The sequence below is a fragment of the Lacinutrix sp. C3R15 genome, assembly GCF_018860825.1.
Taxonomy (GTDB): Bacteria; Bacteroidota; Bacteroidia; order Flavobacteriales; family Flavobacteriaceae; genus Oceanihabitans.
The window spans coordinates 346,030-403,700 of the sequence record NZ_JAHKPZ010000015.1 but is presented as its reverse complement, the minus strand read 5'-3'; the positions used below and the strand labels follow the sequence as shown (position 1 = coordinate 403,700).

Sequence of the window (57,671 nt, the reverse complement as noted above, 5' to 3'; positions counted from 1 at the left end):
TTCAAACAAGAGTTAAAAGGAAAATATATAATTACAAGCGTTACTTTTAAACTCACTAAAAACAACCATACATTACACACTAATTATGGTGCAATTACAAATGAATTAGAAAGAATGAATGTAAAAAAACCTACCATTCAAGACGTTTCTAAAGCAGTAATTGCAATTCGTGAAAGTAAATTACCAAACCCAAAAGAAATAGGAAATAGCGGAAGTTTTTTTAAAAACCCTGTAATTTCTTTAAACGATTTTAAAAAATTAAAAGAAAATTTTCCTGAAATTCCCAACTATCCAGTTTCCAGCACAACTGTAAAAATACCTGCTGGTTGGCTTATAGAAAAAGCAGGTTTTAAAGGAAAACGTTTTGGTAATTATGGCGTACATAAAAAACAAGCTTTAGTATTAGTAAATTACAAAGATGCAAAAGGAATAGAGATACTAAAACTATCTCAATTAATACAACAAACAATTAATCGTATCTTTAATATAAATATAGAAGCAGAAGTAAATATTATTTAATTATCAAATAAATATATAACTTTGGTTTATATAAGTTAGTTAAACACTAAACAAGAGACCTTTTGAGCACACCAATAGAACAACAAATAGTTAGCTTACTAAAAGAAGGCGACAAAAAAGCCATTACTTTGTTGTACCAAAATTACTCAGATACGCTATTTGGTGTTATATCAAAAATCATTTCTGATAGCGATTTAGCACAAGACGCATTACAAGAAACTTTTATTAAGGTTTGGAAAAAAGCACATACCTATGATGCTAAAAAAGCAAAACTCTTTACCTGGTTATATAGAATTGCATACAATACAGCAATAGATAAAGTAAGATCTGTATCTAATAAACAAAGTAAAGAAATCCAAATAGAAAGTTCTAACGTATATAAACTAACAAGCAATAGTTTAAATCAAGACGTAATTGATATAAAAAAACATCTAAAATCAATAGATGAAAAATATCAAATAGTAATAAACGCCCTCTTTTTTGAAGGTATGACACAACAAGAAGCAAGTGACGAATTAAATATTCCGCTTGGTACAATTAAATCAAGATTAAAAATAGGATTACGTGAATTAAAAAAGATTTACAATCCAGAAATAAAAAAGTCATGAATGATAAAATAATTACATTTTTAAATTCAGATCTATTAGATAAATACCTAGTAGGCAATACCAGCAAAGAAGAAACTGCAAAGGTAGAAGCTTACATTTCTAAATATCCAGAAGTTAAAGATGCATACAATACTTTGCAAAACAATCTAGAAATTGTTGCTAAAAGTAACGCTATAGAAGCTCCAGAACACCTATTAAACAATATCCTTTCTGAGCTCGACGAAAAACCAGTTGCAACACTACGCGCAATACCAAATCAAAGAACTTGGTATAAATTTAGTATAGCTGCAAGTATAGCTGCTTTAGTTTTTGCAGGATCTACACTTATGTTTTACTTAAACAATCAAGATTTACTTCAAGAAAATGAAGTAATAGCAGATGAAATTTTTGACCTACGTAGCGATATAGATAAAAACAATAAATTGTTAAGTGATATTATGCAACAATTTAAACAGCTTAACAATCCTGAAACCCAAAAATATATTATAAAAGGAAACGCTAGAGCTAAAAACTTAAAAACCGTTGCATATATAAACCCTATTGAAAAAACTTCAATGATAGATGTGGTTTCTTTACCGCAACTACCAGAAGAACAATGCTACCAAATTTGGGCAGAAGTACAAGATAAAATGGTAAGCTTAGGTATATTAAATGAATCAGACAGCCAACTAATACCTTTACCATATACAGAAAACGCATTAGGTTTAAACATAACCATAGAACCTAAAGGAGGAAATAAAAATGCATCTGTAGAAAAATCTGTAGCAGAAATTAGTTTAAAAAAGTAAATTACTTTTTTCCAAAAATTCAAAAAGCCTCGTTTTAAAAAGCGAGGCTTTTTTAATGTATCCATTTCTTAAAAAGTAGTATCTTTGTAAAAAATAATTTATAACATTACACACATGAAACTACTAGCAATAACATTAGTACTTTTAGGTATAGCAATAGCAGGAATAGCAATTAAAATCTGGGCAAAAAAAGATGGTAAATTTGCAGGTACATGTGCTAGCCAAAACCCTATGTTAAATAAAGAAGGAGAATCTTGTGGTTTTTGCGGTAAAACTCCAGAACAATACAAAGACTGTAGTGAACCTCAACATTCTTAATACTGCATGATTATACTGAATATTATCTTCTACGCATTTATTGCAGTAGTAAGTATTCAACTAATATATTATCTTTTCTTATTTTCAAAATTCGCTTTTTTAAGTCCGCAGAAAGAAACTCCAAAACATATTGGAGTCTCTGTTATTATTTGCGCTAAAAATGAAGCCGAAAATTTAAAGAAATTTCTTCCGTATATATTAAACCAAGAATATCCAGAATTTGAAATTGTTTTAATAAACGACAACTCTCATGATGAAACACTAAGCATCATGGAAGATTTTGCGGCCAATAACAACAATATCAAAATAGTAAACATTGTACCTACTGAAGCTTTTTTTGGCAACAAAAAGTACGCTTTAACTCTAGGTATAAAAGCATCTAAAAACGATTATTTACTATTTACAGATGCAGACTGTATACCAAACTCAAAATACTGGATAAAAGAAATAACTTCGCATTTTAACACCTCAAAAAGCATTGTGCTTGGTTATGGAGCGTATGCAAAAACAAACAAGTCCTTTTTAAATAAGTTAATTAGGTTTGAAACCCTTTTAACGGCTTTACAATATTTTTCTTTTGCTAAATCAGGAATTCCTTTTATGGGTGTTGGCAGAAATTTAGCCTACAAAAAAGAAGAGTTTTTTAAAGCAAACGGATTTATTAACCACATAAAAGTACGCTCTGGTGATGATGATTTATTCATAAACCAAATTGCTACAAACAAAAACACAAGCATTTGTTTTACTAAAGATAGCTTTACTATTTCTAACCCTAAAACCACATTTAAAGACTGGATTTTACAAAAAAGAAGACACGTTTCTACTGCTAAGTACTACAAACCACTACATAAATCTTTACTTGCTCTTTTTTACATTTCACAATTTTTATTTTGGACCTTAGCATTAATATTACTTATCACAACCTTTGCTTGGCAAGTAGTTTTACCTTTATTTATTTTAAGAATACTTGTTTTTTATATTGTATTTGGTAAAACTTCAAAAAAACTAGAAGAAAGAGACCTTCTTTTTTTTCTCCCTTTTTTAGAGATTTTTTTAATTGCCATGCAATTAACTATATTTATAACCAATCTTATTGCAAAACCTAAATATTGGAAATAGAAGAAGCGATACAACAAGCTAAAAAGAACAAGCAAAAAGCATTTAATTTTTTATTAAATACCTTTTGGGATGACGTATATGGTTTTCAGTTAAAACGTATTCAAAATGAAAACGATGCAGAAGATATAACCATTCAAACTTTCTCTAAAGCCTTTGACAAAATTGAAACCTATAACACAGATTTTAAATTTAAAACCTGGCTTATTACTATTTCTAAAAACATTCATATAGATATTTTAAGAAAAGAAAAACGATCTATTTCTACCCAAATATCTAAAGATGACGAAGACTCTGTATTTCAAATTCTAGACGAAACCCCTTCTGTTGAAGACAAACTTATTACAGAGCAAAACTTAGCAAAATTACTTCGCGATATAAAAAAGTTAAAACCGCATTATCAAGAAGTTATTAATCTTAGGTACTTTCAAGAATTAAGCTACAAAGAGATTTCTACCAAACTAGAAGAACCTATTAATAATGTTAAGGTAAAACTCTTAAGAGCTAAAAAATTATTAGCAGAAATCATTCAAAAAAATTAATGTCAAAATTTTTAAAAAAGCTTGGTCCAGGGTTATTATTTGCTGGAGCTGCAATTGGTGTTTCGCATTTAGTACAATCTACAAGAGCTGGAGCAGATTTTGGCCTTGGTTTACTTTGGGCTTTACTGGTGGTTAATTTATTTAAATATCCTTTTTTTCAATTCGGACCTCGTTATGCTTCGGCAACAGGAGAAAGTCTTTTAAATGGTTATAAAAAACTAGGTAAAGGCGTTTTAGTTTTTTACTTTATACTTAACATAGCAACTATGTTTACCATACAAGCTGCTGTTACTATTGTTACTGCTGGCTTAGCCACCACACTTTTTGGAGATTTTATTGACATTAAAACCTGGACCATTATAATTTTATGTATTTGCTTAGTCATACTGTTTATAGGTAAATACAAATTATTAGATAGAGTAATGAAAATTATCATTATCACACTTACCTTAAGCACCTTAATTGCGGTAGCTTTTGCTTTTTATAAACAAGACGCAAGTGTATCTTTTACACAAATACTTCCAAAAAACAGTATTGAAATTGCATTTCTTATTGCTTTTATGGGTTGGATGCCTGCACCTTTAGATGTAGCTGTTTGGCAATCTTTATGGACTATAGAAAAACAAAAAGAAGAAAAAGAATACACACCAAAATCTGCTTTATTAGATTATAACATTGGCTATGTGGTAGCCATATTTTTAGGTATTAGTTTTCTTTTACTAGGCTATTTAGTCATGCATAATAGTGGCAATACGTTTAGTACCTCTGCTGCTGCTTTTTCAAATCAGTTAATACTAATGTACACAAAAAGTCTTGGTAGCTGGGCGTATATTTTAATTGGCATTGCTGCTTTTACAACCATGTTTAGCACTACGCTAACTACATTAGATGCTTCTCCAAGAGCAATGAACAAAACTATGGAACTACTAACAGATAAGACTTTTAACAAAGGCTATTTAGCCTGGATTATCTTTCTAGTTATTGGTAGTATCCTAATCTTTTTTTATTTTAATTCAGAAATGGGTTTACTTATAAAAATAGCAACTATTTTATCTTTTTTAACGGCTCCTTTTTACGCCATTATAAACTACACACTTATTAGTGGTAAACATACTCCTAAAGAATGGCATCCTTCAAAAGCGCTTCATGTTTTAAGTATATTAGGTATTATATTTTTAATAGCATTTAGTATTTGGTATATCACTATTCTATAAAGTCTTTTTTTATAGAATACTTTGTATCTTTGCACTTAGAAATTACAAAGTAAATGGATACAAAAACTGCTTCAAATATATTACCAGAACGTCAACCAAAACCAAAATGGCTTCGTGTAAAGTTACCTACAGGTAAAAAATACACAGAACTTCGTGGTTTAGTAGACAAGTATAAACTAAATACCATTTGCGCTTCAGGAAGTTGCCCAAATATGGGAGAATGTTGGGGAGAAGGTACTGCTACATTTATGATTCTTGGAAACGTTTGTACACGTTCTTGCGGTTTTTGTGGTGTAAAAACAGGAAGACCAGAAACAGTAGATTGGGACGAACCAGAAAAAGTAGCGCGTTCTATTAAGTTAATGAACATTAAACACGCGGTTTTAACAAGTGTAGATCGTGACGATTTAAAAGATATGGGAAGCATCATGTGGAGCGAAACCGTAAAATCTGTTCGAAGAATGAATCCGGAAACTACCCTTGAAACACTTATACCAGATTTTCAAGGAGTAGAACTACATATAGATAGAATTATTGATGTTGCTCCAGAAGTTGTTTCTCATAATATTGAAACAGTAAGACGCTTAACTCGAGAAGTACGCATTCAAGCAAAATACGACAGAAGTTTAGGGGTTTTAAAATACCTAAAACAACAAGGGCAAAGACGTACAAAGTCTGGAATTATGCTAGGACTAGGTGAAACTAGAGAAGAAGTTATAGAAACGTTACATGATTTAAAAGCTAATGATGTAGATGTAGTTACCATTGGCCAATATTTACAACCTAGTAAAAAACACTTACCAGTAAAGCAGTTTATTAATCCAGATCAATTTGAAGAATATAAAGAGATAGGTTTATCTCTTGGTTTTCGTCATGTAGAAAGTAGCGCTTTAGTGCGTTCTTCATACAAAGCCCAAAAACATATTAACTAATGGTTAATGTTGCAATAAACGGTTTTGGAAGAATTGGTAGACGCGTTTTTAGATTACTACAAAACAACCCAAATATTCAAGTTGTTGCTATAAATGATTTAGCAGACGCAAAAACCCTAAGTCATTTACTAAAATATGATAGTATTCATGGTATTTTTCATGAAGACATTTCTTTTAATAAAGAGCATATTCTTGTTAACGGTAAAAATATTCCGCTATTAAACAACCAACAAATAGAAACTATTAATTGGAAACCCTTTCAGGTAGATTTTGTTATTGAAGCTACAGGAAAATTTAAAACCGAAGCTTCTTTACTACATCATATTAAAAACGGAGCAAAACGCGTTATTTTAAGCGTTCCTCCAATTGATGACTCTATTAAAACAGTAGTTTTAGGTGTCAATGAATCTATTTTAGATGGTAATGAAAAAATAATCTCTAACGCTTCTTGTACTACCAACAATGCTGCGCCAATGATTGCCATTATGAAAGAACTTTGTGGCATTAAACAAGCATACATTACAACAGTACACTCCTATACTACAGACCAAAGTTTACATGACCAACCACATCGCGATTTACGTCGTGCAAGAGCTGCTGGCCAATCTATAGTACCAACTACCACTGGAGCTGCAAAAGCACTAACCAAAATATTTCCAGACTTATCTAATGTTATTGGTGGCTGTGGTATTAGAGTTCCTGTAGCAAATGGTTCACTTACAGACATTACTTTTAATGTAGAAAAAAAAGTAAGTATAGAACAAATTAATAACGCATTTAAAACAGCAGCACAAAACAAGTATAAGGGCATTTTAGAATATACTGAAGACCCAATAGTATCCATAGATATAGTAGGTAATACACATTCTTGTATTTTTGATGCGCAAATGACATCTACCATAGGAAACATGGTAAAAATTATTGGCTGGTACGATAATGAAACAGGCTATTCTAGTAGAATTATTGATTTAATTAGCAATTTATCGGTAAATAATTAACTTTTATCGAATATATAATTATATTTGTTACTATTACAGTTTAAACATGTTCCGAATCAACTGCTATATATGTGCTATTATAATGTTGTTGAGTTACAGTGGTTTTACACAAGAAGCCACTACTCAAGAAGAAGAATCTATACAACATAATGTAGAGAATCTTATTAGGTTAGCCCAAAAAGACTTAGAAAACGCAAACTATTTTGATGCGCAGAAAGAACTTGAAAATGCACTTGTTTATGCCACTACTATTAGCGACAAAAAAAGTATAGGAATAATACATTCTAAACTTGGAAAAATTCAATATATCTTAGAAGAACCCAATGAAGCAATCAAGCATTTAACAAAAGCCGTTGCTACTCAACGCATTGCCTCAGACAAAATTAACCTTGCAGAATCTTATAAAACTTTTGGTAATGTTTATGTTGCTAAAAAAGAATATAGTACTGCCTTAGATTATTACAAATCTTCAAAAAACCTTTTTGAACAAGAAGGATTAAATGAGTTTGTTGCAGAAGTAGAACTTAATGAAGGCCAAACCTACCTAGCTTTAAAAGATTACAAAAAAGCAAAAATATTTTTTGAAAACGCTTTGGCATTATCTAGTAGGTTTAATTTAAAAAAAATACATAGTAGTGCTCAAATTAACCTAGGCATAATACACGCTAAACTTAATAACACAGGTAAAGCCATAGAAATTGTTAACAACGGAGTTAATGAAGCTAAGAACAATGATTTTGATAATATTTTAAGTGAAGGATATCTGGTTTTAAGCGACTTAAACCAACAAACAGAAAACTACAAACTTGCAAATGAATATTTAAAAAAACACATTCAAATATCAGATTCTCTTTTAAATGTTAAAAGACAAAACGTATCTCCAGAAAAACGTGTAGAGTTTCTATTAAAAAACCAAACAGAATACCACAGACAACAAGCTGCAGATCTTGAAGAACTCCAAAACTCAAAAAATCTAAGCAAGCTAACTGCCATTTTAAGTGTAGCATTAATTACCATATTGTCTTTATTAACTTTATCCTTATACAAAAACAACAGGATTAGGTTAAAAACAAACAATATGTTACATAAAAAAAATGGCGAATTAATTCTAGCTAAAGAAAAAGCAGAATTAGCATCAAAAACCAAAGCCAACTTTTTATCTACAGTAACACATGAGTTAAGAACACCTTTATATGCTGTAACCGGTTTAAGCAATATGCTGCTAGATGAAAACCCTAAACCAGAACAAATTCAACATTTAAAATCTTTAAAATTTTCTGGAGACTACTTGTTAACTTTTATAAATGACATTCTTCAAATTAATAAAATAGAAGCCAATAAAGTAGAGATTGAACCTGAAATTTTTAATTTAAAAAAGAAAGTAGCTAACGTAATTGCAGCATTAAACAACTCTGCTATTGATAATGACATAAAAATACACTTTGAGTACGACAAAAACTTACCTGAAAACTTTAATGCAGATCAATTAAAAATATCACAAATACTAATTAACCTCATTGGTAACTCAATTAAATTCACAAAAGATGGAGATATTTGGGTTAGAGTATATATGATTAATAAAACAGAGGAAAGTTACTTTGTAAGGTTTGAAATAGAAGACAACGGAATTGGTATAAGTAAAGAGAAACAAGAAAACATGTTTGAAAGCTTCTCTCAAGGATCTATTCAAATTAACAGAAAATATGGTGGTACTGGTTTAGGTCTTTCTATTGTAAAAGGTTTAATAGATATATTAAAAGGAAAAATTTACCTAAAGAGTGAACTAGGTAAAGGCTCTAACTTTATTTTTGAAATTCCGTTAAACCATACAGACGAAGTAATTGAAGAAGAAGATAGCAAAAAGAATTATTTTAAAAACATAAGTGAAATAGAATTGAGTACAATAAAAATTTTAGTAGTTGAAGACAACAAAATAAACCAAATGATTACTAAAAAAATTCTTAACAAAATGAATCTTAATTGTGACATTGTTGATAATGGAGAAGATGCAGTAGAACAAGTAAAAACCACAAATTACGATGTTGTTTTAATGGATATTCATATGCCAGGAATTAGTGGTCTTGAAGCTACAAAAATAATTAAAGGCTTTAATAAAGAACTTACCATATTTGCTTTAACAGCTGTTACTCTTGAAGATAAAATGCAGGAATTTGAAGACGCAGGATTTGATGACATCATATCTAAACCCTTTAAACAAGAAGACTTTGAAAAAAAGCTATACCAAGCATTAATTAAAGAAGAAACAACTACTAAGTAAGTATAAAATCTAAAACACTAGTATTAAAAGCTTCTGTTTTATCTATATGTATTTCTATAGGCAAATAAAACACCTTGTCCTGCAAGTCAAAAGGCAACAACCTAACGTAATCTTTTTCTGTAGTTACTATTAAAGACTGCTCTCTAAACAATGCTATATCTGCATCTGTAAAGTCATAATGATCTTTATAATGTAAATGCTTAAATTTTAATTCTTTTGCTTTTAAATAATCTACCAAAGGTGTAGCATTTGCAATACCTGTTACTAATGTAAAATCTTGTAAGGTTTCTAGATTAAGTTTTTTATTTTCAGATAAAACATAATTTGAATAACGTATCGTACTAAAAAAAACTTGTTGGCTTGCCTTTGGTTGTATTTGTTTTATGATCTTATCTTTTTCTAATGCATTTAAATTTTCAGGACATTTAGTTACCACAATACAATTTGCTCGTTTTGCTCCTGCTCTAGGTTCGCGCAAATTACCAGTTGGCAAAACCCAATCTTTAGTAAATAAATCATGATAAGTAGTTAATAAAATATAAAATCCAGCTTGTACTTTTCTGTGCTGGTAAGCATCATCTAACAAAATAACCTCAGGAGCTTTTTCTTGTTGCATTAAATGCGCTATACCATTTTGTCTATCTGCATCGACAGCTACATCAATTTCATTTTTAAACTTTCTATAAAACTGAAATGGCTCATCTCCTAAAGTTTTAGCAGAGGCATTTTTATCTGCCAAATAAAAACCCTCAGTACTTCTTTTATATCCTCTACTTAAAGTAGCAATGTGTTTTTTATCTTTTAGAAACCCAATTAAATACTCTACCATTGGCGTTTTCCCGGTTCCTCCAACACTTAAATTACCAACTGCTATTACAGGAAAATGATAGCTTTTAGATTTAAAAACACCAATATCATAAAAATAATTACGCAACCAAGTTACAGCATAGTAAATGGGTACAATAGGAAATAAAATATATCGTAAAAATTTCATTAATGTAAAATCACAAGTGGTTATATTTAAAATACAAAGAAAAGATTTTTTTTATGTAGTAACCTGTGACAATAAACAAAAAATAAAAACTATCCGCTTAAAGTAATTTTTTATATTTGAACTTAAACATATTTTTTTTTATGATAGTACAAGATGTTATACATTATTTAGAAGAATTTTCGCCTTTAGCTTACGCAGAAGATTTTGATAATGTTGGTCTACTTGTAGGAAACAAAAACACAAAAATAACAGGTGTTTTAGTTACCTTAGATACTTTAGAAGAAGTTGTTGACGAAGCGATTGAAACAAATTGCAACCTTATAGTAAGTTTTCACCCAATAATTTTTAAAGGACTAAAAAATATTACAGGAAAAACTTACGTAGAGCGTGTTGTAATTAAAGCCATAAAAAATGATATTGCTATCTATTCTATGCACACAGCACTAGACAATGCATGGCAAGGCGTAAACAGCATGATATGCAAACAATTACAACTAAACAACACAAGTATTTTAATTCCGCAAGCCAAAACCATAAAAAAGCTAACCACTTTTGCTCCAACAAAACAGGCCGAAAATATTAGAAAAGCACTCTTTAAAGCTGGAGCAGGAAATATTGGCAACTACAGTAACTGTAGTTTTAATTCTGAAGGAATTGGCACCTTTCAAGGCAATGAGCAAACAAATCCTGTTGTAGGAAACAAAGGAGAGTTACATACTGAAGCAGAAACACAAATTTCTGTAACCTTTGCTAAACATGCAGAATCTACAGTTTTACAAGCTCTTTTTAAAGCGCATCCTTATGAAGAAGTAGCCTATGAAATTATAACACTAGAAAACAAAAACCAACACATAGGAATGGGAATGATTGGCGAACTTGAAAACGCCATGTCTGAATCCGATTTTTTAGCCTATTTAAAAGCTAAAATGAAGGCTTCCTGTATAAGACACTCAAAATTATTAAATAAACCAATAAAAAAAATAGCTGTTCTTGGTGGCTCTGGTAGTTTTGCTATTCAGGCTGCAAAACACTCAAAAGCAGATATTTTAGTGACTTCAGATTTAAAATATCACGACTTTTTTTCTGCTGAAAACAGCATTATATTGGCAGATATCGGACATTATGAAAGCGAACAGTACACAAAAAACGGTTTAGTAGCACATCTTACAAAAAAAATTACTAATTTTGCAGTCGTTTTATCAAAGACAAACACCAATCCTGTTCAATATTTTTAAAGTATGGCAAAAAAGAAAGAAGTAACTGTAGAAGAGCGCTTAAGAGCATTGTATGATTTACAACTAATAGACTCTCGCATAGACGAAATAAGAAACGTACGCGGAGAACTTCCATTAGAAGTTCGCGATTTAGAAGATGAAGTTGCTGGTTTAAATACAAGATTAGATAAACTTGAATTAAGTTTAGAAACTATCAATAATGACATTGGCTCAAAAAAGAATTTAATTGAAGAAGCAAAATCTTTAATTAAAAAATACGCTGAGCAACAAAAAAATGTTAGAAATAACAGAGAATTTAACTCGCTTACTAAAGAGGTTGAATTTCAAGAATTAGAAATTCAATTAGCAGAAAAACACATTAAAGAGTTTAAAGCACAAATTGAGCAAAAGAAAGAAGTAATTTCTCAAACTAAAGACCGTTTAAAAGCACGTCAAACACATTTAAAACACAAACAAGGTGAATTAAATGCTATTTTGGCCGAAACGGAAAAAGAAGAAAAAGCACTTATCAAAAAATCGGATGATTATAAAGAATCTATTGAAGATCGTTTAGTTGCTGCTTACACAAGAATTAGAGTTAATGTAAAAAACGGATTAGCTGTTGTGCCTATTGAAAGAGGTGCTGCTGGTGGTTCTTACTTTACTATTCCACCTCAAGTACAAGTTGAAATTGCTAGTCGTAAAAAAATTATTACAGATGAGCACAGTGGACGTATTTTAGTAGATGCTACTTTAGCGGAAGAACAAAAAGAAAAAATGGATAAATTGTTTGCTAAACTATAATCCATTTTTACATCATATTTAAAAGCCTTTACTTTTTGTAAAGGCTTTTTTTTATATTTTTTTTTAAGGAATAGAACCTGTTTACGACTTACATATAAAATATACACTCAATGAAATTGCAAAAAAGTTTTTTATTCTCTTTTATACTTATTGCTTTATTTAGCTGTAATAACACAGCACAAGTTAAGAAAGAACAGCAAGCTATAATAAATGCAGAACCAATAGAAATTGCTTTAGAAAACGGAAAAGCAAAAGCGTATTTTGCTAGCGGATGCTTTTGGTGTGTAGAAGCTATTTTTGAAAGTGTAAATGGTGTTGAAGAATCTATTTCAGGATACGCAGGAGGCCATACAGAAAACCCAACTTATGAGGATAGCAATACAGGAAAAACTGGACATGCCGAAGCTGTTGAAATAATTTATGACCCAGAAATTATAAGCTTTGCTACTTTAGTAGATGTTTATTTTGCATCGCAAAACCCTACACAAGTAAATGGGCAAGGTCCTGATCATGGTTCACAATATCGTTCTATTATTTTTTATCAAAACCAAGAACAAAAGCAAATTATATTAAATAAAAAAGAAGCCTTAGCAGAAAAATTAAAAAAGCCAGTTGCAGCAGAAGTATACCCTTTTCAAAAATTTTGGATTGCAGAAGACTACCATCAAAACTATGAGAGGCTTCACCCTGAAAACAGATACATTCAAGGTGTATCTATACCAAGGTTAAAACGTTTTCAAGCTAAAATGCCTGAGGTTTTAAAAAAAGTACATTAATAAAAAATACAACCTGTAAGGTTTTTACCTTGCAGGTTGCTATATTATAACTTTGTTGCTTTTAATGTAAAAATTAAAGGATACAATTTATCTCTACTAACATACATTCCAGATGTTGTTTCTTCTAAATTTGGCAATACATCATAAGGAGATGCATCATACTCGTTTAAATACTCAATATGCAACCCTGCTTCTGTTAAAGCGTTTATTACTTCGCTTAAACCATGATTCCAACCATACTCTTTGCTTACTATTGTAGAGTCTTGATTAGCATAAGTACCTTCGTATTCTTCATAAATCACTTCCTCTTGCATATAACCATACTTCATAATAGGCTTCGCTTCTAAATAATCAAACATCCACACAATAGGATGAAATTCTGCTATAAAAAACACACCTCCTGTATTTAGTTTTTCAGCAATCATTTTTCCCCATGGTTTTAAATCTGGCAACCAACCTATCACACCATAACTGGTAAATACAATATCAAAGGTTTCTTTTACATGTGCAGAAGTTTCTAAAACATTACAACAAACAAATTCTGCATCAAGTTGCAGCTCTGCATTTAAATCTTTTGCCAAAGCAATTCCTGCATCGCTTAAATCAACACCAACGCATTTTGCACCTAACCTACTCCAACTTAAGGTATCTTGCCCAAAGTGACATTGTAAATGTAAAAGCCTTTTTCCAGATACGTCACCAAGCGCTTCTAATTCATAAGGCATTAAAGAACTTTTTCCTTTTTTAAAGTCCTCTAAATGGTACATATCACTTGCTGCATGTACTTTTACCTTATCATTCCATGTGGCTTTATTTACTTTAAAATAATCTGGTTTAGCATCCATAATTGTGGTTTTAAACATCTAAAATAACACATAAAAACGAAACGTATTTATAGCGCATCTAATTCATAAGGCATTAAGTGGCTTTTTTTTTATTTAAAAACTTCTAAAACATACTTACCTCCACCTTATCGTTTCATGTGGTTTTATTTGTATTAAAACAGTTTTTTTTTGATTTACCATGTTCCATTTCCTCTTTAAATCTTCGCTATCTTTGATAAAAATTAGAAATCATGAAAAACACCTATTTTTTAGCATGTATACTATTTGTCTTAATTTCTTGTAACAAGGAAGAAAAAAAAGGGATAGAAAAAGAACTTTCTATAGCAGAAAAAATAGCCAATGCTCATGGGTTTAAAAATTGGAATAAAGTTTCAAAAATAGATTTCACTTTTAATGTAGATAAAGACAGTACGCTTTTTGAAAGATCCTGGAGCTGGAAACCTAAAACAAATGATATCACTTTAATTAGCAACAAAGACACTATTAATTTCAACCGAAAAACATTAGACAGTACTTCACGTAAAGCAGATCAAAGTTTTATAAATGATAAATTTTGGTTATTAACTCCTTTTCAATTGGTTTGGGATAGTAACACAACCATAACAAAACCTTCACAAGAAAAAGCTCCTATAAGCAACTCATTACTAAACAAAATCACACTAACATACTCTAATAAAGGAGGCTACACTCCTGGTGATGCTTATGATTTTTATTATGATAACAACTATTTTATTAAAGAATGGATTTACAGAAAAGGCAATGCTAAAACACCTACATTAATAACTACTTTTGAAAACTATAAAGGTTTTAATGGCATTTTCATTGCTACAGATCACATTAAAAAAGGAGAAAACTGGAATCTTAATTTTTCAAAAATTCAAATTAATTCAAATTAATTTGAAAATAAAACATCCAAAGCACCTCTTTGTTACGTATATAAAATACCCTCCGCAATATTTATTGCGTCTATATAAATTGAAAAACGCCTTGTATTATTTTTTACAAAGCGTTTTTTTTATGCTTAAATTACTTTTAACCTATAAAGCTTGTTTGGTATGCGCACCATCACAAATAGCAGAATGCATACATTTTTCAGCCTCCCAAACTACTGTAAATTCTCCGTTTGTATATCTTTTAACTTTATTCATAACCTATTGCTTTAATCTTAAAGATACCAAAAAATCACAGATTTAATAATGCTATTTTTTGTACTTCATTCCTAAAATAATAATTCTTATTTTTGTTGGAAACCGAAAAACAACGCACATTGTCTAACTACAAACAAGGTCTAGATTACGCCAAAGAGCAAGACCAAAACGACCAAATTTCGCACTATAGAGACCAATTTCATATACCTAAAGATACAGATGGAAAAGACTGGCTATATTTTACTGGTAACTCATTAGGCTTACAACCAAAGAGCACACAAGAATATATTCAACAAGAACTAAAAGATTGGGCCAATTTTGGTGTTGAAGGTCATTTTGAAGCTAAAAACCCTTGGATGCCTTACCATGAATTCTTAACAGAATCCATGGCAAAAATTGTAGGTGCAAAACCAATTGAGGTTGTTATCATGAATACCTTAACAACCAACTTACATTTGTTAATGGTAAGCTTTTACCAACCAACAAAAACAAAATATAAAATTGTAATTGAAAGTGATGCTTTCCCTAGTGATAGATACGCAGTACAAACACAATTAGAATTTCATGGTTTTGATGCTAGTGAAGGTGTAATAGAATGGAAACCTCGTGAAGGAGAAGAACTTCTACATATAGAAGATTTAGAAACCATTCTTGAAGAACAAGGAGAGGAAATAGCATTACTACTTATTGGAGGTGTAAATTATTATACAGGACAATATTTAGACATAAAGAAAATAGCCGATTTAGGTCATGCTAAAAACTGTATGGTTGGTATAGATTTAGCGCATGGAGCAGGAAATATAAAACCAGACTTTCACAATTCTGGAGTAGATTTTGCCGCTTGGTGTACTTACAAATATTTAAATGCTGGACCAGGAAGTTTAGGCGGACTTTTTGTGCATGAAAAACATGCGCATAATAAAGATTTAAAACGATTTGCTGGTTGGTGGAGCCATAATAAATCTACACGATTTAACATGCGTCAACCTCTAGACGTTATTCCTGGAGCCGAAGGTTGGCAACTTAGTAATCCGCCAATATTATCTATGGCAGCAATTAAAGCATCTTTAGATATGTTTCATGAAGTTGGAATGGATGCACTTCGTGAAAAATCGATAAAACTAACTGGATATTTTGAGTTTTTAATTAACAATTTGAATAACGAAAAAATAAAAATAATCACACCTTCAAACCCAAAAGAACGTGGTTGCCAATTATCTATTCAAGTAAAAGATGCCGATAAAAGTTTACATAAAAAACTAACCGAAGCACATATTATTACAGACTGGAGAGAGCCAGATGTTATACGTTGTGCTCCTGTGCCTTTATACAACACCTTTGAAGATGTGTATAGAATGGTGGAAAAGTTGAAAGAAATACTGAGTTAATTTGTCATTCCTGTATAAGCAGGAATCCATTATTAATGAAAACTAAAAGAAAATTCCTGCCTTCGCAGGAATGACAATTATGAGCAAAAAAGAAAACATATTAATCATAGGAGCAGGACTTTGTGGTTCACTCCTAGCCTTGCGTTTAGCACAACGTGGTTACACAGTAAACGTATATGAAAGCAGACCAGATTTACGTACTACAGATATTTCTGCAGGACGTTCTATAAATCTTGCACTTTCTGACAGAGGTTTAAAAGCCATGCGACTTGCAGGTGTAGAAGACAAGGTAAAACCGCTTTGCATACCAATGTATGGACGTTTAATACATGATGCAGAAGGCAATACCTTTCCTTCAAACTATTCAGGAAGAGATAATGAATACATTAACTCTATTTCTAGAGGTGAATTAAACGGTTTGCTTTTAACCGAAGCAGATTTGTACGAGAATCTTACCATTCATTTTAATAAAAAATGTACTGGAGTAGACATTGAAAATAACACCGCTAGTTTTTACGATTATAAAACCAAAGAAGAATTTACTGCCAAAGGAGATGTTGTTTTTGGTACAGATGGTGCTGGTTCTTCTTTAAGAAAAAGCTATTATTTAGAACGTAAGTTTTTATTTAGCTATTCGCAAAACTATCTAACCCATGGTTATAAAGAATTAGAAATTCCTGCTGCTGCAGAAGGAAAACACCTTATAAGTAAAGATTATTTACACATTTGGCCAAGAGGTGATTATATGTTAATTGCACTACCAAATTTAGACGGAAGCTTTACAGTAACACTATTCTTAAGTTACGAGGAAGGAAAATACAATTTCAATAATCTAACAACAGAAGAAAGTATAAAAGACTTCTTTACCACGCAATTTCCGGATGCTTTAGCATTAATTCCAAACATAGCTGAGGAGTTTTTTAATAACCCAACAGGAGCTTTAGGAACCGTAAAATGTTCGCCTTGGCATTATCAAAATAAAAACGTGTTATTAGGTGATGCTGCACATGCCATTGTTCCTTTTTACGGACAAGGAATGAATGCTTCTTTTGAAGATGTTACCGTTTTTGACGCTATTTTAGAACAACACGAAGGCGATTGGGAAACCATTTTTAAAATCTACGAAAAAACCAGAAAAGCAGATACAGATGCTATTGCAGATTTGGCTATTGATAATTATTACGAAATGCGTGACCACGTTGCCAATCCTATTTTCAAAGAAAAACGAGCAATAGAAATGGCTTTAGAAAAAGAATTTCCAAATGCTTATTTTTCCAAATATTCTATGGTTACCTTTAAGGAAGATATTCCGTATTACACAGCAATGACAAAAGGAAGAGCGCAAGACAAAGCCATTTTAAATCTATTAGTTGACAAAAAAATTACAACAACTCAAGATTTAAATAGTATATTAAAGAAAGTACAACAAGAAACCGAAGCTATTTTAGAAGATGATAAAATTGCTGGATTAAAATAGTTAGCAGTTAGCAGTTAGCAGTTAGCAGTTAGCAAAAATGAAAACAACTTGGAACAAACAAGATTATATTAAAAATGAAAGCCCCAAATCAATTTGTAAGAATTGAAACATCAAGACGAAGAATAGATGAAGAAAAGCTCCGAAACAGGAGTGCAGACATTTTAGGCTGGACGACGCGGAGTTTTCAAATCGGTTTCAGTTTGCAAAACTGAAAATTCCTTGGCTTGATTGTGATTTTTTGGTTCGTTTTGCATCAAGGCAAAATGAATATAAGTAAAAAAGAAAAAATGAGTAATAAAAAAACGAGATTCCTGCTTTCGCAGGAATAACAAATATGGAAGGAACAAAGGTAACACCAAGAGGAGCATATCCACACGTAAAACAAGTAGGCGATTTTATTTTCGTTTCAGGAACCAGTTCTCGTAGAGCAGATAATAGTATTGCTGGAGTAGATATTATTGACGAAATGGGAACTAAAAAATTAAACGCTTATACACAAACACAAGAGGTATTAAAAAACATAGATACCAATCTTAAAAAAGTTGGTGCTAGCTTAAAAGATGTTGTTGATGTTACTTCCTTTTTAGTAAACATGAATGACTTTGCAGATTACAACAAAGCATACGCAGAATTTTTTAGCAAAGAAACAGGACCAACAAGAACAACAGTTGCTGTTCACCAATTGCCGCATCCTGACTTGGTGGTAGAGATTAAGGTTATGGCTTATAAAAAATTGTAACTGCTATTCCTGCAAAAACAGGAATTCATAATAAATGATAATTAAAAAGTAGATTCCTGCCTACGCAGGAATGACAAAAATGGAAAACATTCAAAACTACATAAACGGAAATTTCCACAATCCAATGCAAGCCCATTGGATAGACAACTATAATCCTAGTAATGGAGAAGTTTACGGCCAAATACCTAACTCCTCTAAAGAAGATGTAGAAAACGCATATATAGCTGCAAAATCTGCTTTTCCTGTTTGGTCACAAACAACGCTAGAAGAACGCAGCAGAATATTAATAAAAATAGCAGACTTACTAGAAGCTAATTTACAGCACTTTGCAGAAGCAGAAAGTAAAGACAACGGAAAACCTATAAGCCTGGCAAAAACGGTAGATATACCAAGAGCTGCAAGTAATTTTAGATTCTTTGGAAACGCCATCACACAATTTGCAAGCGAAAGTCACGAAAGTATTGCAGAAGCTATAAACTACACACTACGGCAACCAATAGGTGTTGTAGCTTGTATTTCACCATGGAACCTTCCACTCTATCTTTTTACCTGGAAAATTGCTCCAGCAATTGCCGCAGGAAACTGTGTAGTTGCTAAACCAAGCGAAGTAACACCAATGACAGCTTATTTATTAGGTAAAATTTGCACAGAAGCAGGTTTACCTAAAGGTGTATTAAATATTGTGCATGGTTTAGGAAGCTCAACAGGACAAGCCATTATAGAGCATGAAGATATAAAAGCGATTAGTTTTACAGGAGGAACAGCAACAGGAGCTCATATAGCAAGAGTAGCAGCTCCTATGTTTAAAAAACTGTCTTTAGAGCTGGGTGGAAAAAACCCAAACATCATTTTTGCAGATTGTGATTATAAGGATATGCTAGATACAACAGTACGCTCTTCTTTTGCCAATCAAGGTCAAATATGTTTATGCGGAAGCCGAATTTTTGTAGAAGCTTCTATTTATGAAAAATTTAAAAAAGACTTTGTTGAAAGAATTAAAGCATTAAAAGTTGGTCATCCATCAGAAGAAACAACCAATATTGGCGCATTAGTATCTAAACCACATTTAGAAAAAGTAAAAGAATATATAGAAATTGCAAAAACCGAAAACGGAAAAATTCTTTGCGGAGGAAATGAAGTAACGGTTAAAGGTTATGAAAACGGTTACTATTTAGAGCCAACGGTTATTGAAGTACAAAGTGATGACTGCAGAGTAAATCAAGAAGAAATTTTTGGTCCTGTGGTGACTATTATGCCTTTTAAAACTGAAGATGAAGTGTTACTAATGGCTAATAAAGTAAAATACGGCTTGTCTGCAACATTATGGACCAACAACTTAAAGCGTACCATGCGTATGAGCAACCAATTACAAGCTGGAATTGTTTGGGTAAATACTTGGATGATGCGTGATTTACGCACTCCTTTTGGTGGTGTAAAAGCATCTGGAGTAGGACGTGAAGGTGGTTTTGAAGCCTTACGCTTTTTTACAGAAGCTAAAAATGTTTGTATAAAATACTAGTTCCTACAAAAGTGGGAATCTTATAAATTAAAACGAAATGTCTCCTCGAACGCAGTCTAGAGCTTAATTAAAATAAGATCTCAACTACAATCAACCAGACATAAAACTTATAATATGAATTTAAACTTAAACAACAAATACGCATTAGTTTGCGGAAGCACAGCAGGAATAGGAAAAGCAACTGCTTTAGCATTAGCTGAAGAAGGTGTGCAAGTAACACTTATTGCAAGAAATGAAGAGAAACTAAAAGCCGTTTTAAAAGAATTACCACAACATAGAAATCACGACTATATCGTTGCCGATTTTTCAAACCCTAAAGCGTTACAAGAAAAAGTAGCCACTTATATTAAAGACAAGCATGGTTTTCATGTACTAGTAAATAATACTGGTGGACCAAAAGGAGGACCTGTATTTTCTGCAGACATTGAAGAATTTGAAAGCGCTTTTACACAACATTTAAAATGCAACCACGTGTTGGCACAAGCGGTTGTTCCGTTTATGAAAAGTGAAGGTTTTGGTAGAATTATAAACGTTATCTCTACATCTGTAAAACAACCTTTAGATGGTCTTGGTGTTAGTAATACCATTCGTGGTGCTGTTGCTAACTGGAGTAAAACCTTAGCCAATGAGCTTGGTCAATTTGGTATTACAGTAAACAATGTATTACCAGGAGCTACAGGAACCGATCGTTTGGCTGAAATTATTAAAAACAAATCGGCTAAAACAGGAAAAACAGAAGAAGCGTCTGCCAATGCTATGAAAAGTACTGTACCTGCAAAGCGTTTTGCAAAACCAGAAGAATTAGCAGATGCTATTACGTTTTTAGCAAGCGAAAGAGCTAGTTATATTAACGGAATTAATCTTCCGGTAGATGGCGGAAGAACAAAATCTTTATAACTGCTTCTTAAATACTTAGCTAAGCGAAGGACTTTTTTAAGCAATAAATTCGTTTTTTATTGCTAATTTTATTGCATTGATGAATCTGCGTTAAGGATTGAAAGGTTTGTTTGAGCTCCTCGCAGAGAGCGAGCCTTGAAAGCCTGACGCTACAAAGCTTTTTGCGAAGTAGCGTAACGCCCAAAATATAAAACCATGAGTACATTATTTCCGCCTATAAATTTTAAAGATTGGATTGAAGAAAATAGACATCTTTTAAAACCACCTGTTGGTAATAAAGTGGTATGGAAGGATGGCGATTTTATTGTTATGGTTGTTGGTGGACCAAATAGCAGAAAAGATTATCATTACAACGAAACACCAGAGTTTTTCTATCAAGTAGAAGGTGATATTATTTTAAAAGTAATTGATAAAGGCACACCAAAAGATATTCATATTAAGGAAGGTGAAATATTTTTATTACCTCCTAAGGTGCCGCATTCTCCGCAAAGAGGTGCCAATACGGTTGGTTTAGTAATTGAATATCCTAGAGAAAAAGGTGTTCAAGATGCATTACTTTGGTTCTGCGAAAATTGTACCACCAAATTGTATGAAGAAGATTTTACGCTAGATAATATAGAAACAGATATGCCTAAGATTTTTGACGCCTATTATGGTGACAAAGAAAAACGCACTTGCCCTAATTGTGGTGAAGTGATGCAACCTCCTAAAAAAGTTAAGCTAGAAGAGTAAAAAGGTATACCTTATTACTAAAAATAACATTAGCTTAATTGAAAGCCCAAAATCAATTTGTAAAATTGAACATTGAAATGCTGAAATAATATATGTAGCAATAAAACTGCTTACCAAATAATTAGGAGAAGTAATATGCTGCAAAAATTTACTCATTTCAATTAGATTTTTTGATTTGTTTTGCTTCCAGGCAAAATGAATAGAATAAATAATTTAAGACAAAGATTGCCAGGTCTAAAGACTAGCAACAACAAAATGTATGGAAAAACGTAAACTTAGAATTAACGGTCACTCACATCTATTGCCATATCCCGAAGAAATCCCTCAGTTTATGAAAGACAAAGAGATTTTTTGGGTAGATAAGGACCGAAAATTTATGCTTCAAAAGGATTGGAACAGACCTATTACAGACTCTAGTTTCTTTTTAGATGAAAAACTAGCCTGGATGGAACGTTTTAAAATTGATCATGCTGTAGTTTTAAACTTATCGCAATTGTATGGTAATGGATTGCGTGTAGAAGAAATGAAGCAAGCGCTTAAATTTCAGAATGATTTTAATGCCAAAGTACAGCATGAAAACCCAAGTAAATTTACTTGTGGTTTTGTTGTGCATCCTGGTTTTGTACGTGGTGCTTGCTGGGAAATTGAACGTTGTGTTGAAGAATTAGGCTTACAACTACTTTGCCTGCCAACCCATTATATGGATACTATTGGTACTTGGCGTTGTATTTTTGATGAAGAAAATGAGCCGATTTTTGAATTGGCTAATAAATATAATCTAGCAGTAGAAATACACCCTTATGATGGTGAAAAATTTATAAAACTAGAAAATACTTCTTGGCGTTTTCACCTAATATGGATGCTTGCACAATGTGCAGATGCATATCACTTTTTAACCTTAAATGGTTACCAAGATAAATATCCAAATATGCGAACTTGTTTTGCGCATGGCGGGCAATTAGCACAAATAAACTTAGGACGACGTATTCAAGGTTTTGATGGTAGACCCGATTTATTTGAAGGCAAAAGCCACCCAAGAAAAGCGGTAGGACATAAAAATATCTTTTTTGACACACTAGTACATGATACTGGAGGTCTTGATTTGTTATTAAAAAACCAAGGCTCTAAACAGGTTTTAATGGGATTAGATGACCCTTATCCTTTAGGTGAAATGGAAAGCGAAAAACAAAGCTCTTATCCTGGAAAAATTTTAGATTTAGCAATAGATAGAAAAATTATTACAGAAGCAGAACGTGATGCTATTTGGGAAGACAATGTAATACAATGGTTATGTGGAGATGACCAAGCTGCTAAAGACAAATTAGTAAAACGTATTTTAGGATAAAAACAAGGTCTCCTCGAGCGCAGTCGAGAGGTTTATTATTTAGATTATATTAAAAAATGGCTCGACTGCGCTCGACCAAATAAAGCAATGTACTTTTTACCTGAAAAATTAGACGAATACGTGGTTGCACACAGCCAAGAAGAACCTGAATTGTTACAACAACTTACACGTGAAACCTACCAAAAAATACTACAACCTATTATGCTTTCTGGACCTTACCAAGGTCGTGTATTGAGTATGATTTCTAAATTAATAAGACCAAAATCTATTTTAGAATTAGGAACTTTTACAGGCTATGCTACATTGTGTTTAGCAGAAGGTTTACAGGCAGCAGGTGAAATTCATACTATTGACATAAATGAAGAGTTAGAAGATTTTCAGCGTAAGTATTTTGACAAATCTGGTTATGGAACACAAATTCATCAACACCTAGGAAGTGCTATAGATATACTACCAAAATTAGATAAAACTTTTGATCTAGTATTTATTGATGCAGACAAGCCTAATTATGTCAATTATTTTCATTTAATTATAAATAAGCTAAAACCTGGCGGCATTATACTTTCTGATAACGTATTATGGCACGGAAAAGTGATAGAGCCCTTAAATGATAAAGATACCTCAACCAAAGCTGTTTTAGAGTTTAATACGCTTTTAAAAAATGATGATAGAATAGAAACGGTATTATTACCTATTAGAGATGGATTAACTATTAGTAGAAAGAAATAACACTTAAGCTAAAGCTTTTTCAGGAATTGACTGACTAATGTTTTTTATAATGCTTTGAAAAAATTCATAATCGTCATAAGGTTTCATAATAATATCATTAAAACCAGAAGCAAATACATTTTCTTTTACCTCTTCTATATTTGATGCTGTTAAAGCAATTATTGGTATTGTTTTATTCGATTTTCTTATTTCTTTAGTTGCCTGAAAACCATCCATAACAGGCATATTTAAATCCATAAGTATTAAATCATATTCATTTTCTTCAATAGCAACTAATGCTAAATGTCCGTTATCAACCACATCACTAATAAAGCTTTCTTTTTTAAGAATGTTTTGGGTTACAATTTGATTAATTTTATTATCCTCTACTATTAAGATTCTTTTTCCTTGATTTTCTACTAACCTTTGTTTGTAAGACTTTTTAGCTACTTTAGCTTTAGCGTCTTTATCTACTTTAAAGGTGATATTAAAGGAAAATTTAGAACCTAAACCTTCATCACTTTTTAACTCTATTTTACTTTTAAATAAACCTACTAAGTTTTTTGCTATAGAGAGTCCTAATCCTGTACCTTGATAGTTTTCGTTATGATTTCTATCTAATTGCGAAAAATTATCGAAAATTATTTTCTGTTTTTCTTGTGGTATTCCTGGTCCATCATCAATAATCTCAAAGCGTATACTGGCTAAGTCTTTATTTTGTTTTAATAAAATTAATTTAAGCCATACATTACCTTTATTTGTAAACTTCAAGCTGTTACCTAATAGATTAATAAGTATTTGGCTTAAGCGAATATTATCTGCAAAAATGTATTCTGGTATTTTATTGTCGTATTCTAAGTGCAATCTGTTTGCTGTTTCTTCTAATTGATATTCAAAAGAATCGGTTATATTAATAACCATTTGCTTTAAGTTTAAAGAATGATCTTGTAACTCAATTTTTTTAGATTCAATTTTACCTATTTGTAATACGTCATTAATTAAATTTAAAAGATAGTCTCCAGAATATTTTAAGGACTTTAAATATTTTTGATCTTGAATATTTAAGTCATTATTTTCTAGTAATAAAGAAGTTAAACCAACCACACCATACAAAGGAGTCCTTAACTCATGGCTTACGTTAGAGATAAAACCAGATTTTAACTTAGACACCTTTTCTGCTTCATTTTTAGCTTTTTCTAATTGTTGATTTCTTACTTGTAAGATAGAACTTAACTCTCTCTTGGACAGATAATTTATAAATAACGCTACTAAGCTAATTACTAAAAACACTAATGCAACCAAAAAAATAGTATTTGCTTTTTGTGTTTTTTCTGTTACTTTAACTAGTACGTCTTTTTCTTTGTTAGCTTCTGTAGCATTGCGTTTGTAATCTTCTATATCAAAAATTACTTTAGCATGATTAGATTGCTTTATTTTCTCTTCATTAATTACTTTTTCTCTATACTCATTGTGTTTTAATAAGGCAGCATATGCTTTATCATTTTTATTTAAGCTTGCTAAAGAAGTAGCATATTCTTTGTATATATTAGAAATCAATAAATTTCTTTGACTACTATTTTGGTTTAACTTATTTAAAATCAATAAAGCTTTATCAAAGTTTATAATAGAGTTATAATATGCCTTTTTTTGCGAATAATATTTACCAAACATAAATATCATTTGGCTTTCTACCAATGGAGAAATCACTACAGCTTCTTGCAAGGTTTTAGCTCTTAACATTAATGTAAAAGCCTCATCTGGTTTGTTATAATCTAAATAAATAGAACTTATATTTAAAAGAGCACTTGAAAGTATATGTGTTTTTTCTTTTTCAGAAGTATTTGTTATTACATCTATATTTTCTGCAAATTGTAACGCTTTTTGAAAATATTTCATGGCCTCATCTCTTTTATGATAGCCTTTTGAATACACTTCACCTATATTTAGATAAACACTTGCTATTAAGTAGTTTTCATTAATTTGTTTTGCTGCTTCTAATGCTTTTAAAAAAGATTTCTCTGCATCTGAATTTTCATTCATCTTTCTACTAATACTACCAACAGTAATATTAGCCATAGCTTTACCATAATTATCACCTATAGAGTCTGATAATTTTATAGCTTCATTTAAATAACTCATGGATTGCATGATTTTATTTGTATCAAACAATTCTATTCCAATAGTATTTAAACTGTCAATTTTGCTAATAATATCTCTTTCATTCTGACTGAATAAATTAGATATAACTAAAAAGTAGAAAAATATATGTAGGTAATTTTTCAATTTTTGATAATTTGGGTTGTTCAAATATAGCAAAATGAAAGTAAGAACAAAATATTAACGCCACAAATAGTTTAAAACCAACTATTTAAATACATGTTTTTACATATAAAAAATATAAAAACTGTTAAAATAAAAACAAAAAAACACCACAAGTAAAGGGCTTACTTGTATATTACAGCTATGAGTATTGAAATTATTTTTAATTATAAAAAACAGGAGTATTTGATACTATTTTTTATAGTATTAACTTAATTAATAAGTGTTTAGGCCTATTACTACTTGCCACAAAGTTTTTGAAACATTGATTTCTGTGCCTTTTTAGGTATGAGAGAGATATTATACCTATTTTTTTGGTTAGGCTTTTAACCTATAACTTTCGGCGTACAGAACCAGTAAAGTCTTCTAAATCGTCTTTTACTTTTTTAAGTTCTTCATCTACATCTTTAGTTATACTGCTATCTATGCCATGACTTTCTGCACTTTTGGTTATTTCATGCTTAATATCATTGGTTGCATTTTTAAGCGTACGCATACCTTTACCTAAACCTTTGGCTATTTCTGGTATTTTGTCTGCGCCAAATACCATAACCACCACAAATAGTATCAATACAATTTCTGGGCTACTTATAAATAAAAATGTTGTTTTTAGTATCACAATGCAAATATAGTGAGTTGTTTAATACAAATTAAAAAAGCCGACTATTAATAGTCGGCTTTTTTAAAATATTTTTTTAAAAACTAGTTTTTAACTTCTTTTTTAAAGTTGTCAAACTGGCTTTCTTTTACTTCTTTAGGCCAAGCATTATTTGATGTATCTACATCTGCTGTCTCTAAATTAGGATCTACTTGAATAGATACTAGTTCTTTTTCTGAAGCTAGAACTTTACTAACTTCCTTATCATTTAATCGCCATATTTGTGCAGGATATGTAATTGTATCTGAAGTACCATCGGCATAGGTATATTCAACAATAATAGGCATTACAAGTCCTCCTGGTTTTTCAAATGTTATGTTGTAAAAATATTTTGGTTCTTTAATTTTAGCTCTTTCTTCAGGAGTAAAATTATCCATAATATATTCATTTAATGTTGCAGAATTTTCTAAAGCAGATTTTCCTTTTAGGTTTTCATTAAAATCTTCGCTTCCTTCTTCTACAAAAAACACTAAAGGTGGTAAATCACTTAATTTCATACCTCTTTGCTCAGCAATTTTTTTAACTTCTGCATTTGGCTCATTAGAAACGTAGTACTTTTTCACTTCTTTAACACCTATATCAACATAATCTGTGGTATAGAACCATCCTCTCCAGTACCAATCTAAATCAAATGCAGAGGCATCTTCCATGGTTCTAAAGAAATCTTCTGGTGTTGGGTGTTTAAACATCCAACGGTTTGCGTATTCTTTAAAAGCATAATCAAATAATTCTGGTCCCATTACTGTTTCTCTTAATATATTAAGTGCAGTTCCTGGTTTACCATAAGCATTGTTTCCAAATTGGTAGGTATTTAATCCTTTGGTCATGATTGGAGCAATAAAATCTTGATTTCCTCCCATATAATTTACAATTTTTGCTGCAGGACCACGACGTGAAGGGTATGCTGTTTGCCCTTCTGATAATGCGTCTGGATACCATTTTCCAAAATCTTGTTCTGCTACATATTGTACAAAGGTATTTAAACCTTCGTCCATCCATGTCCATTGTCTTTCATCACTATTTACAATCATAGGAAAGAAGTTATGTCCAACTTCATGAATAATTACAGACATCATTCCAAATTTAGTTCTATCGCTATAATTACCTTCTGCATCTGGACGACCATAGTTCCAGCAAATCATTGGGTATTCCATACCTTGTTGTTTGGCATGAACAGAAATTGCTTTGTGGTATGGGTAATCAAAAGTCATACGTGAATAAGATTTTAAGGTACTTGCTACCGCTTTTGTAGACCAATCTTCCCAAAGTGGGTTTCCTTCTTTTCCGTACATAGAAACAGCCATAACATCTTTATCTCCAATCTTAACACTCATCATGTCCCAGATATATCTTCTTGAAGTTGCAAAACCAAAATCACGTACGTTTTCTGCGTATAATTTCCACGTTTTAGTTTGGGTAGATTTTGTTTTTAATTTAGCTATTGCTTCGTCTTGCGTTACAATTACAACAGGCTCATCATAAGATTTTTTAGCTTGTTCATAACGTTTCAACATTTCTTTAGTATAAACTTCTTTTCTGTTTGTAAGTTTCCCAGTACCATCTAATATATGGTCTGCAGGAACAGTAATGTTTACTTCAAAGTTTCCGAAAGGAAGTGCAAACTCGTCTCTTCCCCAGAATTGTGAGTTTTGCCAACCTTCTACATCATTATACACAGCCATTCTTGGGTAAAACTGTGCTATTACATAAGCTCTGTTATCGTCTTCAGGAAAATATTCATAACCAGATCTTCCTCTTCCGTTTACGTGGTCATTAATATTGTACCACCATTTTATAGAAAAAGAGAATTTTTCTCCTGTTGCTAATGGTTTTGGTAGTTCTACACGCATCATGGTACGATTTATCATGTGTTGTAAATCACGACCATTAGTGTCTTTTACTTCTTGAATATTAAAACCACCATCAAAAGGTTCTGTTAAATAGCTATTTGCAAAACTACCTGGAGTGTCTGCTGGTTGTGAAGCATCATTTTGTATTAAAGGTGTTTTAGAGTCTTTAGCTCTCATATTTTGATCTAACTGTACCCAAAGATATTTTAGCACATCTGGTGAATTGTTAGTGTATGTAATGGTTTCAAAACCTGAAAGTTTTGCATTAGTATCATCTAATACTAGATCCATTTTATAATCTGCTTGTTGTTGGTAATACGCAGATCCTGGTGCTCCAGATGCAGTTCTATACATGTTTGGTGTAGAAAACTCATCATAGAGTTGTTTAAATTTATTGTTGTTGGTGTGGCCTTGTTGTCTTTCTGTACTTTCTTGTTCTTGAGCAAAAGCACCAGCTGAAAGGAAAACAGCCGAAAGGAATAGATATTTTAATTTAATCATTGAATAAAAATTTGTTAGAAAATCTTGCCTAAATTAGTAAAATTTTAAAGGTATTTAACATTTTTTAATTAAAGTTTAACAAGCGGCTAAGGTTTCCTTCTCTTAAAAGAAAGCTTTTGTTTTTACCGTTTATTTTGCATCTAATTATATTCTCTTGTTCTGGAAACAAATCCAGCAATACTTTATTGCTAATTTCTATACTATTAATTGCTTTAACATCTTCTATTTCTAAATAACATAACATCACATCATCTTCATATTCTTTTCCTATAAAATTAAGTTTTGCAGGTTTTCCATTAATTGCTATTTGAAATTTTTCTTTAAGGTAACGTTCTGTGTACATGTTTACGGTAGGTAGTTCTTGCTGAATAGCTAGCGTGATTTTTTCATCATAACGTTTACGAAGCAGGTTTTCAAAATCATCTATAAAAATTCTAGAAATGATTTGAACAGATTCTTTTTCTTTAACATATGCAATTTTTGTAACACTAACATAATATTTGTGTGCTACTGTAAATGCGAATGCTGGTATAACCAAAAGTAAAATGGCTATTTTTAAATTTTTCATTTGTAAATAATTGTATGTAAAAGTAGTGCTTTTATGGTTTTCAAAAAAAACATTATATAAACACCTTCTTTTAATGAGTTAAAAAAGCAAGTAAAAGGTTTTTAATTATTTTTTAAAAACTGTTTGCTTTGCGCAAGTAAAAACTCTAATAATTCTACCTCGTTTTCTTTTTGAAGCAAGGTATAATCATATGATGTTGTTTGTAAAAAAGCATAAAAAGATTCTATTGATGCTAAAGGAATTTTAAAATTGTCATGAATAAATGCGCGAGAGTACACCTCTGTAATATCTTTAATTGGAGTAAAGTCGCGTTCTAAAACTATTTGATTTTTTTTCTTTTTCTTTTTAAAATTCACCCCAAAAAGCTTTAGCATTTCAATTGGATCAAAACCGTTATAAAGCTGTCCTTTTTTAAGAAAAACATTATCTGGTTTATTCATTCTAATATCATCAAACTCTAAGTTATCTATAGTACCAAAATCTATAGGTATTGGCTTAAAATAATCTGCATTTTCAACATCTACAACTAATTCTCCTGTTAAATTATGTGTAAGTACAACAACCTCATCCAGTGTATTAACCTCTTCTTTTACTAAAATAGTAAGTGCTTTACTTTTAATTATTTCGTCATTAATAATTACGGTTACTTCTTTAAAGAAAAGTGCAGAAATTTTTATAACATCTTTTAGTTTGGCTTGAATAACAAATTCGCCATTTACATTTGTAATGGTTCCTTTTTTAGAAGTAGTATTAAAGACATTAATATTTTCTAAATCTAAAGCATCTGAAACTATTTTACCATGAATCTCTACGGTTTGTGCTAAAGTGGTTTGTAAACCAATAAATAAAAGAAAAAGAAGTTTAATTTTTGTTGCTGTCTTCATTTAAAAACAATTGACTTTGGGTTACTAAATATTCTATTAATTCTATATCTTTTCCAGTATCTAAAAGGCTTGCATCTGTATTATTTTTTTCGGCATAAACAATAAAGGCTTCTACTTTTTCTTTAGGTATTTCAAAATTTGTACTTATAAAGTCTTGTGTATAAGCAGTCATTAAAGTATTAAAATTAGAAAACTTTTGCTCTTGTACTTCAGCTTTATTTTTAGATTTAAATCTTGGTTTTATTAACCAATTAGTAATTTTTACAAAATCTACACCATTGTAAAACCTATCTTTTATAAGTATCATATTTTCAACTGCAGCGTATTGTGGTTCTGTATATTGAAATTCTTCTATATTTTCAACATCAGAATACATAGCATTCAGGTCTAAGTTAAACGTTTTTAGCTTATTTAAATCTGTAGCCAAGTTACCAGAAAGACCGAAAGGTAAAATAACCACCTCATCTAGGTTATTAATACGTTCTACCAAAAAAGCTGTAAGTTGTCTAGAGGAGATAATATCTGGAGTAATAGTTACCATAAATGTTTTAAACTGTAAAGCAGATATTTCTATTTCATCATTTACAGCAACATTTATTTTAAATGCACCACTGCTATCTGTTAAAGTACGCATGTTTGCCGTTTTATTGTAAACCACCAAACCTTCTACCTCATTAATTTCAACAATAACCTTTCCGTTAATTTCAATTCTATCTATGGCTTGACCCAATGCGGTATAAGAAATAGAAAATAAAAAAGTAAATATTAGTAGTATATGCTTCATATTATAGGGTTTTATTAAGTTAAAGAAAAGAATTCAAATCTTAAAGAGCATACAAGAGCCAATTAAACTTTTGTTAAAACTCTTTATTACTTAAATTTACAACAAATTAATTGAATTAAAAAGATTTCTAGGCCTAGAAAAACTACCATGAAAAACATTATTATAGCGAGTACTTCTACCATATACGGAAGCGAATATTTAGAATATCTTTTAAAAGATCTAGCTCTTTTTTTTGAAAAAGCATCTACTATACTATTTATTCCTTATGCAAGGCCAAGTGGCATATCGCATGACGAGTACACACTAAAAGCAAGAGAAGCTTTTTATAAAATAGACAAGAAGGTAATAGGAATTCACACTGTTAAAAATCCTGTAGAAGCTATTGAAAAAGCAGAAGCTATTTTTGTTGGAGGAGGTAATACGTTTGTTTTAGTTAATCAGCTTTACAAAAATAAGTTGTTTACTGCCATGAAAGAGGTAGTAGAAAATGGCACACCTTATTTAGGCACAAGCGCAGGAAGTAATATTTGTGGTTTAACTATGAATACCACTAATGACATGCCAATTGTACAACCACCAAGTTTTAAAACTATTGGTTTAGTACCTTTTAACATCAATCCGCATTATCTAGATCCAGACCCAAACTCTACACACAAAGGAGAGACCAGAGAAACTAGAATTAAAGAATTTCATGCCTATAACTCACAACCTGTAATTGGTTTACGTGAAGGAAGCTGGTTATTAGTAAAAGGAAGTACCATTGTATTAAAAGGAAAACATACCGCAAGAATTTTTAAACACAACCAAGAACCTTTTGAAGTTAATCCAGAAACAACACTTGACGATTTAAAATAAACCTTAAAAGCTATAAATAAGAAAGTTTTTTATAAAAGAATACTAAAACAAAAAAGCCTCATCTGTTAAGATAAGGCTTTTGAGCGAGAGACCAGGTTCGAACTGGCGACATTCAGCTTGGAAGGCTGACGCTCTACCAACTGAGCTACTCTCGCATTCGGATGGCAAATATATAAAATACTTTAATTTAAAAAAGAAAAATTTAAAACTTTTTTAAAAAATGATAGCCTAAAATTTTAAACCCTTCATTAAAATAAAATTTATGTGATGCAAAATTTTGAACATAGGTATTTAACTCTATGGTTTCTACATTTTTAGACAAAGCATAGTCATTAATCCAAGACATAAACTTTTTTCCTAGCCCTTGGTTTCTATAAGCTTCATTTATATAAACATGGTCTAATTCCATACTTTTTCCCGAATAATGTCTCGTAAAAAACCACATTCCGGCAACACCAACAAGCAAATCGGCATCATAAACACCTGCACATTGATAATTTTGCACTTGCATTTCTTTAAAACGCTGCATTAAAATAGTTTTAGAAATTTTTTCTTCGTTTAATTTATAAACTAACGGAATTACATCTGCTAAATTTTCTTTTTCAATAATTTTAAACGATAAAGACATAACAATAATTTTATTGTAAATTTAGTTAATTTTGATGCATCAATCGTACTTATAAAATTATATTGAAAAGAAGAAAATTCATAAAGACAACAGCTTTATCTACATTAACCTTAGCAACCATACCTAATATTACTTTTGCTAAAAACACAATCGCTATACAAGAACTTATTGGTAAAGGAAACCCAAAACTTTTTGGTGATGGTTATGCATTAAGAGAAGCTGCACATTTTGCCTTTATAAAAATGAAAAACGAAGCTTTAAAAGAAGGAATTAGCATTCAAATCGTTTCAAGCTACAGAAGTTTTAACCATCAAAAAAGTATTTGGGAGCGCAAATACAAACGCTATAAAAACCAAGGTTTAACCCAAGTGCAAAGCATTAAAAAAATAATTAATTATTCAACCATACCAGGAACCTCAAGACACCATTGGGCAACAGATATAGATATTATTGATGCTAATGTGCGTTCTCCTAAATATGTGCTTCGCGAAGAAAATTTTCACAATAATGGTGCTTACATACATTTAAAAAAATGGATGGATAAACACGCTAATTCTTTTGGTTTCTATTTAGTATATACCAAAGATGCAGGTAGAAAAGGATTTAAATATGAACCTTGGCATTATAGCTACAAGCCACTTTCGCAAAACTTCTTAAAAACATACAAGAAGATAAACATTCAAGAAATGCTAGAAAAAGAACAACTGCTAGGAAATGAATATTTAACCCAGGCATTTTTAAAAACCTACCTAAACGAAAACATATTAGATATTAATCCTGACCTTTTGTAAATCACTAAGCGTTTCAAAACTTACAAATTATATAAAAAAGCATCCATATATAATACAATAGCATAAAAAAACAGAATCTATACCTAAGTTCCTGAAACGTCGGCATTCTTTTTTTTATATTTGGTTCACAAAATTACATCACATGCATAAGAAAGTTATTTTAATGATTTTAGATGGCTGGGGAAAATCTCCAGACCCAAAAGTTTCTGCAATAGATAATGCAGACACCCATTTTATAGATTCTCTATATACCAAATACCCTAATGCTTCTTTACGTACAGATGGTTTACATGTTGGTTTACCGGAAGGGCAAATGGGAAATTCTGAAGTTGGACATATGAATCTTGGTGCAGGACGCATTGTATATCAAGATTTAGTAAAAATAAATTTAGCTGTAAAAAACAAAACCTTAGCTCAAGAAAAAGCACTTGTTGATGCTTTTAACTATGCTAAAGAAAACAATAAAGCAGTACATTTTTTAGGTTTAGTTAGTGATGGAGGTGTACATTCTCACATTAAACACCTACTAGGTTTAGTTGATGCGGTTGAAAAATATGATATTAAAAAATCTTATATCCATGCCTTTACAGATGGTCGTGATGTAGACCCAAAATCTGGTTATGGTTTTATTACAGAGCTGGAAGAATATCTTGAAAATAAAAACACCAAAATAGCTTCTGTAACGGGAAGATACTATGCCATGGATAGAGATAAACGTTGGGAACGTGTTAAACTTGCCTATGACGCTATGGTTAATGGTAAAGGAAAACTTTCTAGTAATATCTTAAAATCTATTCGAGAAAATTATGATGAAGATATTACCGATGAATTTATAAAACCAATTATTGCTGTAGATGCCAATAACCAACCTATTGCAAAAATTCAAGAAGATGATGTAGTTGTGTTTTTTAATTTTAGAACAGATCGAGGCAGACAATTAACCGAAGCTTTATCTCAAAAAGATTTTCATGAGCAAAACATGCATAAATTAAATTTGCATTATGTAACCATGACTAATTATGATGATTCTTTTAAAGGAATACACGTAATATATGATAAAGACAATTTAACAGAAACACTTGGTGAAGTATTAGAAAAAAACAACAAAAAGCAAATACGTATTGCAGAAACAGAGAAATATCCGCATGTTACCTTTTTCTTTTCTGGTGGAAGAGAAGAACCTTTTAAAGGAGAAAGCAGAATATTAAAAAACTCGCCTAAAGTTGCTACCTATGATTTAAAACCAGAAATGAGTGCCTTTGAGCTTACCGATGCTTTAGTTCCTGAACTAGAAAAAGGCGAAGCAGATTTTGTATGCTTAAACTTTGCTAATGGAGATATGGTTGGCCACACAGGAGTGATGAAAGCAGCTATAAAAGCATGCGAAGCTGTAGATACTTGTGTTGAAAAAGTAGTAACTACAGCATTAAAAAACAACTATACAACCATACTAATTGCAGATCATGGTAATTGTGAAACCATGATAAATCCTGACGGATCACCAAATACTGCGCATACTACTAACCCTGTTCCTATTATTTTAATAGACAAAGACATTAAGCACATTCATGATGGAATTTTAGGAGACATTGCTCCTACTGTTTTAAAACTAATTGGTGTAGAACAACCAGAAGCTATGACACAAAAATCTTTAGTTTAAAAATAAGAACACCTCTCTGCTGGTAAAAACAGAGAGGTGTTCTTTATTAAAACAAAGAAAACCGTAACACAAATACAACCCTAAAGTTTCTATTTTTACAAACTATTTAATACAATAATGAATTTTAACGACAAACTTATTCTTGCCATTGATTTTGATGGAACTATTGTAGATGATGCCTACCCTAAAATTGGAAAGCCAAAATTATTTGCCATAGACACTCTTAAACAATTACAAGCAGATGGGCATCGTTTAATTTTATGGACCTACAGAAGTGGGCAACAACTAGACGAAGCTGTTGCTTTTTGTAAAAGTAAAGGCATAGAGTTTTATGCAGTAAATAAAAGTTTTCCTGAAGAAGTATTTGATGCATCTAAAAGCAGAAAAATTCATGCAGATTTATTTATTGACGACAGAAATATTGGAGGTTTTTTAGGTTGGGGAGAAGTATACCAATATCTATCTAACCCAAAATACAACCAAAAAACACCCAAAAAAAAGAAAGGCTTCTTTTCCTTTTTTAAAAAGAATAGTTAATCTTAATTTCTTTTTCAGCACCATAAATAGACTTATAACAACACTGTCATAAGCAGTTAATAAACAGATACTGTTTAAGCATTTCACTTATAAAAACATTTCTATTTATTCTTATATACAGGTTGCTTTAAAAAAAAGTATCCAACTGCAAAATATCCTCTTTCAATAAAAAAGCATGCCTTGTAATTTTTAGTATCTTTGCACAATATTTTTTATGCCTTATGATTATAGTAAAAACAAGAGAAGAAATAGAATTAATGCGTGAAGCTGCATTAGTAGTATCTAAAACTTTAGGAGAAATAGCTAAAGCTGTAAAACCAGGAGTTACTACTTTAGAACTAGATAAACTTGCAGAAACTTGTATTAGAGATCAAGGAGCAATACCTGGCTTTTTAGGTTTGTATGATTTTCCAAACACCCTTTGTATGAGTCCTAATGAACAAGTAGTTCATGGTATACCTAATAATACCCCTTTAGTAGAAGGAGATATCATTTCTATAGATTGTGGTGCCATTAAAGACGGTTTTTATGGAGATCATGCCTACACTTTTGCTGTTGGTGAAATCGCTCCTGAAACCAAAAAATTACTACAAGTTACTAAAGAGTCTTTATATGTTGGTATTCGTGAGTTTAAAGTAAACAACCGTGTTGGTGATGTTGGTTTTGCAATTCAAAAATATTGTGAAGACCATGGTTATGGTGTGGTAAGAGAGTTAGTAGGTCATGGTTTAGGACGAAAAATGCATGAAGATCCAGAAATGCCAAATTATGGTAAACGCGGACGCGGAAAGAAATTTATTGAAGGTATGGTTGTAGCTATTGAACCAATGATTAACCTTGGTACACAACGCATAAAACAACATAGAGATGGTTGGACTATTACTACTCTAGACAAAAAACCATCTGCCCATTTTGAGCATGATGTAGCCATAGTAGATGGTAAACCAGAACTACTTTCTACCTTTGCCTATATCTATGATGCCTTAGGTATTACCAGTGATGAAGAACTAGAGTTTAGACAACAACCTCTTGTACTTTAATACTTTATAATGAATAATATTACATATATAGAAAATGAGTTAACCGCATTAAGAGAAGCACTTAACTCACATCAATTATATCGTGCTTTATCTTCGGTTGAAGATATAAAGTCTTTTATGGAGCAACATGTATTTGCTGTTTGGGATTTTATGTCTTTATTAAAAGCGCTTCAAAATCATTTAACCACAACTTCTGTGCCTTGGGTACCTGTTGCAAATCCTGCTACTTCTCGTTTTATTAATGAAATTGTATTAGGCGAAGAAAGCGATGTCAATGAATTAGGAATACCTAAAAGTCATTACGAAATGTATTTAGATGCCATGCACCAAATTGATGCAAACACTAACCAAATAACGTTATTTATTGGTTGTATACAAGATGGCCTTTCTATAGATGAAGCTGCTATTAAGGCTAATTTAAATACAGAAACACTACAATTTGTACAATTTACATTTGATGTAATTGCCACTAACGCTCCTCATAAAATAGCTTCTGCCTTTACTTTTGGACGTGAAGATGTGATACCTGATATGTTTTTTCAAATTATTGACAAATCTAAAACCAGCGATAATTCTTATAGTAAATTAACGTATTACTTGAATCGTCATATAGAATTAGATGGCGATGAGCATGGACCATTATCTTTAAAAATGATTGAAGAGTTATGTGGTGATGACAACCAAAAATGGAAAGACGTTTTAGAAGTTGCAAAAAAAGCCTTACAACAACGCATTGCTCTTTGGGATGGTATTTATAATTTAATTAGCAATACAGCTGTTGAAGCATAATACTTTTGAAAAAAATATTCAAACTCATACTAAACATTATTCCAAGGCCTTTGTTAATTAGGCTAAGTTATATTGCGCGTCCTATTTTAGCCTACTTTTTAAAAGGAAATACTTACACAGATCCTATTGACGGCAAAAGCTTTAAAAGCTTTCTATCTTATGGTTATGAAAAGCAACGAGACAATGTACTTTCTCCTTCTACTCTATCTTTAGAAAGACACCGATTACTTTGGTTATATCTACAAAACGAAACCGATTTTTTTACTGCTAAAAAAAGCGTGCTTCATTTTGCTCCAGAACAATGTTTTTTAGATCGTTTTAGAAAACTTAAAAACTTAGAATATACTACCACAGATTTACTATCTCCTATTGCAGATGTAAAGGCAGATATATGCAACCTTCCGTTTGCAGATAATAGCTATGACATTATTTTATGTAATCATGTTTTAGAACATATTCCAGACGACACCAAGGCCATGCAAGAATTATTTCGTGTTTTAAAACCTGGTGGATATGGTATATTTCAAATTCCGCAAGATTTAAGTAGACAAACTACTTTTGAAGATAATTCGATTACTGACAAGAAAGAGCGTGCTAAAATTTTTGGGCAATACGATCATGTTCGTGTATATGGCTACGATTATTTTAACAAGCTAAGAGAGATAGGTTTTATGGTTAATGAAGAAGATTATACCGCAAGACTTACTAAAGAAGAAATTGAAAAATACTGTTTAGCCAAAGGCGAAATTATTCCTGTGGTTTACAAAACCAAAACAACCGTTTAAAACGTACTGTAATGACACAACAAATGATACTTATTACTGCTGCTCTTTTTGGAATGTTATCTGTAATTTTTGGTGCTTTTGGTGCACATGCTTTAAAGAAAATTTTATCTACAGAACAATTACAAAGTTTTGAAGTTGGCGTAAAATATCAAATGTATCATGCTATAGTATTATTAGTATTAGGTTTTAATTTTAACACCATAACCTCAGCTATTTATTGGTGTTTTACTCTAGGAATTATATTGTTTTCCTTTAGTATTTACGGATTGGTTTTATCGGATGCTAAAGGTAAAAAGCTTCGTTTTTTAGGGCCAATTACTCCAATTGGTGGCTTGCTTTTAGTTATTGGTTGGTTGTTAGTATTGATTCATTTCTTCTAAGAAAGAAATTAGATTCCATATATCAAAATTGCAATCGCAGTATAAAGAGCTATTAAAAACAACTCTAACTTTTTTTGTTTTAAGTAATTCATAATTTAGATAATAACTTAAAAAAAAGCTGAGCTACCGAAATAGCCCAACTTTTAAAAACGGATTAATAGCGTCTTTAATTTTTTATAAACCTTTTTGTATTTTGGTTTCCTGCTGTATCTTCTATTTGCAATAAATACATTCCGTTAGCAAGGTTAGTAACTTCTATTTTTTTGTTGCTACTCTCTAGCACTTTTTGGCCTTGTATATTAAATATTTCTGCTTTAAATAAGTCTTGAGTCATTTTAATATATACCATATTAGATGTTGGGTTTGGGTAGATTACAAAATCATTTTTAGTTTCAACATCTTCTATATCTAAAGTAGAGCCATATTCATAAGCTCCCATATCTACAGTAGTGTTAAATATTCTGTCTTTACCTAATAAATCTGTCATTATTCCTGCTTGTATTTTACTATTATCTCCAGAGTCTATAGCAGGAGACCCCATTTGTAGTGTAAAATCGTTATTAGCGGCATCTGTAAATAATGGGTTTGTTGTGCTAGTATTTGTTTTACTTGAAACCATTCCATAATTAAAATCTAAAGCATCAATGGAATTATATATATTTAAAGAGTTTGGTTGCACTTCATTTTGATAAGAAAACGCACGAGAAGTTGTACCTCCAGTTGTTTCATTGTCCCAAAAAACACAATTTGAAGCTTCCGAAAAAATATCGCTTACCACTCCAGAAGATTTTGTTATAACTACTACTCCTTTTAAGGTTGTGGTTAATCCTTGATCTGTTCCTGTATCTATATTTTTTGCATAGGTATTGTTTACTAAATTAATATTAAGCTCAGAATTATTTTGTATCACTTTAAACCAAGATGCACTACCACTTCTACCTTTTAATGAAGAAGAGAGATCTGCTGCAATATTATTTTCAAACAAACTATTTGCTACCACAACGTCTACTGTAGTGTTAAACCATAAATAAGAATAAATAGCACTTCCGAAACGTGACATATTATTGGCAAATACACTATTTTCGATTATTAACGCACCATTAGGTCCATTATTAGTATTAAATAATCTAAACTCAGCAAATAAACCTGCATTATCATTTCTACTTACATTATTTTTAATGATGCAATTCCTAATGGTTAATTTTGGCACATTTACATTTTTAAGTATAGCACCACCTTTTTCTGTACTACTTAAATTATTATGTACATCACTTATTGTTAAACCATTTAATTCTAAATTGATTCCAGATTGACCAATATTTATTAAATGGTAACTATTATCTGTATTACGAGTAGCGTTTGCATAATTGCTTACAAAATCTGCAGTATTTACATCGTTATTTTGTAAATCACCAGACAAAATAGTTTCGTTAGCACCTACAACTCTTTCTGAAATTTGTGCTTCAGTACCAGCAAAACCACCATAAATAATTATGTTAGCTTTATTAATTTCATAATAAACCGTTCTATCTGAAGCATCTGGATTGTACGTTCCTTCAGCTATCCAAATTTCTGATCCAGATTCAGTACTTAAAATAGCATCTTGTAAATTAGTATAAGCATCTGTCCATGAAGAACCATCATTGTTTCCTGTTGCATTTATATTTACAAATGCAATATTTTCTATAATTGAAGAAGTGTAAGCACTTTCAAAAGCACCCATATCTACAGTAGTTTGTTGAATTCTAGCATTATTAGCTAAATCTTTAGTTATACCAACAGGAACTTTAGTATTATCTCCAGTTCCGATTGCAGGAGAACCTGGTAGTAATGTATAATCTTCATTTACAGCATCTGTAAAATAAGGGTATTTAAAGCTTGTATTTGTTTTACTAGTAATACTGAAATCATTAAACCCTAACTCATCTAAAGAATTGTAAATGTTAAGGTTAGCTGGTTCTAGGTGTAAATCTGAAATGGCTCTTGTTATATTATTATCTGTTGTTTTATTATTCCAAAAAATACAGTTAGACACATTAGCATTGAACGTTATATCTGTACTGGTTATTTCTTCACTTATACCAACAGTAGATCTGTTTAGGTTATTTAAACTATTTCCTGTACCCAAATCTATATTATTAATATAAGTATTATTAACTAAATCTAAATTTAAACCTGCGTGTGCTTCTAATGCTCTAAACCAAGATGCACTTCCTGACAATCCTGTGTCGGTTGTATTTAAATCTGCTGTAATATTTTTATCGAACAAGCAATTTACAATACTTATGTCTACATTAGAATTAGCTCTTACAAAAGAATAAATACCACTTCCCCAACGTGACATGTTACTTATAAATTTTGTGTTTTCAATAACTAAAGTGCCTCTAGCACCTGAGTTAGCATTGTTCATATCATACTCTGCATGCAATCCCGCATTGTCATTTCTACCGACATTATTTTTTATTATACAATTTTTGATTGTTAAATCTGATATGGTTTTCTCCTTTAATATGGCACCACCTCTTTCTGAGCTACTTCTATTATTATGTGCATCACTAATTGTTAAACCATCTAATAACAAATTATTACCAGAGGATAAAATATTAATAATATGGTAGCTATTATCTGTATTTCGAGTGCTATTAGAATAATTCGAAGTAAACGTTGCTGTATTAACATCATTATCTTGCAAGTCTCCAGATAGAATAGTTTCATTTGTACCAAAAACTCTATCGGTTAATTGTAATTCTGTTCCAGCAAAACCACCATAAATCTTTAAATCGTTTTTATTTATTATAAAATATACTGTTCTATTGGTTGCATGCGGTTTATATGTACCAGATGCAATCCAAATTTCTTCTCCTATACTGGAATTAGACAAAGCAGTCTGTAGTGATGTATATGCATCTGTCCAGGATGTTCCATCATTATTTCCTACAGCATTAATATTAACATAAGTTTGCGCAAAGGTTGCACTCCCAATTAAAAGTAGGATTAAAAGTAATCTTGTTTTCATAATATAAATTGATTAATAATTATGAAACAAATATGCTATAGTAACAGAGGAATTTATGTAGCCAATTTCTGAAATGTTGTTTTGAGTTGCTAAACAGCTTTTTATTTAATAACTCTTTAAGATATTGGTATTTTGAGAATTACCTTTGTACCAATAGGTTGTTTTGTTGCAGATATTAAATCGATGATTTGTACACCTACTTTTTTACTTTTACCATAGTTTAAAAGACCTAAACGCTCGTTTGTTGCTTTTAATGCAAAAGATTTATGTTGCTGTGATCGCATTCTGTTTAATTGTTTTGATTTTTCTCTACCAACACCATTGTCTTCTATAATACACTGTATGATGCCTTCTGAAAATTGAGAAAAGCTTACACTTAATTTTCTATCATTCTTTTTGTGTAACAAGCCATGTTTTAAAGCATTTTCAACATATGGCTGAATTAACATTGTTGGAATACTTATAAGTTCTGGGTTTATATCTTTTGTTTTTTCAATGGTATATTGTAAACTGTCTTCAAAACGTAATTTCTCTAATTCTAAATACATGTTTAACGTACCTATTTCTTCTTCTAATGTTAATTTACCTTTGGTGCTATGCTCTAAATAAGTTCTAATTAAATCGGCAAATTTACCAAGGTAATCTCCTGCTAAGTCTTTTTTGTTACTTAAAATATAATCTTGAATGGAGTTTAATGCATTAAACACAAAATGCGGATTCATTTGCGAACGTAAATTCTCTAATCTTAAATTAATAAGCTCATTATTAATCTCTAATTGTTTTAATAATTTATTCTTTTCGGCATCATTAGCTTTCATTTTTTGTCTATAAAACAACACTATTATTGTTATAAATAGCAAACTTAATAAAGCATAAAACCATATTTTTTCCCAAAAGGGTTTCGTTACTTTAAATTGAATTTCTTTTGTCACAGCCTCTTCTTTGTTATCTGTAACATTACGTATTTGAAAAGTATAATCTCCTTCCAAAAGTGTATTGTATTGTACATTAGAGATACCTGCAATACTTTCTGTCCAATTATTTTGTAAACCAATTAATCTGTATTCAAATTTTCCACTTGTACTCGATTTGTATCCTATGGCATTAAAATGAATATCTACTGCACTTGCTTTTTCTTGAATTGAATATTCTGATTTTAAAGGTTGTTTTATATTGGCAATATTTAGGCTTGTAATATTAACTTCTGGCGTATTATATGGTTTAAAAACGTCTTTTTCATTGAAATATATAATTTGTTCTGGACTACCTATAAACACATTGTCTTTTATAATTTCTAGCCCATTATAATTATAAGAGTTTATACCTTCTCTTTTTGTTAAATTTTGAAAACTCCCTGTTTTAGTATTAAAATTTTGGACTCCATTTTCTCCAGCAATCCACAAGTTATTTTCTTTGGCTTTTAAATAAGAATTACTGTTAGACAACAATCCGTTTTCAACTGTAAAATGTTTTATTACGTTATTATTTTTAATAGCAAATAACCCGTTTTTAAAAGAACTACACCATAAAATACCATCTTGGGTTTCTTCCATTTTATTAATATAAATGGTTTTTCCTTTATACTTTATTTCTTGTTCATGATATGCTTTATCTAAAAAAAACAAACCATCGATTGTAGCAAAATAACTATGCTTGTTTTTAGTATTATAATGTACTGCATAGCCTCTTGTACTTTTTTTATATAAATCTTTTTGGTTTTTTGAAAAACTATTTACAGATTTAACTGCACTTCTAAAAGCTACTAAAGTCGTGTCTAAACTAATATGGTAAATATCTTTTAACGTACCTCCTCCTTCAAAATCTTTTTCTTTTTCTAAGTTAGAATTAAACACAAAAGTATTTAAGTTTGTGTTGCTATAGTATTTCTTTGTATATGGATTATAATCTACAAAATGAACATCTAGTTTGCTTGTAAAAGTATAAGACTGTTGCGTTTTAGAATTTACATTGTATTTATGTAACTTATTTCCAATAGTAGTAATTAACAACTCGTTAGGTTTTCCTAAATTTACTGTCTTAATTTTATCGTTTTTCACATCTACCGCAACATTGTTAACAGCTAAATTAGGCACAACAAATAACGCATTATTAAGTGTTGTAAACCAATAATTAGTATGCTTATCTACTATTACATTTGTTATAAATTGGTTTGGGAACAAATGCTTTTTTACTATTAATGTATTCTCTATAACTTCACAAATAAAAACACCATTTTCTGTACAATACCAAGTTTGGTTGTTGATTGTTTTTACATTTATAATTTTAATATTTGGAAAATCATGATTTAAAGGTTCTATTTTGGATTTGAAATCCTTCGGAATTTTATAAAAATTTAATCCTTCCTTTACACTTCTTGTAAAGAAGACTAAAGTGTTTTGGTTTATTTCTGAAATAAATGAACGTTGAATATATCTTGAAAAAACAGCTGTAATTGGCACCTTTTCTTCTATTTCTAAACTTTTTAAATCTCTTTTAATTACATTATCTTGTGTACTATAAAACATAGCGTTATTAAAAACATTAGGCTCTATTAGGCCATAGTTTACTTTAAAGCTTGTATTAAATATCTCTTTTTTTGATTTTACACTTAAGACAAACAACTTAGATGGCATAAAAAGAATTACACAATTATTTGAGACTTTTAAGTTAGGTAACTCACCTTTAAAAGCTTCTTTATAGTCACCAAAGAGTACTACTTCTTCATTTTCAATATAAAAAATTTGTCCAGAAATATTAACAAACCAAATGGTTCCGTTTTCATCTTTGTTTAGACTAAACACAGACAATCCACGTTGTTCTGGGTGTTGAAATTTTTTATAGTTTACACCATCAAAACGAAACAAACCTTTATCTGCAGCTAACCAAATGTAGCCATCATTGTCTTCAATAATATCGTAAAACTCGTTGTCTGGAACACCATCCTTTTCTGTAAGATGTATGGATACTGGTTGTTGTGCAAACAATAATTGCATGCCAAACAAAAAACAAAGTATATATAATGTATAGGTTTTCAGATTAATAGATTGTGTTGATAAACAAAGTTACATTATTATTGTTTCTTATTACTATTTTAAGAATTACTATCCTATACTGCTAACTATGGTTAAAAACTCGTCTTTTTTGTCTTTAGAAATTGAAACCGTTTTGTTATTATCCATCACTATATAACCTCCATCTTTTTTAATATATTCTTTAATAAACGATAGGTTTATTAAAAAGGAACGATGTGGTCTATAAAACATATTCTGATTTTTAAGTAATTCTATGAAATGTTTTAGAGGTTTGCTTATTAATATTTCGGAGTCGTTGATGGTTGTAATTTTAGAGTACATACCATCTGCTTCAAACATAATAATTTCATTAAAGTTTACAAACTTTATTCCATCTGCTACAGGCAACCCTATTTTACTAAAATTAGCCTGACTGAGGCTGGTTTTTAATTCGGCTAAACGTTTGTTTATTTGTGTATTTCCAAGAAATGCAATGGTTTTGTTTACCGCTTCTTTAACTTGACTTGGTCTTACTGGCTTTAATAAGTAATCTATGGCTGCTAATTGGAAGGCTTGAATAGCATATTCGCTGTAAGCAGTTGTAAATATTATTTCGAAATTGTGGTTTTCTTTTTCTATAAAATTTAATATTTCTAATCCCGAATGTTCTGGCATTTCAATATCTAGAAAGACTATACTTGGCTCTTGACTTTTAATAAGCTCAACTCCTGAAAGCAAATCTTCTGCTTCAAAAATTTGTGTAATTTTTGGGCAGTTTTCTTCAACCAAAATACGTAAAACGTGTCTTGCTTTTTTTTCATCGTCTATTATTAATGCCTTCATATTATTTGTTAAAACTACTTTATAACCAGTTAATAGGTTTATTTTATGTTGTAACAAATTTGAGATAGTTTAAACTTAATTAAGGTAGTAAACTTCTAAAAATTGCTTTTGAACTTCTAAGATAGAAAATTCCTATTATTCTGGAAATCCGTTAAGGTTTAAGGTTTCCAATTCTTTTTTATTATTTTCAAAAACAATAAAAACTTTAAACTCTGGGTGATTTTTTAAAAAAGCTTTCGTTTTTTCCATTCCCATAGCTTGAAATGCAGTAGCAAAAGCATCAGCAGTCATACAATTTGGTGCTATTACAGAAACACTTAACAGATGAGTTTTGCTTGAATATCCTGTTTTAGCATCAATGATATGCGCATAACGCTTTCCGTTTTCATCTAATTTAAATTTTCTATAGGTTCCTGAAGTTGCCATGGCTGCATCCTGTAACGGAATTGCTTTTAAAACAGATTGTGTGCCTTCAAAATTTGGTTTATCAATACCTACAGTCCATGAAGTATCTTTTTCAATATTAATACCTTTGGTGCGTATTTCGCCTCCAATTTCTACTAAATAGTTTTTTATTTTTTTGCTCTCTAAAAAATCTGCAACCACATCTACAGCGTATCCTTTTGCTATTGCATTAAAATCTAAAAATGTTTCTGGGTATTTTTTAAATATTAAATTACCTGCTTGATAGGTTTTATCTAAACCAACAAAGTGCATTAAGCTATCTATTTTAAGACTATCTAACTGCTTTATTTTTTTTTCTGGCCCAAAACCTAATGCATTTACAACAGTTCCTATAGTTGGGTCAAAAACACTATCTGTTTGTGTGTAAAATTGTCTTGAAGCAGTATATACTTTTATAAAATGTGCATCTACTTCTTTGGCTTCATTTCTATTAATTTTAGAAATATCTGAATTCTCTTGATAGGTAGAAAGTGATTTATTAATTACATAAAACAAACTATCTATCTGCTTTTGGTAATTACTTTCTGCATCATATAGTATTGAGTAACTTGTACCAAAAACAGCATCTGTTAATTTAATATTCTTTTTTTCTTTAGTACAAGAAAACAAACTAGTTACTAGTACTAGTAGCATGGCAGATTTTTTCATTTTAAAAAAATATTTTGTTTGCATTTTAAGATTTGCAGGTAAGTAACCTACATAAAAACCGTTTAATTTAGGTTCGTTTCAATAACTTGAATACCATTATATTCTATTAGATATTCTTGATTTAAATATACTGGTAAATGTTCTCCATCAGGATTACCTAAACCCACTCCTGCATATAATACTTTGGCATTTTTATCTGAGGCATGCTTTTTAAAAGACTCCATCCAAATGACATCATAGTTATTAGGGTTTTCTGGCAGCAAAACAGCACGTACAATGACAAAAAAGTACTGACTATTTTTATCTATACATACAAATTGTGGGTGTTTTTTTAAAGTACTATTAATAGCCACAAACTCAAAACCACGTTTTTCTAAATCTTTGCCAACATGGTTCATTGCTAAATTATGTAATTCTTGTTTTGAAAGAGGTTTGCTCATGTTACAAAAGTACTACAATTACTTTTTAAAATAAAAAAACCCAATACTTTCGTATTGGGTTTTTAATAGATATAAAACGGTTTATTGTTTTACAATCTTTTTAGTGGTTTGTTTAGATCCACTTACAACTTTTAATAAGTACATACCAGAAGACATAGTATCTAAATTAATAGTTTTAGTAAATGTGTTTGCATTATTTTTATAAGTATTAGCAAAAACTTTACGTCCTCTAATATCATATAATACAATACTTACATCTTCATTAGCACTTAATTGTATAGACACTTCTCCTGTAGTAGGATTAGGATATAAACTAAATGTTTCAAAACTAGATTCGTTTACACTTAAACTAGTTGAAGTACCAAAATAATAATCTCCTTCTACACCTGTAAATTCACCTGTAATGGTAACGTGATCACCAAAGGCACCAATAGTTACAGGTACAGATTCTACTGCAGAACCAGCAACTTCTCTTATAATATAGAAATCTGCTCTATCATTACCTGTTGCAGTTTCCCATCCAGCTACTTCAGCTTCAGTAAAGTAGAATGTATTTGTAGCATCACCTGAATTAGTTGTATTAGCTGTAGTTATACTAAATACTTTATCAGTAACAAAATTTGCTGTTACAGAACCATTATAGGTTTGCGCAGATAAACCTGATCTAGATACAGATATATTAGTACAACCATAATCAAAACTAGTGTTGTTTTGAAGTTGTGCCATAACAAAACCTGTCGCTGCATCAAATGCAGGAGCAGCACCCATAGCGTTTAATAATAAAGTCTCTGCTGTTGCTGTGTTTACATCTGTTTGCACATCTGTACCAGATACTGCATTAACATCAATAGTATCTAATAATAATATTCCATCACCAGTTGCAGAATTATGATGTCTAAATACTAAGCTACCTGTCATTCCTATATAAGCAGACATATCATATGTTCTAACTTCTGTGGTTCCCTCAGCTGTATTTGCATGATCATTTTCTATAACAAATTCTTCTAAATCTGTATCAGAATCTGTTGTAAAATACACTGAATAGTGATCTTGTGCACCTGTAGTTTGACTAAGGCCACCTATAACAAAACTAAGTGAAGATTCACTCATACCTGCAGGTATAGTAAACTCTGGACTAATTAAATAATTATCTGGGTCATAAGTACTAAATCCTCCAATAGCTGCATCGTTAGTTGTAGAAAATGCTGCAGTTCCCATAATATCACCAATACCTTCTGCACCAGTTACAGAACCCCAATTTTCATCATCACCATCAGAATCTACAATAAACCATCCTGTTAAATCTTCAAAATCTTCATCATAAACATCTACAGAAGTTGAATTACTAGGTACAAAGTCATCGTCATTAATTGTAATAGTTATAGTATCAAAGTTAGGGTCTAACAATGCGTCACTACTACCAGATAAACTCATAGAAACAACGATAGTTTCATCTCCTTCAATAATACCATCATTAAATACACGTAAAGTTAAATTTTGTGAATCTGTTGCTCCGTTAGCAAAACTCACTGTATTGTTAACTAATTGATAATCTAAATTGTTAGTTGCAGAACCTGAATCTACATTAAAAGTAACCGTTGCAGCTCCTGTTGGTGCTAACTGAATATCTACATCAAAATCGTAATCTGTATATGCACAATCTGTTCCTTCAGTTGCATTTCCTGTAGTACTACCAAATTTAATATATGGAGCAGCTGCTTGACATGCATTAGAAGTATTTAATTCCATTCTTCTAGGAGAATTTTGCATCACTGTTATAATTCTTGTTTTTTGGTCTTCCGTAAAAGTATCCATACAGTAATCAAAAGAATAATCCATATAATTTTGATATTGATCTGCAGTAAAACAACTTGTAACTGCTGTACAATCATAATTTGCAGAATCTGATGTTGGAGTATCATCACAATAATCATCTACTCCACAACCACCATCACCCCAAATATGGCGTAATCCTAACCAGTGACCTACTTCATGTGTCATAGTTCTTCCTAAATTGTAAGAACTGTTTATAATAAAACTTCCGTCATTTAAATCTTCTGTTCCAAAAGAGTCATAACCCGCTACAACACCATCTGTATCAGCATCACCTCCATTAGTTTGTAAGCCACCTAGCCCAGAATTACTTGGAAATTGTGCATAACCTAACAAACCGCTTAAACCTGGATTAGTAGCATGATTTAAACTATTACCTCCTGGTTTAATACACCACATATTCATGTATTGTGTAGGATCCCATTGGGTATTAGCTTTTAATAGCTCTACATCTGCATTTGTTTCCCAATCATCTGTAACAAAGGTTGTTTGTGTATTAGAGTAAGGTGTAATATCATGACGTACAACTCCTGTTGTTGGGTTACCATCTGGATCTGTAACTGCTAAACAAAAGTTTATTTCTACATCTACAGCAGCTCCTGTACTATTAACACCACCATTAGTACCAGAAATTCTTCTATAATCTTCATTTAACACTTGAATTTGCGAAATTGCTTGTGCATAAGATATATTTTCATTGTTAGCTTCTCCAGTAGTGTTTATACTTTTACCATCATGTACAACATGTACTACAACTGGTATATTGTATACTACACGTCTACCAGCAGCTAATTGTGATTTTGTAATCTCTAACTTAGGTGCTAACCAAGCTTCAAATTCTTCAGTTGAAAGACGGTTAGGGTTTTGTGCTTTTAATATTTCTTCATTCTCTACAGTTAAACATCTAACATAGCCTGTTTCATTAAGTCCTCTAAGGTTTTCAGGAGTTAATTGAAAAGCAGGTTGTTGTTGTTGTTCCTGTCTATTTGAAAAGTTTACAGTCTTTGCAGACTTAGTAATAGGTTGTTTGTTTAGTTTTTGTGCTTGGACACCTAAAATGCTGAAAAAGGCAAATCCAAAACATAAAACATTAAAGTTTTTTTGTTTCATTATTTTTACTATTATTTTATGCCTACAAGATAAATAAAATTTAAAATCAATTTAACTTTAAGGTGATAATAAAACTGTTAAAATTTATAAGAAAAGTAATACGAATTAATTTTTATCACTATACGCTATAAATAGTCACAGGAAACACTACTAAAACATAAGACATCTACATGAAAGCTATTAATAGTTGTAATCTTATGTATTAAAAAAAATCTAATATGCATAAAAAAACCCAACACAAATGTGTTGGGTTTTATAGTATAACTTTGTAGACTTGACTAAATTAATAACATTAATGGTTAATTTATTTTAACCTCCAAAGTCATCAAAACGGATATTTTCATCATCCATACCAAAATCTTCTCCCATTTTTTGAACCGCTTGGTTCATTAATGGTGGACCACAGAAATATAATTCTAAATCTTCTGGTGCTTCATGTTTAGATAAATATTGATCTATTACTACTTGGTGAATAAATCCTACAAACCCGTCTCCTTCTTCATCATTAATATCCTTTTTAACTTTCCAATTATCTGCTTCAGTTGGATCAGATAATGCAATAAAGAATTTGAAGTTAGGGAAATCTTTTTCTAATGCTCTAAAGTAGTGAATATAGAATAATTCTGCTTTAGAACGTCCTCCATACCAATAAGTAACTTTTCTTCCTGTTTTAATGGTTCTGAATAATTGATATAAATGTGAACGCATTGGTGCCATACCTGCTCCACCACCTACATATAACATTTCGGCATCAGACTCATTAATAAAGAACTCACCATAAGGACCTGAAATAGTTACTTTATCTCCTACTTTTTGGTTAAATATATAAGAAGATGCTACTCCTGGATTTACATCCATCCAGCCACCTTTAGCTCTATCAAAAGGAGGTGTTGCTACACGCACATTAAGCATAATTCTTCTTCCTTCTGCAGGGTAAGAAGCCATAGAGTAGGCTCTTTCTACAAGTTCATCATTTTTCATAACCAAAGGTCTTAAACCAAACTTGTCCCAATCTGCTTCAAATTTATTTGGTTCTCCTGGATGATCATCTGGATGTGCAGTAATATCCATATCTGCATATTTTACTTCACAGTTAGGGATTTCAATTTGAATATACCCTCCAGCTTTGTAATCCATATCCTCAGGAATTTCAACTACAAACTCTTTAATAAAAGTTGCTACATTGTAGTTAGAAACTACTGTTGCTTCCCATTTTTTAATTCCGAAAACTTCTTCAGGAATAGTAATTTCCATGTCTTGTTTCACTTTTACCTGACAAGATAAACGCGCTCCATGTGCTAATTCTTTTCTTGAAAAGTGAGGAGTTTCAGTAGGTAATGCTTCTCCTCCACCAGAAAGTACGTGGCATTCACATTGAATACATGTACCACCACCACCACATGCTGATGGTAAAAATATTTTTTGAGATCCTAAAGTAGATAATAAACTATCTCCAGAAGCTACTTCTATTTCACGTTCTCCGTTAATCTTAATCTTTACAGGACCAGATGGAGACAATTTTTGTTTTACAAATAATAACAGAGTTACTAATAATAAAATTACTAGTAAAAAAGCTGCTACAGTTGCTAATATGGTTCCTAATGTACTTGCTGCTAATATCATGTTAGTCATTTGTTATTGTATTGTTAGCTAACTCTTTTGTGCTTTCTTGATCTACAGTTTCAATTTGTGCGGTAGTATCCTCTTTAGCTTCTTCGTCTCCTCCTGTTAACATTCCACCAAAACTCATAAAACCAATAGCCATTAAACCTGTAATGATAAATGTAATTCCTAAACCTCTTAATGCAGGAGGTACGTTAGAATATCTAATTTTTTCACGAATAGCTGCAATTGCTAAAATAGCTAAAAACCATCCTATTCCAGAACCTATACCGTAAACGGTAGCTAAGCTTAATGTTGGAATTTCACGAGATTGCATAAATAAAGAACCACCTAAAATGGCACAGTTTACCGCAATTAATGGTAAGAAAATACCTAATGAATTATATAGTGATGGTGAAAACTTTTCAACCACAATTTCTACTAATTGTACCATGGTTGCAATGGTTGCAATAAACATGATAAAAGAAAGAAAACTTAAATCATAGTCTGCATATTCTGCACCTAACCACTGTAATGCTCCTGGTTGTAACACATACTGATCTAATAACCAGTTTAAAGGTACTGTTATAGCAAGTACAAAAATTACCGCTGCACCTAAACCAACAGCTGTGCTTACTTTTTTAGATACTGCAAGGTATGAACACATTCCTAAGAATACGGAAAATACCATGTTATCTATAAATATCGATTTTAAAAATAATTCTAAATGTTCCATTTTTTTATAGTTTGTGAGTAGTTACTAGCTTAATCTTCAATTAATGCTTTGTTTCTACTACGTTGTACCCAAATAATAATTCCTACAACAATTAATGCCATTGGAGGCATAATCATAAAACCATTATTTTCGTAACCTAATGCGTATAATCCTGTTTTTTCAATAGGATCTCCTAATACAGGAATACCTAATAAAGTACCTGCTCCTAGAAGTTCTCTAAAAAATGCTACGATTATTAAAATAACACCATATCCTAAAGCGTTACCAATTCCGTCAAGAAAAGATTTCCAAGGTCCGTTTGCTAAAGCAAAAGCTTCAAAACGCCCCATAATGATACAGTTTGTAATAATTAATCCTACAAATACCGAAAGGGTTTTACTTAGCTCGTAAGCAAAAGCTTTTAGTACTTGATCTACTATAATTACTAATGCAGCAACTACAATTAGTTGTACAATAATTCTAATTTTTGAAGGTATAATGTTTCTCATTAAAGAGATAACCACGTTACCAATTCCTAATACAAATAATACCGAAACAGACATTACAATTGCAGCTTCTAATTCTGCAGTAATTGCTAATGCGGAACATATACCTAGTACTTGTATAGTAATTGGGTTATTATCTGCTAATGGATCTGTAATTAATGCTGCGTCTTTTTTTGATAAAAGTCCCATAAATTAATTGTTTTTTAAGTTATCAAAATAAGGTACATATTGTTTAAGCTCTGATTTAATCATTGCAGAAACACCATCTCCAGTAATTGTTGCACCAGCTATTGCATCTACCTCATTATCTGTTTTATCTAAATTTTTAGGATCGTTATTACTTTTAGAGATATTAATACCTTTAAAGCTTCCGTTAGACTTTAGGTGTTCTCCTATAAAGTCATCCATAAAGAAACGTTGTTTAATGTTTGCACCTAAACCTGCTGTTTCTCCTTTATGATCAAAATAAGCACCTTGTACAACCATGTTTTCATCCATTGCTATATAAGCCCAAACTGCATCCCAAAGTCCTTTTCCTCTAATAGGAGCTATATAAAATGTTTGACCATCTTTTTCTCCAACAAATAAAGGAAGTTTTCTTACGTTACCAGCTTTTGCGCTTGTTTGTTCTTTTTTTACATCAATTAAATATGCTTTATCGTTTTCAGATACTTTATCTCCTTCAATTACTAATTGTTTTTTTATGTATTGATTAAACAATTCTGGAGCTTTATCTGTAGAAACAAAAATGGCAGAATTTCCTTCATTTTCGTTAATACCCATAGCATACAAGATATTTTGTTGCTTTTCTAATCTTTGGTTACTATCAATTTTAGGTCTTAATGCAGAAGCCGTAAAAGCTAGCAAACCTCCTACTACAATTACCATGGCAATGGCAAAAATAATAGTATATGAATTTTTGTCTGTTTTATTTTCCATCGTTATGCGATTTTTGCTTTTAGACGTTTCATTCTTTTCTTAACATTTGCTTGAACCACATAATGGTCAATAGTTGGAGCAAATACATTCATTAATAGAATGGCTAACATTACTCCTTCTGGATAAGCAGGATTAAATACTCTAATTAATATAGAGATGAAACCTATTAAGAATCCGTATATCCATTTTCCTTTATTGGTTTGTGATGCTGTAACAGGATCTGTTGCCATAAACACAGTACCAAAGGCAAAACCACCAATAAGTAAGTGATGCCAAAATTCTGTACTCATTAAGCCATAAAACTTGCTTGTTTCGGTTATCCAACCAGAACTAACAACACCATTAAATATTAAGCCCATTACTAAAGCACCAACACAAGAAGATAACATAATTCTCCAGCTTCCTATTTTAGAGAAGATTAAGAATAATGCTCCTAATAAAATTAAAAGTGTCGATGTTTCACCAACAGAACCAGGAATAAATCCTAAAAACATATCTGCTACAGAGTGAGTAACATCATGATTTTGTGCTAGTGTTCCTAAAATGGTTTCTCCTGAAATAGCGTCTGGAGTACCTGCTAATTCTTTAGCACCTTCCACCCAAACTTTATCTCCAGACATCCAAGTAGGATATGCAAAGAATAAAAATGCACGAATGGTTAATGCTGGATTAAGAATATTCATTCCTGTACCACCAAAAACTTCTTTACCAATAACAACTCCAAAGGCTACTGCTACTGCAAGCATCCATAATGGAATATCAATTGGAACAATAAGAGGTACTAACATTCCTGTTACTAAATACCCTTCTTCTACTTCGTGTCCTTTAATTACTGCAAAAATAAATTCGATAAGTAAACCAACTCCGTAAGAAACAATAACAAGTGGTAACACTTTTACAAGTCCTATTACTAAGTTATCCCAAGCCCAAAAAGAACTGCTAAAAAACCCGTTAGCAGCTTCAATTGCTCCTGAAGCTAAGTGGTGTTGGTAACCAGCGTTAAACATACCAAATATTAAACATGGTATAAGTGCCATGATTACCGTATTCATGGTACGTTTTAAATCATCTGCTGCTTTTATATGAGTTCCATTATGTGTGGTCTCATTTGGCAAGTATAAAAAAGTATGTATTGCGTTAAACGCAGGGGCCATTTTGGTGCCTTTATACTTTTCTTTTAAGTTATGTAAACTACTTTTTAAACCCATTATCCTATCTCTTTTAGCATTAAGTCTAAACCTTTTCTAATAATATCTTGATGTGGTTGTTTAGATACACATACAAACTCTGTTAAAGCAAAATCTTCAGGAGCAACTTCGTACATTCCTAAAGCTTCCATTTCGTCTAAATCTTTATACATACATGCTTTTAAAATTTGCATTGGGTATATATCTAGAGGAAAAACTTCTTCATAGGTTCCTGTTGTAACAAAGGCACGATGCTCACCATTAGTATTGGTAGTTAAATCGTATTCTTTATTAGGTGTTAACCATGAAAATGTAAATGCTCTTGAGGTAGACACCTTATTAAAAACAGGCTTGTTCCAACCAAAGAACTCATAATCATCACCTTCTGGTATTACAGTAATAGTATTGCTATAATAATCTAAAAAGCCATCTGGTTGTACTTGCTTACCGCTTAATACATTTCCTGAAATGATTCTAATACTCTGGTTTTTATCTACACCATTATCATAAATCATGGAAGCAACTTCGGCTCCTAATTTAGTAACAAAATATCTTGGTTTTTTAACAGAAGAACCTGCAAGAGCGACAATACGTTCTGCATTAAATTTTCCAGTTAACAATAATTCACCAATAATAACAAGGTCTTGTGCATTTACTGTCCAAACAACCTCACCTTTATTAACAGGATCTATTTTGTTTATTTGTGTACCTACATTTCCTGAAGGATGCGGACCTGAAACAGTATGAATAGTAGCACCAGAAACTTTTGCTAATGGTGAGTTACCATTTTTACCTACAGACACATGCACTTGGCCTTCTGTTAACTTTGTTAAAGCAGTAATTGCTGCTTGTAGTTCTGCTTCTTTACCTTGTAGGGTAAAATCTAAATCTGCCACCAAAGGTGCAGATGCATAAGCAGAAATAAAAATAGCTTTCGGTGCTTTTTCTGGGTTTGCAATCACATCATAGGGACGTTGCCTAATAAAAGGCCAACATCCTGAAGCTAACAAATGTGCTTTAACGTCTTCTGCTTTTGCGGCATCCACATTAAACTTACCATTATCTTGGTAAGACTGCTCTTTGTCTGCTTGAATTTTAACTGCTAAAATTTTACGTTTTGCTCCACGAGGAATGTCTATTATCTCACCAGAAACTGGAGAAACAAATTTCAATGCTTCATTAGCTTTACTGTAAAAAACAGGTTCTCCTGCTTTTACTTTAGTTCCAACTTTAGCAATTAATTTTGGTATAACACTGTGGAAGTCTTCTGGTCTTATAGAATAGAAATTACTGACAATGGCATTTTCTTTTGCCTTCTCTGCAGTTCCTTTTAACTTAATATCTAGACCTTTTTTAATCTTAATGTCGTTTGACATATTATTAATCTATTTGTTAATAGTTATAGTGTTTATAATTCTTAAGTCACTTAAAAATCGAGGCAAATTTACAAATAACTAATCCGTTTTCACAATAATTTAAAAAGAAATTTAATCAGAACCGTATTACGGCTTTTTAAGGCATAAAATTTGCTTATATTTACTGCAAAACATTAAATATATGCTTGTGAACTTCAAACATTTAATCGTCTCTTTTTTATTTTCAACTACACTTTTTGCACAAGTTGCCCAAGAAATTGCTCCGCCTGATTATATAAAAACCATAACTTTTAAGAGCAATACTACAGAAAGCCAACTCCCTGTTTTAAAACTTGGCGAATACTTAAATCTAGAGTTTGATGCTTTAAATGGGTATGAAGAAGATTATTATTATGAGATTGAACATTATAATTATGACTGGACGCCTTCGGTTTTATTTAAAATGGAATACTTAGAAGGTTTTGACAAACAACGCATAAGAACTTATGAAAATTCTTTTAATACACTACAAATATATTCTAACTACCAACTTACAATTCCTAATGAGCAAACACGTAGCTTAAAAGTTTCTGGAAACTATATGCTTAAAATTTACAACGACTATGACGAGCTTGTTTTTTCAAGAAAATTTATGATTTATGAAGACAAGGTTAATGTTGGTGTTGCTGTAAAACGTTCTCGTGATGTAAGAGATATAGAAAACAAACAAACTGTTGACATTACCATATCTTCTGGTAGCACGCAAATTAACAACCCTAAACAAAACATTAAAACAGTTATAGTACAAAACAACAATTTAAATACTGCTATTTCTGGCATACAGCCAATGTACACACTTGGTAATGAACTTATTTATAAGTACACTAAAGAAACTAGCTTTTGGGCTGGAAATGAATATTTATGGTTTGAAAATAAAGATGTAAGAGCTGCCAATACAGGAGTACAATTTATAAATTTAAAAGACCTGTATGAAAATTTCTTATTCACCAATACCACAAGATACGATAAAGCTTATACCTACAACCCAGATATTAATGGTAATTACTTAGTAA

The 57,671-nt window shown here is 31.1% G+C and carries 52 protein-coding genes and 1 tRNA gene (2 of these 53 only partly in view); 31 read left to right on the top strand and 22 right to left on the bottom strand.

What is annotated here, in order from left to right; genetic code table 11:
* The 10 genes from murB to KO494_RS07170 form a co-directional block, all read left to right on the top strand.
* Positions 1–519, top strand: partial view of a UDP-N-acetylmuramate dehydrogenase gene (gene murB, locus KO494_RS07215; protein WP_215966920.1) — the 3' portion only. Its footprint begins 495 nt before the window's first position; 519 of the gene's 1,014 nt are visible here — the last part of the coding sequence; its start codon lies off the left edge, out of view; the stop codon is at positions 517–519.
* Between the two features lie 62 nt (positions 520–581).
* Complete coding sequence (locus KO494_RS07210; RefSeq protein ID WP_215966919.1) at positions 582–1,127, top strand: RNA polymerase sigma factor; 546 nt, start codon at positions 582–584, stop codon at positions 1,125–1,127.
* On the top strand, positions 1,124–1,915 hold the full coding sequence (locus tag KO494_RS07205) for an anti-sigma factor domain-containing protein (RefSeq protein WP_215966918.1): 792 nt from the start codon (positions 1,124–1,126) through the stop codon (positions 1,913–1,915). Before KO494_RS07210 ends, KO494_RS07205 begins: the two co-directional genes overlap by 4 nt.
* Positions 1,916–2,029: 114 nt before the next feature.
* Positions 2,030–2,233, top strand: coding sequence for a membrane or secreted protein (locus KO494_RS07200; protein WP_215966917.1), 204 nt, complete (start codon positions 2,030–2,032; stop codon positions 2,231–2,233).
* Positions 2,234–2,239: 6 nt separating this feature from the next.
* On the top strand, positions 2,240–3,352 hold the full coding sequence (locus KO494_RS07195; protein WP_215966916.1) for a glycosyltransferase: 1,113 nt from the start codon (positions 2,240–2,242) through the stop codon (positions 3,350–3,352).
* Positions 3,343–3,891 carry an RNA polymerase sigma factor gene (locus KO494_RS07190; RefSeq protein ID WP_215966915.1) on the top strand — a complete coding sequence of 183 codons (549 nt, stop codon included), beginning with the start codon at positions 3,343–3,345 and terminating at the stop codon, positions 3,889–3,891. The genes KO494_RS07195 and KO494_RS07190 overlap by 10 nt, the downstream gene beginning before the upstream one ends.
* On the top strand, positions 3,891–5,105 hold the full coding sequence (locus KO494_RS07185; RefSeq protein ID WP_215966914.1) for an Nramp family divalent metal transporter: 1,215 nt from the start codon (positions 3,891–3,893) through the stop codon (positions 5,103–5,105). Before KO494_RS07190 ends, KO494_RS07185 begins: the two co-directional genes overlap by 1 nt.
* Before the next feature lie 53 nt (positions 5,106–5,158).
* Entirely contained in the window at positions 5,159–6,037 is an 879-nt protein-coding gene (lipA, locus tag KO494_RS07180; protein ID WP_215966913.1) for a lipoyl synthase, read from the top strand.
* Positions 6,037–7,035, top strand: coding sequence for a type I glyceraldehyde-3-phosphate dehydrogenase (gap, locus tag KO494_RS07175; RefSeq protein WP_215966912.1), 999 nt, complete (start codon positions 6,037–6,039; stop codon positions 7,033–7,035). The genes lipA and gap overlap by 1 nt, the downstream gene beginning before the upstream one ends.
* A gap of 46 nt (positions 7,036–7,081) precedes the next feature.
* Positions 7,082–9,313, top strand: coding sequence for an ATP-binding protein (locus KO494_RS07170; protein ID WP_252730343.1), 2,232 nt, complete (start codon positions 7,082–7,084; stop codon positions 9,311–9,313).
* Here the strand turns inward: KO494_RS07170 and lpxK are convergent.
* On the bottom strand, positions 9,306–10,307 hold the full coding sequence (lpxK, locus tag KO494_RS07165) for a tetraacyldisaccharide 4'-kinase (RefSeq protein WP_215966911.1): 1,002 nt from the start codon (positions 10,305–10,307) through the stop codon (positions 9,306–9,308). The genes KO494_RS07170 and lpxK overlap by 8 nt on opposite strands.
* A gap of 140 nt (positions 10,308–10,447) precedes the next feature.
* Here lpxK and KO494_RS07160 point away from each other — a divergent pair, with 140 nt between their 5' ends.
* The 3 genes from KO494_RS07160 to msrA all read left to right on the top strand — a co-directional run bounded on the left by KO494_RS07160 (position 10,448) and on the right by msrA (position 13,101).
* Positions 10,448–11,542, top strand: coding sequence for a Nif3-like dinuclear metal center hexameric protein (locus tag KO494_RS07160; protein ID WP_215966910.1), 1,095 nt, complete (start codon positions 10,448–10,450; stop codon positions 11,540–11,542).
* 3 nt (positions 11,543–11,545) lie between these two features.
* Positions 11,546–12,325 carry a zinc ribbon domain-containing protein gene (locus KO494_RS07155; protein WP_215966909.1) on the top strand — a complete coding sequence of 260 codons (780 nt, stop codon included), beginning with the start codon at positions 11,546–11,548 and terminating at the stop codon, positions 12,323–12,325.
* 110 nt (positions 12,326–12,435) lie between these two features.
* On the top strand, positions 12,436–13,101 hold the full coding sequence (msrA, locus tag KO494_RS07150) for a peptide-methionine (S)-S-oxide reductase MsrA (RefSeq protein WP_215966908.1): 666 nt from the start codon (positions 12,436–12,438) through the stop codon (positions 13,099–13,101).
* 44 nt (positions 13,102–13,145) lie between these two features.
* Here msrA and KO494_RS07145 read toward each other — a convergent pair whose 3' ends face one another.
* Positions 13,146–13,946 (bottom strand): bifunctional 2-polyprenyl-6-hydroxyphenol methylase/3-demethylubiquinol 3-O-methyltransferase UbiG, encoded by an 801-nt coding sequence (locus KO494_RS07145; protein ID WP_215966907.1) that lies wholly within the window; start codon positions 13,944–13,946, stop codon positions 13,146–13,148.
* Between the two features lie 230 nt (positions 13,947–14,176).
* Here KO494_RS07145 and KO494_RS07140 point away from each other — a divergent pair, with 230 nt between their 5' ends.
* The 9 genes from KO494_RS07140 to KO494_RS07100 all read left to right on the top strand — a co-directional run bounded on the left by KO494_RS07140 (position 14,177) and on the right by KO494_RS07100 (position 23,920).
* Positions 14,177–14,842 carry a hypothetical protein gene (locus tag KO494_RS07140; RefSeq protein WP_215966906.1) on the top strand — a complete coding sequence of 222 codons (666 nt, stop codon included), beginning with the start codon at positions 14,177–14,179 and terminating at the stop codon, positions 14,840–14,842.
* Between the two features lie 371 nt (positions 14,843–15,213).
* A complete protein-coding gene (gene kynU, locus KO494_RS07135; RefSeq protein ID WP_215966905.1) occupies positions 15,214–16,482 on the top strand; it encodes a kynureninase in 1,269 nt (422 codons plus the stop codon).
* A gap of 79 nt (positions 16,483–16,561) precedes the next feature.
* The gene (locus KO494_RS07130; RefSeq protein WP_215966904.1) at positions 16,562–17,959 is read left to right on the top strand and encodes an NAD(P)/FAD-dependent oxidoreductase; all 1,398 of its coding nucleotides are present in this window, start codon (positions 16,562–16,564) and stop codon (positions 17,957–17,959) included.
* A 334-nt stretch (positions 17,960–18,293) separates the two neighbouring features.
* Positions 18,294–18,698: a RidA family protein gene (locus tag KO494_RS07125; protein ID WP_215966903.1), complete on the top strand. Its 405-nt coding sequence runs from the start codon at positions 18,294–18,296 to the stop codon at positions 18,696–18,698.
* Positions 18,699–18,777: 79 nt separating this feature from the next.
* Positions 18,778–20,217 carry an aldehyde dehydrogenase gene (locus tag KO494_RS07120; RefSeq protein WP_215966902.1) on the top strand — a complete coding sequence of 480 codons (1,440 nt, stop codon included), beginning with the start codon at positions 18,778–18,780 and terminating at the stop codon, positions 20,215–20,217.
* 114 nt (positions 20,218–20,331) lie between these two features.
* The gene (locus KO494_RS07115; protein WP_215966901.1) at positions 20,332–21,114 is read left to right on the top strand and encodes an SDR family oxidoreductase; all 783 of its coding nucleotides are present in this window, start codon (positions 20,332–20,334) and stop codon (positions 21,112–21,114) included.
* A 195-nt stretch (positions 21,115–21,309) separates the two neighbouring features.
* Positions 21,310–21,846 (top strand): 3-hydroxyanthranilate 3,4-dioxygenase, encoded by a 537-nt coding sequence (locus KO494_RS07110; protein ID WP_215966900.1) that lies wholly within the window; start codon positions 21,310–21,312, stop codon positions 21,844–21,846.
* 259 nt (positions 21,847–22,105) lie between these two features.
* Positions 22,106–23,191, top strand: a complete 1,086-nt coding sequence (locus KO494_RS07105; protein ID WP_215966899.1) for an amidohydrolase family protein — start codon at positions 22,106–22,108, stop codon at positions 23,189–23,191.
* An 87-nt stretch (positions 23,192–23,278) separates the two neighbouring features.
* A complete protein-coding gene (locus KO494_RS07100) occupies positions 23,279–23,920 on the top strand; it encodes an O-methyltransferase (RefSeq protein ID WP_215966898.1) in 642 nt (213 codons plus the stop codon).
* A 3-nt stretch (positions 23,921–23,923) separates the two neighbouring features.
* Here the strand turns inward: KO494_RS07100 and KO494_RS07095 are convergent, their stop codons facing one another.
* From KO494_RS07095 to KO494_RS07070, 6 genes are all read right to left on the bottom strand, one after another.
* Complete coding sequence (locus tag KO494_RS07095) at positions 23,924–26,182, bottom strand: response regulator (protein ID WP_215966897.1); 2,259 nt, start codon at positions 26,180–26,182, stop codon at positions 23,924–23,926.
* A 367-nt stretch (positions 26,183–26,549) separates the two neighbouring features.
* On the bottom strand, positions 26,550–26,837 hold the full coding sequence (locus KO494_RS07090; protein WP_215966896.1) for a twin-arginine translocase TatA/TatE family subunit: 288 nt from the start codon (positions 26,835–26,837) through the stop codon (positions 26,550–26,552).
* Between the two features lie 83 nt (positions 26,838–26,920).
* Positions 26,921–29,227, bottom strand: coding sequence for a M1 family metallopeptidase (locus KO494_RS07085; protein ID WP_215966895.1), 2,307 nt, complete (start codon positions 29,225–29,227; stop codon positions 26,921–26,923).
* Positions 29,228–29,291: 64 nt separating this feature from the next.
* Positions 29,292–29,795 carry a DUF6702 family protein gene (locus KO494_RS07080; protein ID WP_215966894.1) on the bottom strand — a complete coding sequence of 168 codons (504 nt, stop codon included), beginning with the start codon at positions 29,793–29,795 and terminating at the stop codon, positions 29,292–29,294.
* A 101-nt stretch (positions 29,796–29,896) separates the two neighbouring features.
* Complete coding sequence (locus KO494_RS07075; RefSeq protein WP_215966893.1) at positions 29,897–30,679, bottom strand: carboxypeptidase-like regulatory domain-containing protein; 783 nt, start codon at positions 30,677–30,679, stop codon at positions 29,897–29,899.
* On the bottom strand, positions 30,657–31,463 hold the full coding sequence (locus KO494_RS07070; protein ID WP_215966892.1) for a carboxypeptidase-like regulatory domain-containing protein: 807 nt from the start codon (positions 31,461–31,463) through the stop codon (positions 30,657–30,659). The genes KO494_RS07075 and KO494_RS07070 overlap by 23 nt, the downstream gene beginning before the upstream one ends.
* A 147-nt stretch (positions 31,464–31,610) precedes the next feature.
* Between KO494_RS07070 and pepE the strand changes: the two genes are divergently transcribed.
* A complete protein-coding gene (gene pepE, locus KO494_RS07065; protein ID WP_215966891.1) occupies positions 31,611–32,318 on the top strand; it encodes a dipeptidase PepE in 708 nt (235 codons plus the stop codon).
* Positions 32,319–32,400: 82 nt separating this feature from the next.
* Here the strand turns inward: pepE and KO494_RS07060 are convergent.
* Together KO494_RS07060 and KO494_RS07055 are read right to left on the bottom strand one after the other, a co-directional pair.
* Positions 32,401–32,473 (bottom strand) — tRNA-Gly (locus tag KO494_RS07060).
* A gap of 47 nt (positions 32,474–32,520) precedes the next feature.
* Positions 32,521–32,946 (bottom strand): GNAT family N-acetyltransferase, encoded by a 426-nt coding sequence (locus tag KO494_RS07055; protein ID WP_215966890.1) that lies wholly within the window; start codon positions 32,944–32,946, stop codon positions 32,521–32,523.
* A gap of 62 nt (positions 32,947–33,008) precedes the next feature.
* Between KO494_RS07055 and KO494_RS07050 the strand changes: the two genes are divergently transcribed.
* The 7 genes from KO494_RS07050 (at position 33,009) to KO494_RS07020 (ending at position 38,928) form a co-directional block, all read left to right on the top strand.
* Complete coding sequence (locus KO494_RS07050) at positions 33,009–33,737, top strand: M15 family metallopeptidase (protein WP_215966889.1); 729 nt, start codon at positions 33,009–33,011, stop codon at positions 33,735–33,737.
* 142 nt (positions 33,738–33,879) lie between these two features.
* Positions 33,880–35,397, top strand: a complete 1,518-nt coding sequence (gene gpmI, locus KO494_RS07045; RefSeq protein WP_215966888.1) for a 2,3-bisphosphoglycerate-independent phosphoglycerate mutase — start codon at positions 33,880–33,882, stop codon at positions 35,395–35,397.
* 117 nt (positions 35,398–35,514) lie between these two features.
* Entirely contained in the window at positions 35,515–35,934 is a 420-nt protein-coding gene (locus KO494_RS07040) for a BT0820 family HAD-type phosphatase (RefSeq protein WP_215966887.1), read from the top strand.
* A 221-nt stretch (positions 35,935–36,155) separates the two neighbouring features.
* The gene (map, locus tag KO494_RS07035) at positions 36,156–36,974 is read left to right on the top strand and encodes a type I methionyl aminopeptidase (RefSeq protein ID WP_215966886.1); all 819 of its coding nucleotides are present in this window, start codon (positions 36,156–36,158) and stop codon (positions 36,972–36,974) included.
* A gap of 9 nt (positions 36,975–36,983) precedes the next feature.
* Positions 36,984–37,763 (top strand): DUF3050 domain-containing protein, encoded by a 780-nt coding sequence (locus tag KO494_RS07030; RefSeq protein WP_215966885.1) that lies wholly within the window; start codon positions 36,984–36,986, stop codon positions 37,761–37,763.
* A gap of 5 nt (positions 37,764–37,768) precedes the next feature.
* Positions 37,769–38,548 (top strand): class I SAM-dependent methyltransferase, encoded by a 780-nt coding sequence (locus tag KO494_RS07025; RefSeq protein WP_215966884.1) that lies wholly within the window; start codon positions 37,769–37,771, stop codon positions 38,546–38,548.
* Between the two features lie 11 nt (positions 38,549–38,559).
* Positions 38,560–38,928, top strand: coding sequence for a DUF423 domain-containing protein (locus tag KO494_RS07020; protein WP_215966883.1), 369 nt, complete (start codon positions 38,560–38,562; stop codon positions 38,926–38,928).
* Positions 38,929–39,094: 166 nt separating this feature from the next.
* Here the strand turns inward: KO494_RS07020 and KO494_RS07015 are convergent, their stop codons facing one another.
* The 12 genes from KO494_RS07015 to KO494_RS06960 all read right to left on the bottom strand — a co-directional run bounded on the left by KO494_RS07015 (position 39,095) and on the right by KO494_RS06960 (position 56,619).
* The gene (locus KO494_RS07015) at positions 39,095–41,944 is read right to left on the bottom strand and encodes a T9SS type A sorting domain-containing protein (RefSeq protein ID WP_215966882.1); all 2,850 of its coding nucleotides are present in this window, start codon (positions 41,942–41,944) and stop codon (positions 39,095–39,097) included.
* Between the two features lie 116 nt (positions 41,945–42,060).
* Positions 42,061–44,937, bottom strand: a complete 2,877-nt coding sequence (locus KO494_RS07010) for a histidine kinase (RefSeq protein WP_215966881.1) — start codon at positions 44,935–44,937, stop codon at positions 42,061–42,063.
* 108 nt (positions 44,938–45,045) lie between these two features.
* Positions 45,046–45,798, bottom strand: a complete 753-nt coding sequence (locus tag KO494_RS07005; RefSeq protein ID WP_215966880.1) for a LytTR family DNA-binding domain-containing protein — start codon at positions 45,796–45,798, stop codon at positions 45,046–45,048.
* A gap of 135 nt (positions 45,799–45,933) precedes the next feature.
* Positions 45,934–46,896 (bottom strand): FAD:protein FMN transferase, encoded by a 963-nt coding sequence (locus KO494_RS07000; protein WP_252730342.1) that lies wholly within the window; start codon positions 46,894–46,896, stop codon positions 45,934–45,936.
* Between the two features lie 77 nt (positions 46,897–46,973).
* Positions 46,974–47,351, bottom strand: coding sequence for a Na(+)-translocating NADH-quinone reductase subunit F (locus KO494_RS06995; protein ID WP_215966878.1), 378 nt, complete (start codon positions 47,349–47,351; stop codon positions 46,974–46,976).
* Between the two features lie 81 nt (positions 47,352–47,432).
* Entirely contained in the window at positions 47,433–50,294 is a 2,862-nt protein-coding gene (locus KO494_RS06990; protein ID WP_215966877.1) for a T9SS-dependent choice-of-anchor J family protein, read from the bottom strand.
* Positions 50,295–50,603: 309 nt separating this feature from the next.
* Complete coding sequence (nqrF, locus tag KO494_RS06985) at positions 50,604–51,917, bottom strand: NADH:ubiquinone reductase (Na(+)-transporting) subunit F (RefSeq protein ID WP_215967029.1); 1,314 nt, start codon at positions 51,915–51,917, stop codon at positions 50,604–50,606.
* A gap of 1 nt (position 51,918) precedes the next feature.
* Positions 51,919–52,632, bottom strand: a complete 714-nt coding sequence (gene nqrE / locus KO494_RS06980; protein WP_215966876.1) for an NADH:ubiquinone reductase (Na(+)-transporting) subunit E — start codon at positions 52,630–52,632, stop codon at positions 51,919–51,921.
* Between the two features lie 29 nt (positions 52,633–52,661).
* The gene (locus KO494_RS06975; protein ID WP_215966875.1) at positions 52,662–53,306 is read right to left on the bottom strand and encodes an NADH:ubiquinone reductase (Na(+)-transporting) subunit D; all 645 of its coding nucleotides are present in this window, start codon (positions 53,304–53,306) and stop codon (positions 52,662–52,664) included.
* Positions 53,307–53,309: 3 nt separating this feature from the next.
* Positions 53,310–54,056, bottom strand: a complete 747-nt coding sequence (locus KO494_RS06970; protein WP_215966874.1) for a Na(+)-translocating NADH-quinone reductase subunit C — start codon at positions 54,054–54,056, stop codon at positions 53,310–53,312.
* Between the two features lie 2 nt (positions 54,057–54,058).
* Positions 54,059–55,264, bottom strand: coding sequence for an NADH:ubiquinone reductase (Na(+)-transporting) subunit B (locus KO494_RS06965; protein ID WP_215966873.1), 1,206 nt, complete (start codon positions 55,262–55,264; stop codon positions 54,059–54,061).
* Positions 55,264–56,619 carry a Na(+)-translocating NADH-quinone reductase subunit A gene (locus KO494_RS06960; RefSeq protein ID WP_215966872.1) on the bottom strand — a complete coding sequence of 452 codons (1,356 nt, stop codon included), beginning with the start codon at positions 56,617–56,619 and terminating at the stop codon, positions 55,264–55,266. The genes KO494_RS06965 and KO494_RS06960 overlap by 1 nt, the downstream gene beginning before the upstream one ends.
* A 181-nt stretch (positions 56,620–56,800) precedes the next feature.
* Here KO494_RS06960 and KO494_RS06955 point away from each other — a divergent pair, with 181 nt between their 5' ends.
* Positions 56,801–57,671, top strand: the 5' portion of a protein-coding gene (locus KO494_RS06955) for a type IX secretion system plug protein domain-containing protein (protein ID WP_215966871.1). 383 nt of this gene lie beyond the right edge of the window; the window shows 871 of its 1,254 coding nt (coding positions 1–871); the start codon lies at positions 56,801–56,803; the stop codon falls past the right edge of the window.

Bases quoted from the DNA above. Each gene is read 5' to 3' on its own strand.
- KO494_RS07205 (WP_215966918.1), top strand. From the start codon at position 1,124: ATGAATGATAAAATAATTACATTTTTAAATTCAGATCTATTAGATAAA.
- KO494_RS07200 (WP_215966917.1), top strand. From the start codon at position 2,030: ATGAAACTACTAGCAATAACATTAGTACTTTTAGGTATAGCAATAGCA.
- KO494_RS07195 (WP_215966916.1), top strand. From the start codon at position 2,240: ATGATTATACTGAATATTATCTTCTACGCATTTATTGCAGTAGTAAGT.
- KO494_RS07185 (WP_215966914.1), top strand. From the start codon at position 3,891: ATGTCAAAATTTTTAAAAAAGCTTGGTCCAGGGTTATTATTTGCTGGA.
- lipA (WP_215966913.1), top strand. From the start codon at position 5,159: ATGGATACAAAAACTGCTTCAAATATATTACCAGAACGTCAACCAAAA.
- gap (WP_215966912.1), top strand. From the start codon at position 6,037: ATGGTTAATGTTGCAATAAACGGTTTTGGAAGAATTGGTAGACGCGTT.
- KO494_RS07170 (WP_252730343.1), top strand. From the start codon at position 7,082: ATGTTCCGAATCAACTGCTATATATGTGCTATTATAATGTTGTTGAGT.
- lpxK (WP_215966911.1), bottom strand. From the start codon at position 10,307: ATGAAATTTTTACGATATATTTTATTTCCTATTGTACCCATTTACTAT.
- KO494_RS07160 (WP_215966910.1), top strand. From the start codon at position 10,448: ATGATAGTACAAGATGTTATACATTATTTAGAAGAATTTTCGCCTTTA.
- KO494_RS07155 (WP_215966909.1), top strand. From the start codon at position 11,546: ATGGCAAAAAAGAAAGAAGTAACTGTAGAAGAGCGCTTAAGAGCATTG.
- msrA (WP_215966908.1), top strand. From the start codon at position 12,436: ATGAAATTGCAAAAAAGTTTTTTATTCTCTTTTATACTTATTGCTTTA.
- KO494_RS07145 (WP_215966907.1), bottom strand. From the start codon at position 13,946: ATGGATGCTAAACCAGATTATTTTAAAGTAAATAAAGCCACATGGAAT.
- KO494_RS07140 (WP_215966906.1), top strand. From the start codon at position 14,177: ATGAAAAACACCTATTTTTTAGCATGTATACTATTTGTCTTAATTTCT.
- KO494_RS07130 (WP_215966904.1), top strand. From the start codon at position 16,562: ATGAGCAAAAAAGAAAACATATTAATCATAGGAGCAGGACTTTGTGGT.
- KO494_RS07125 (WP_215966903.1), top strand. From the start codon at position 18,294: ATGGAAGGAACAAAGGTAACACCAAGAGGAGCATATCCACACGTAAAA.
- KO494_RS07120 (WP_215966902.1), top strand. From the start codon at position 18,778: ATGGAAAACATTCAAAACTACATAAACGGAAATTTCCACAATCCAATG.
- KO494_RS07115 (WP_215966901.1), top strand. From the start codon at position 20,332: ATGAATTTAAACTTAAACAACAAATACGCATTAGTTTGCGGAAGCACA.
- KO494_RS07110 (WP_215966900.1), top strand. From the start codon at position 21,310: ATGAGTACATTATTTCCGCCTATAAATTTTAAAGATTGGATTGAAGAA.
- KO494_RS07105 (WP_215966899.1), top strand. From the start codon at position 22,106: ATGGAAAAACGTAAACTTAGAATTAACGGTCACTCACATCTATTGCCA.
- KO494_RS07100 (WP_215966898.1), top strand. From the start codon at position 23,279: ATGTACTTTTTACCTGAAAAATTAGACGAATACGTGGTTGCACACAGC.
- KO494_RS07085 (WP_215966895.1), bottom strand. From the start codon at position 29,227: ATGATTAAATTAAAATATCTATTCCTTTCGGCTGTTTTCCTTTCAGCT.
- KO494_RS07080 (WP_215966894.1), bottom strand. From the start codon at position 29,795: ATGAAAAATTTAAAAATAGCCATTTTACTTTTGGTTATACCAGCATTC.
- KO494_RS07075 (WP_215966893.1), bottom strand. From the start codon at position 30,679: ATGAAGACAGCAACAAAAATTAAACTTCTTTTTCTTTTATTTATTGGT.
- KO494_RS07070 (WP_215966892.1), bottom strand. From the start codon at position 31,463: ATGAAGCATATACTACTAATATTTACTTTTTTATTTTCTATTTCTTAT.
- pepE (WP_215966891.1), top strand. From the start codon at position 31,611: ATGAAAAACATTATTATAGCGAGTACTTCTACCATATACGGAAGCGAA.
- KO494_RS07055 (WP_215966890.1), bottom strand. From the start codon at position 32,946: ATGTCTTTATCGTTTAAAATTATTGAAAAAGAAAATTTAGCAGATGTA.
- gpmI (WP_215966888.1), top strand. From the start codon at position 33,880: ATGCATAAGAAAGTTATTTTAATGATTTTAGATGGCTGGGGAAAATCT.
- KO494_RS07040 (WP_215966887.1), top strand. From the start codon at position 35,515: ATGAATTTTAACGACAAACTTATTCTTGCCATTGATTTTGATGGAACT.
- map (WP_215966886.1), top strand. From the start codon at position 36,156: ATGATTATAGTAAAAACAAGAGAAGAAATAGAATTAATGCGTGAAGCT.
- KO494_RS07030 (WP_215966885.1), top strand. From the start codon at position 36,984: ATGAATAATATTACATATATAGAAAATGAGTTAACCGCATTAAGAGAA.
- KO494_RS07020 (WP_215966883.1), top strand. From the start codon at position 38,560: ATGACACAACAAATGATACTTATTACTGCTGCTCTTTTTGGAATGTTA.
- KO494_RS07015 (WP_215966882.1), bottom strand. From the start codon at position 41,944: ATGAAAACAAGATTACTTTTAATCCTACTTTTAATTGGGAGTGCAACC.
- KO494_RS07010 (WP_215966881.1), bottom strand. From the start codon at position 44,937: ATGCAATTATTGTTTGCACAACAACCAGTATCCATACATCTTACAGAA.
- KO494_RS07005 (WP_215966880.1), bottom strand. From the start codon at position 45,798: ATGAAGGCATTAATAATAGACGATGAAAAAAAAGCAAGACACGTTTTA.
- KO494_RS07000 (WP_252730342.1), bottom strand. From the start codon at position 46,896: ATGCTACTAGTACTAGTAACTAGTTTGTTTTCTTGTACTAAAGAAAAA.
- KO494_RS06995 (WP_215966878.1), bottom strand. From the start codon at position 47,351: ATGAGCAAACCTCTTTCAAAACAAGAATTACATAATTTAGCAATGAAC.
- KO494_RS06990 (WP_215966877.1), bottom strand. From the start codon at position 50,294: ATGAAACAAAAAAACTTTAATGTTTTATGTTTTGGATTTGCCTTTTTC.
- nqrF (WP_215967029.1), bottom strand. From the start codon at position 51,917: ATGATATTAGCAGCAAGTACATTAGGAACCATATTAGCAACTGTAGCA.
- nqrE (WP_215966876.1), bottom strand. From the start codon at position 52,632: ATGGAACATTTAGAATTATTTTTAAAATCGATATTTATAGATAACATG.
- KO494_RS06975 (WP_215966875.1), bottom strand. From the start codon at position 53,306: ATGGGACTTTTATCAAAAAAAGACGCAGCATTAATTACAGATCCATTA.
- KO494_RS06970 (WP_215966874.1), bottom strand. From the start codon at position 54,056: ATGGAAAATAAAACAGACAAAAATTCATATACTATTATTTTTGCCATT.
- KO494_RS06965 (WP_215966873.1), bottom strand. From the start codon at position 55,264: ATGGGTTTAAAAAGTAGTTTACATAACTTAAAAGAAAAGTATAAAGGC.
- KO494_RS06960 (WP_215966872.1), bottom strand. From the start codon at position 56,619: ATGTCAAACGACATTAAGATTAAAAAAGGTCTAGATATTAAGTTAAAA.